General features: G+C 71.6%; 51 protein-coding genes (2 of these 51 cut by a window edge). 28 read left to right on the top strand and 23 right to left on the bottom strand.

The features are described from left to right. The 8 genes from I2501_RS34475 to I2501_RS34440 form a co-directional block, all read right to left on the bottom strand. Positions 1-107, bottom strand: the 5' portion of a protein-coding gene (locus I2501_RS34475) for an L-rhamnose mutarotase (protein ID WP_196198115.1). Its footprint begins 205 nt before the window's first position; 107 of the gene's 312 nt are visible here — the first part of the coding sequence; it begins with the start codon at positions 105-107; the stop codon falls past the left edge of the window. Then, positions 104-751 (bottom strand): LutC/YkgG family protein, encoded by a 648-nt coding sequence (locus I2501_RS34470; RefSeq protein ID WP_196198114.1) that lies wholly within the window; start codon positions 749-751, stop codon positions 104-106. Before I2501_RS34470 ends, I2501_RS34475 begins: the two co-directional genes overlap by 4 nt. Further along, entirely contained in the window at positions 748-2,232 is a 1,485-nt protein-coding gene (locus I2501_RS34465) for a LutB/LldF family L-lactate oxidation iron-sulfur protein (protein ID WP_196198113.1), read from the bottom strand. The genes I2501_RS34470 and I2501_RS34465 overlap by 4 nt, the downstream gene beginning before the upstream one ends. Next, positions 2,229-2,969, bottom strand: a complete 741-nt coding sequence (locus tag I2501_RS34460) for a (Fe-S)-binding protein (protein WP_196198112.1) — start codon at positions 2,967-2,969, stop codon at positions 2,229-2,231. The genes I2501_RS34465 and I2501_RS34460 overlap by 4 nt, the downstream gene beginning before the upstream one ends. Continuing rightward, positions 2,969-3,961 carry an aldo/keto reductase gene (locus I2501_RS34455; RefSeq protein WP_196198111.1) on the bottom strand — a complete coding sequence of 331 codons (993 nt, stop codon included), beginning with the start codon at positions 3,959-3,961 and terminating at the stop codon, positions 2,969-2,971. Before I2501_RS34455 ends, I2501_RS34460 begins: the two co-directional genes overlap by 1 nt. A gap of 5 nt (positions 3,962-3,966) precedes the next feature. After that, positions 3,967-4,800, bottom strand: coding sequence for an SDR family NAD(P)-dependent oxidoreductase (locus I2501_RS34450; protein WP_196198110.1), 834 nt, complete (start codon positions 4,798-4,800; stop codon positions 3,967-3,969). After that, positions 4,797-6,179 (bottom strand): L-fuconate dehydratase, encoded by a 1,383-nt coding sequence (locus I2501_RS34445; RefSeq protein ID WP_196198109.1) that lies wholly within the window; start codon positions 6,177-6,179, stop codon positions 4,797-4,799. Before I2501_RS34445 ends, I2501_RS34450 begins: the two co-directional genes overlap by 4 nt. A gap of 69 nt (positions 6,180-6,248) precedes the next feature. Continuing rightward, the gene (locus I2501_RS34440) at positions 6,249-7,106 is read right to left on the bottom strand and encodes a fumarylacetoacetate hydrolase family protein (protein WP_196198108.1); all 858 of its coding nucleotides are present in this window, start codon (positions 7,104-7,106) and stop codon (positions 6,249-6,251) included. Between the two features lie 256 nt (positions 7,107-7,362). Between I2501_RS34440 and I2501_RS34435 the strand changes: the two genes are divergently transcribed. The 5 genes from I2501_RS34435 (at position 7,363) to I2501_RS34415 (ending at position 15,140) form a co-directional block, all read left to right on the top strand. After that, the gene (locus I2501_RS34435; RefSeq protein WP_196198107.1) at positions 7,363-8,409 is read left to right on the top strand and encodes a sugar ABC transporter substrate-binding protein; all 1,047 of its coding nucleotides are present in this window, start codon (positions 7,363-7,365) and stop codon (positions 8,407-8,409) included. A 44-nt stretch (positions 8,410-8,453) separates the two neighbouring features. Next, on the top strand, positions 8,454-10,115 hold the full coding sequence (locus tag I2501_RS34430; protein ID WP_196198106.1) for a sugar ABC transporter ATP-binding protein: 1,662 nt from the start codon (positions 8,454-8,456) through the stop codon (positions 10,113-10,115). After that, positions 10,099-11,136 (top strand): ABC transporter permease, encoded by a 1,038-nt coding sequence (locus tag I2501_RS34425; protein ID WP_196198105.1) that lies wholly within the window; start codon positions 10,099-10,101, stop codon positions 11,134-11,136. Before I2501_RS34430 ends, I2501_RS34425 begins: the two co-directional genes overlap by 17 nt. An 89-nt stretch (positions 11,137-11,225) precedes the next feature. Then, positions 11,226-14,252, top strand: coding sequence for a hypothetical protein (locus tag I2501_RS34420; RefSeq protein ID WP_196198104.1), 3,027 nt, complete (start codon positions 11,226-11,228; stop codon positions 14,250-14,252). A gap of 183 nt (positions 14,253-14,435) precedes the next feature. Continuing rightward, a complete protein-coding gene (locus I2501_RS34415) occupies positions 14,436-15,140 on the top strand; it encodes a FadR/GntR family transcriptional regulator (RefSeq protein WP_196198103.1) in 705 nt (234 codons plus the stop codon). Here the strand turns inward: I2501_RS34415 and I2501_RS34410 are convergent, their stop codons facing one another. Beyond that, the gene (locus I2501_RS34410) at positions 15,141-15,533 is read right to left on the bottom strand and encodes a hypothetical protein (protein WP_196198102.1); all 393 of its coding nucleotides are present in this window, start codon (positions 15,531-15,533) and stop codon (positions 15,141-15,143) included. A 72-nt stretch (positions 15,534-15,605) separates the two neighbouring features. After that, positions 15,606-16,514, bottom strand: coding sequence for a non-homologous end-joining DNA ligase (gene ligD, locus I2501_RS34405; RefSeq protein ID WP_196198101.1), 909 nt, complete (start codon positions 16,512-16,514; stop codon positions 15,606-15,608). 32 nt (positions 16,515-16,546) lie between these two features. On the opposite strand from ligD (I2501_RS34405), the gene ku reads away from it, so the two are divergent. Further along, complete coding sequence (gene ku, locus I2501_RS34400) at positions 16,547-17,536, top strand: non-homologous end joining protein Ku (RefSeq protein WP_196198100.1); 990 nt, start codon at positions 16,547-16,549, stop codon at positions 17,534-17,536. 15 nt (positions 17,537-17,551) lie between these two features. Then, complete coding sequence (ligD, locus tag I2501_RS34395) at positions 17,552-18,544, top strand: non-homologous end-joining DNA ligase (protein WP_196198099.1); 993 nt, start codon at positions 17,552-17,554, stop codon at positions 18,542-18,544. A gap of 78 nt (positions 18,545-18,622) precedes the next feature. Here ligD (I2501_RS34395) and I2501_RS34390 read toward each other — a convergent pair whose 3' ends face one another. Continuing rightward, the gene (locus I2501_RS34390; protein ID WP_196198098.1) at positions 18,623-19,306 is read right to left on the bottom strand and encodes a response regulator; all 684 of its coding nucleotides are present in this window, start codon (positions 19,304-19,306) and stop codon (positions 18,623-18,625) included. 132 nt (positions 19,307-19,438) lie between these two features. Between I2501_RS34390 and I2501_RS34385 the strand changes: the two genes are divergently transcribed. Next, the gene (locus tag I2501_RS34385; protein WP_196198097.1) at positions 19,439-20,359 is read left to right on the top strand and encodes an ABC transporter ATP-binding protein; all 921 of its coding nucleotides are present in this window, start codon (positions 19,439-19,441) and stop codon (positions 20,357-20,359) included. After that, the gene (locus tag I2501_RS34380) at positions 20,356-21,219 is read left to right on the top strand and encodes an ABC transporter permease (protein ID WP_196198096.1); all 864 of its coding nucleotides are present in this window, start codon (positions 20,356-20,358) and stop codon (positions 21,217-21,219) included. The genes I2501_RS34385 and I2501_RS34380 overlap by 4 nt, the downstream gene beginning before the upstream one ends. Before the next feature lie 33 nt (positions 21,220-21,252). On the opposite strand, the gene I2501_RS34375 is transcribed toward I2501_RS34380, so the two are convergent. Together I2501_RS34375 and I2501_RS34370 are read right to left on the bottom strand one after the other, a co-directional pair. Then, entirely contained in the window at positions 21,253-22,500 is a 1,248-nt protein-coding gene (locus I2501_RS34375) for an MFS transporter (RefSeq protein ID WP_328806830.1), read from the bottom strand. Positions 22,501-22,782: 282 nt separating this feature from the next. Continuing rightward, positions 22,783-24,060: an ROK family protein gene (locus tag I2501_RS34370; RefSeq protein ID WP_215910230.1), complete on the bottom strand. Its 1,278-nt coding sequence runs from the start codon at positions 24,058-24,060 to the stop codon at positions 22,783-22,785. 192 nt (positions 24,061-24,252) lie between these two features. On the opposite strand from I2501_RS34370, the gene I2501_RS34365 reads away from it, so the two are divergent. From I2501_RS34365 to I2501_RS34340, 6 genes are read left to right on the top strand one after another with little or no spacing between them, the layout of a single operon-like run. Beyond that, positions 24,253-25,557: an ABC transporter substrate-binding protein gene (locus tag I2501_RS34365; RefSeq protein WP_196198094.1), complete on the top strand. Its 1,305-nt coding sequence runs from the start codon at positions 24,253-24,255 to the stop codon at positions 25,555-25,557. Beyond that, positions 25,554-26,483: a carbohydrate ABC transporter permease gene (locus I2501_RS34360; RefSeq protein WP_196198093.1), complete on the top strand. Its 930-nt coding sequence runs from the start codon at positions 25,554-25,556 to the stop codon at positions 26,481-26,483. Before I2501_RS34365 ends, I2501_RS34360 begins: the two co-directional genes overlap by 4 nt. Beyond that, positions 26,480-27,400: a carbohydrate ABC transporter permease gene (locus I2501_RS34355; RefSeq protein WP_196198092.1), complete on the top strand. Its 921-nt coding sequence runs from the start codon at positions 26,480-26,482 to the stop codon at positions 27,398-27,400. Before I2501_RS34360 ends, I2501_RS34355 begins: the two co-directional genes overlap by 4 nt. Positions 27,401-27,411: 11 nt before the next feature. Then, on the top strand, positions 27,412-29,487 hold the full coding sequence (locus I2501_RS34350) for a hypothetical protein (protein WP_215910229.1): 2,076 nt from the start codon (positions 27,412-27,414) through the stop codon (positions 29,485-29,487). A gap of 18 nt (positions 29,488-29,505) precedes the next feature. After that, a complete protein-coding gene (locus tag I2501_RS34345; RefSeq protein ID WP_236047783.1) occupies positions 29,506-31,374 on the top strand; it encodes an RICIN domain-containing protein in 1,869 nt (622 codons plus the stop codon). Between the two features lie 50 nt (positions 31,375-31,424). Then, entirely contained in the window at positions 31,425-31,991 is a 567-nt protein-coding gene (locus tag I2501_RS34340) for a PadR family transcriptional regulator (protein WP_196198091.1), read from the top strand. A gap of 1 nt (position 31,992) precedes the next feature. Here the strand turns inward: I2501_RS34340 and I2501_RS34335 are convergent, their stop codons facing one another. Then, entirely contained in the window at positions 31,993-32,691 is a 699-nt protein-coding gene (locus I2501_RS34335) for an NADPH-dependent F420 reductase (RefSeq protein ID WP_196198090.1), read from the bottom strand. A 226-nt stretch (positions 32,692-32,917) separates the two neighbouring features. On the opposite strand from I2501_RS34335, the gene I2501_RS34330 reads away from it, so the two are divergent. The 3 genes from I2501_RS34330 to I2501_RS34320 all read left to right on the top strand — a co-directional run bounded on the left by I2501_RS34330 (position 32,918) and on the right by I2501_RS34320 (position 35,375). Continuing rightward, complete coding sequence (locus I2501_RS34330) at positions 32,918-33,730, top strand: class I SAM-dependent methyltransferase (protein ID WP_196198089.1); 813 nt, start codon at positions 32,918-32,920, stop codon at positions 33,728-33,730. A gap of 69 nt (positions 33,731-33,799) precedes the next feature. After that, positions 33,800-34,753: an ROK family protein gene (locus tag I2501_RS34325; protein WP_196198088.1), complete on the top strand. Its 954-nt coding sequence runs from the start codon at positions 33,800-33,802 to the stop codon at positions 34,751-34,753. Positions 34,754-34,832: 79 nt separating this feature from the next. Further along, a complete protein-coding gene (locus tag I2501_RS34320) occupies positions 34,833-35,375 on the top strand; it encodes a methylated-DNA--[protein]-cysteine S-methyltransferase (protein ID WP_196198087.1) in 543 nt (180 codons plus the stop codon). A gap of 22 nt (positions 35,376-35,397) precedes the next feature. Here the strand turns inward: I2501_RS34320 and I2501_RS34315 are convergent, their stop codons facing one another. The 3 genes from I2501_RS34315 to I2501_RS34305 form a co-directional block, all read right to left on the bottom strand. Further along, positions 35,398-35,961, bottom strand: a complete 564-nt coding sequence (locus I2501_RS34315; protein ID WP_196198086.1) for a DUF1697 domain-containing protein — start codon at positions 35,959-35,961, stop codon at positions 35,398-35,400. A 64-nt stretch (positions 35,962-36,025) separates the two neighbouring features. Then, positions 36,026-37,018: an aldo/keto reductase gene (locus tag I2501_RS34310; RefSeq protein ID WP_196198085.1), complete on the bottom strand. Its 993-nt coding sequence runs from the start codon at positions 37,016-37,018 to the stop codon at positions 36,026-36,028. A gap of 73 nt (positions 37,019-37,091) precedes the next feature. Next, complete coding sequence (locus I2501_RS34305) at positions 37,092-37,499, bottom strand: hypothetical protein (RefSeq protein ID WP_196198084.1); 408 nt, start codon at positions 37,497-37,499, stop codon at positions 37,092-37,094. A gap of 341 nt (positions 37,500-37,840) precedes the next feature. Here I2501_RS34305 and I2501_RS34300 point away from each other — a divergent pair, with 341 nt between their 5' ends. Continuing rightward, complete coding sequence (locus tag I2501_RS34300) at positions 37,841-38,428, top strand: TMEM165/GDT1 family protein (protein ID WP_196198083.1); 588 nt, start codon at positions 37,841-37,843, stop codon at positions 38,426-38,428. Between the two features lie 34 nt (positions 38,429-38,462). Here the strand turns inward: I2501_RS34300 and I2501_RS34295 are convergent, their stop codons facing one another. From I2501_RS34295 to I2501_RS34285, 3 genes are all read right to left on the bottom strand, one after another. Further along, positions 38,463-39,365: a peptidoglycan-binding domain-containing protein gene (locus I2501_RS34295; protein ID WP_196198082.1), complete on the bottom strand. Its 903-nt coding sequence runs from the start codon at positions 39,363-39,365 to the stop codon at positions 38,463-38,465. A gap of 176 nt (positions 39,366-39,541) precedes the next feature. Continuing rightward, positions 39,542-41,572 carry an MFS transporter gene (locus I2501_RS34290; protein WP_196198081.1) on the bottom strand — a complete coding sequence of 677 codons (2,031 nt, stop codon included), beginning with the start codon at positions 41,570-41,572 and terminating at the stop codon, positions 39,542-39,544. 121 nt (positions 41,573-41,693) lie between these two features. Beyond that, on the bottom strand, positions 41,694-42,926 hold the full coding sequence (locus tag I2501_RS34285) for a cytochrome P450 (protein WP_196198080.1): 1,233 nt from the start codon (positions 42,924-42,926) through the stop codon (positions 41,694-41,696). A 217-nt stretch (positions 42,927-43,143) separates the two neighbouring features. Between I2501_RS34285 and I2501_RS34280 the strand changes: the two genes are divergently transcribed. The 6 genes from I2501_RS34280 to I2501_RS34255 all read left to right on the top strand — a co-directional run bounded on the left by I2501_RS34280 (position 43,144) and on the right by I2501_RS34255 (position 51,925). After that, complete coding sequence (locus tag I2501_RS34280; RefSeq protein ID WP_196198079.1) at positions 43,144-44,313, top strand: steroid 3-ketoacyl-CoA thiolase; 1,170 nt, start codon at positions 43,144-43,146, stop codon at positions 44,311-44,313. Positions 44,314-44,477: 164 nt separating this feature from the next. Further along, positions 44,478-46,205, top strand: a complete 1,728-nt coding sequence (locus tag I2501_RS34275) for an acyclic terpene utilization AtuA family protein (RefSeq protein ID WP_196198078.1) — start codon at positions 44,478-44,480, stop codon at positions 46,203-46,205. An 85-nt stretch (positions 46,206-46,290) separates the two neighbouring features. After that, the gene (locus I2501_RS34270) at positions 46,291-47,895 is read left to right on the top strand and encodes an acyl-CoA carboxylase subunit beta (protein WP_196198077.1); all 1,605 of its coding nucleotides are present in this window, start codon (positions 46,291-46,293) and stop codon (positions 47,893-47,895) included. A gap of 47 nt (positions 47,896-47,942) precedes the next feature. Then, positions 47,943-49,988 (top strand): ATP-binding protein, encoded by a 2,046-nt coding sequence (locus I2501_RS34265; protein ID WP_196198076.1) that lies wholly within the window; start codon positions 47,943-47,945, stop codon positions 49,986-49,988. Further along, positions 49,985-51,169: an acyl-CoA dehydrogenase family protein gene (locus tag I2501_RS34260; RefSeq protein WP_196198075.1), complete on the top strand. Its 1,185-nt coding sequence runs from the start codon at positions 49,985-49,987 to the stop codon at positions 51,167-51,169. The genes I2501_RS34265 and I2501_RS34260 overlap by 4 nt, the downstream gene beginning before the upstream one ends. A gap of 108 nt (positions 51,170-51,277) precedes the next feature. Further along, on the top strand, positions 51,278-51,925 hold the full coding sequence (locus I2501_RS34255; RefSeq protein WP_196198074.1) for a TetR/AcrR family transcriptional regulator: 648 nt from the start codon (positions 51,278-51,280) through the stop codon (positions 51,923-51,925). Positions 51,926-51,987: 62 nt separating this feature from the next. Here the strand turns inward: I2501_RS34255 and I2501_RS34250 are convergent, their stop codons facing one another. Together I2501_RS34250 and I2501_RS34245 are read right to left on the bottom strand one after the other, a co-directional pair. Further along, entirely contained in the window at positions 51,988-52,398 is a 411-nt protein-coding gene (locus tag I2501_RS34250; RefSeq protein WP_196198073.1) for a hypothetical protein, read from the bottom strand. Between the two features lie 91 nt (positions 52,399-52,489). After that, complete coding sequence (locus I2501_RS34245) at positions 52,490-53,500, bottom strand: MBL fold metallo-hydrolase (protein WP_328806837.1); 1,011 nt, start codon at positions 53,498-53,500, stop codon at positions 52,490-52,492. A 223-nt stretch (positions 53,501-53,723) separates the two neighbouring features. Between I2501_RS34245 and I2501_RS34240 the strand changes: the two genes are divergently transcribed. Both I2501_RS34240 and I2501_RS34235 read left to right on the top strand, forming a co-directional pair. Further along, positions 53,724-55,211 carry an aldehyde dehydrogenase gene (locus I2501_RS34240; RefSeq protein WP_196198072.1) on the top strand — a complete coding sequence of 496 codons (1,488 nt, stop codon included), beginning with the start codon at positions 53,724-53,726 and terminating at the stop codon, positions 55,209-55,211. A 6-nt stretch (positions 55,212-55,217) separates the two neighbouring features. Further along, complete coding sequence (locus tag I2501_RS34235; RefSeq protein WP_196198071.1) at positions 55,218-55,445, top strand: ferredoxin; 228 nt, start codon at positions 55,218-55,220, stop codon at positions 55,443-55,445. A gap of 225 nt (positions 55,446-55,670) precedes the next feature. Here I2501_RS34235 and I2501_RS34230 read toward each other — a convergent pair whose 3' ends face one another. Next, positions 55,671-56,267, bottom strand: a complete 597-nt coding sequence (locus I2501_RS34230) for a TetR family transcriptional regulator (protein WP_196198070.1) — start codon at positions 56,265-56,267, stop codon at positions 55,671-55,673. A 218-nt stretch (positions 56,268-56,485) separates the two neighbouring features. Here I2501_RS34230 and I2501_RS34225 point away from each other — a divergent pair, with 218 nt between their 5' ends. After that, positions 56,486-56,729: the beginning of a glycosyltransferase family 4 protein gene (locus tag I2501_RS34225; protein WP_236047781.1), read on the top strand. Its footprint extends 1,082 nt past the window's final position; the window shows 244 of its 1,326 coding nt (coding positions 1-244); it begins with the start codon at positions 56,486-56,488; its stop codon lies off the right edge, out of view.

The following is a 56,729-nucleotide window of genomic DNA, read 5'->3' as shown; positions in this document are numbered from 1 at the left end:
CCCGCGGCGCGGATCGCCGCGGTGAGCTCGGCCGGGACCTCGCGGTGGGCCTGCTCGTAGTCGGCTATCCGGTCGGCGCGGACGCGGGTGTGCAGGGCGACTCTCATGCGGACGGCTCCTGGGTGTCGGTGACGATGACCACGTCGAGCGTGCGCGGGCCGTGGACGCCTTCGACGCGGTCGAGTTCGATGTCGCTGGTGGCGGAGGGGCCGGAGACGAAGGTCAGCGGCCGGGCCGGGTCGAGGCGGGCGAGGGCGTCCGGGACGTCGCCTGCGACCTGGTCGGCGCGGACGACGCACAGGTGGTAGTCGGGCAGCAGGGTGAGCACCCGCCGCCCCTGGCCGGGGCCGGCGTCCAGGACGAGGGTGCCCGTCACGGCGATCCCGGCGGCGCAGGCCGTCAGCACGGCGTCGGCGGCCTCCAGTTCGGGAACGCTGAGCGGCTCGCGCAGCACCGCCCACGGCCCGTCCGGGAGCCAGACGTCCGGTAGACCGTCGGGGACGACGAGCGAGCTGACGCCGCGTCGGGTCAGCAGCTCGGCGATCGCGCCGGGGGCGTCGGCGGCGCTGACCTGCGTGACGTCGGCGCGGTAGTCGGCGACGCGTTCGGCGAAGAGGGCCACGATGTCCGAGCCCTCGGCGTGGTCGCGGCGGTAGTCGCGGGGAACCGGGACGTCCTCGGGCGTCTCGTCGGCGGGGACGTCGGCGAGGGCCGCGCGGATGCGGGCGAGGACGGTGTCGCGGGCCGTCATGACTCGCCTCCTCCTGTGCTGCGCGTGCGCTGCCACCAGGCGCGGAAGGACTCCGCGGGCGGAGCGGGGGTGTCGCGGCTGTCGGTCCAGCCGTGGATCGGTCCGGGGACGGGGCCGATGACGCCCTTGCGGGCGACCAGCCGTCCGCCGAGCGAGGCGGCACGCTGCGCGGCGGCCAGCCGGTCGGGGCGGGAGAGGACGGCGGTGGCGGCCTTCATCGCCAGCGCCTCGGCGCTGGGGGTGCGGCGCTTGGCGCGCTTGGCCTCGACGACCTTGGCCCGGAGGTGGGTGAGCACCTCCGGGATGTTGATCTTCACCGGGCATGCCTCGTAGCAGGCGCCGCAGAGCGTGGAGGCGAACGGCAGGGTGTCCGCCGCGTTCCCGGCGGCACCGTCGACGCCGACCAGCTGCGGGGTGAGGATCGCGCCGATCGGGCCCGGGTAGACGGAGCCGTAGGCGTGGCCGCCGGTCCGCTCGTAGACCGGGCAGACGTTGAGGCAGGCGGAGCAGCGGATGCAGCCCAGCGCCTGGCGGCCGACGGTGTCGGCCAGCGTCGCGGTGCGACCGTTGTCGAGCAGCACCAGGTGGAAGGTCTGCGGACCGTCACCGGGGGTGACGCCCTGCCAGGTGGAGGTGTAGGGGTTCATCCGCTCGCCGGTGGAGGAGCGCGGCAGCAGCTGAAGGAAGACCTCCAGGTCCTGCCACTGCGGCAGGACCTTCTCGATGCCCATCACGGTGATCAGCGTCCGGGGCAGGGTCAGGCACATCCGGCCGTTGCCCTCGGACTCGACCACGCCGACCGTCCCGGTCTCGGCGATGGCGAAGTTGGCTCCGGAGACGGCGACGTCGGCGCGCAGGAACTTCTCGCGCAGGTGCTGGCGGGCCGCCTCCGCCAGGGCGCGCGGGTCGTCGGTCAGGTCCTCGGGGGCGGGGCGACCCCACTCGGCCATCTGCTGCCGGAAGATCTCGCGGATCTCGGCCCGGTTGCGGTGGATGGCCGGGACCAGGATGTGCGAGGGGCGGTCGTCGCCGAGCTGGACGATCAGCTCCGCCAGGTCGGTCTCGTAGGCACGGATCCCGGCCGCCTCCAGCGCCTCGTTGAGGCCGATCTCCTGCGTGGCCATGGACTTGACCTTGACCACCTCGGACTGTCCGGTGGCGCGGACGAGTTCGGTGACGATCCGGTTGGCCTCGGCCGCGTCGGCGGCCCAGTGGACCACGCCGCCCGCCTTGGTGACCGACTCCTCCAGCTGGAGCAGGTAGCGGTCCAGATGACGCAGCGTCCGCAGCTTGAGCGCGGCACCCGCCTCGCGCAGCTGCTCCCAGTCGTCGAGTTCGGCGGTGACGCGCAGCCGCTTGTCCCGGATCGTCGTGGTGGCCTTGCGCAGGTTGCGGCGCAACTGTGGGTCGGCCAGGGCGGTGTGGGCCGCCTGCGGGAAGGTGGGGCTGCCCAGCCAGACGACGTTGGCGCCGGTACTCATGCGTGGCCACCTTCTGTCGAGGCGAGGATCTCCGCCAGATGGAGCGTGCCGATGCCGGTCCGGAGCCGGGAGAGGCCGCCGCCGATGTGCATCAGGCAGGAGTTGTCGGCCGCGCAGAGCACGTCCGCGCCGGTGCCGACGACGCTGCGCATCTTGTCGCCGAGCATCGCCGTGGACGTCTCGGCGTTCTTGAGCGCGAAGGTGCCGCCGAAGCCGCAGCAGGACTCGGCACCGGGCAGCTCGACCAGGTCGATGCCGCGCACCGCGCGCAGCAGCCGCAGCGGCTTGTCGCCCAGGTGCAGGCCGCGCAGCGAGTGGCAGGTCGGGTGGTAGGTGACCCGGTGCGGGAAATACGCGCCGACGTCGGTCACGTCCAGGACGTCCGTCAGAAACTCGGTGAACTCGTGGACGCGCGGCACGACGTCGGCGACGTCCCGGCGCAGCGCCGCGTCGCCCAACTGCTCCGCCAGCACCGCGTGGTTCTCTTGGACCATGCCCGCGCACGACGCCGACGGCGTGATGATCGCGTCGTAGCCCGCGAAGGCGTCGGCGAAGCCGCGGACCAGCGGCATCGCCTCGGGTCGGTAGCCGGTGTTGAAGTGCATCTGGCCGCAACAGGTCTGCGCGAGCGGGAAGTCGACCTGGTGGCCCAGCCGTTCCAGCACCCGGACCACGGCCTTGCCAGTCTCCGGGAACATCGTGTCGTTGAAGCAGGTGACGAAGAGCGCGACGCGCATCAGGCGGTCACCCACTCGTGGGCGTACGCGTCGAGCGCGTCCCACAGCGCGTCCGGGACGCGGACGTCGAGCATCGTGCGGGCGTCCGCGATCTCGGCGGGCGTGCGGGCGCCGACCAGGACTCCGGCCACGGCCCGCTGTCGCAACGGGAACTGGAGGGCCGCCGCGCGCAACGGCACGTCGTACTCGGCGCAGAGCGCCTTGAGGCGCAGCGCCCGCTCCAGCAACTGCGGTGACGCGGGCGCGTAGTCGAAGGTCGCGCCGGGCCTCGGGTCGGCCAGCAGGCCGGAGTTGAAGACCCCGCCGACCAGCACCGAGGCCCCGCGCCGCTCCGCCTCGGGCAGCAGGGCGTCGCCCCCGCTGCGGTCGAGCAGCGAGTAACGCCCGGCCAGCAGCACCACGTCGACGTCCGTCTCGCGGAGGAAGCGCGTCAGCATCGCGGTCTGGTTCATGCCCGCGCCGATCGCGCGGACCACGCCCTCGGCGCGCAGCCGCTCCAACGCCGGGTAGCCGGTGGCGAAGGCCTGCCGCTCGTGGTCGTCGGGGTCGTGCAGGTAGGCGATGTCGATCCGGTCCAGGCCGAGCCGGGTCAGGCTCTCCTCGATGCTGCGGCGGACGCCGTCGGCGCTGAAGTCCCAGACGCGTTCGTGCGTCGCGGGGACGGCGAAGCCGTGGGCGAGGTCGTTCCCGGTCGGGTCGTGCTTGGGGCGGAGCAGGCGGCCGACCTTGGTCGACAGCGTGTAGGCGTCCCGCGGCCGCTCCCGCAGGGCCGCGCCCAGGCGGCGTTCGGAGAGGCCGAGCCCGTAGTGCGGCGCGGTGTCGAAGGTGCGGACGCCCGCCTCCCACGCCGCGTCGACGGTGGCGCGGGCCTCGTCGTCGCCGACCTGCGTGAAGAGGTTGCCCAGCGGCGCGGCGCCGAGCGCGAGTCGGGTGACCTGCACCCTGCTGCGGCCCAGCAGTCGGAGCCGGCCCGAGGTCTGGAGAGAGCTCACACCGCTTACCTTTCCACGCCCGCGGGCCCTGATGCGGGACCAGAGGAGCCGGCGAGATCTGAGGAGATGGCCGCGGGACCCGAGGTGCTCTCGGCGGGACGCAGCCGCAGTCCGGCCATGCCGCCGTCGACGGCGAGCGAGGTGCCGGTGGTCGACCCGGCGGCCGGGCCGGCCAGATAGGCGACGGCGGCGGCGATCTCGTCCGCGGACACCAGCCGGCCGTGCGGCTGCCGGGCCTGGAGGGCGGCGCGCTCGGCGGCCGGGTCCGGCGCGGCGTCGAGCAGCCGGCCGACCCACGGGGTGTCCACCGTGCCGGGGTTCACGCAGTTGACGCGGATGCCCTCGCGGACGTGGTCGGCGGCCATGGCCAGGGTCAGCGAGAGCACCGCGCCCTTGCTGGCCGAGTAGAGCGCGCGCTGCGGCAGCCCGGCGGTCGCGGCGATGGAGCAGGTGTTGACGATCGCCGCATGGGCCGAGCGGCGCAGGTGCGGCAGCGCGGCGCGCGTGGTGCGGACGATGCCGAGGACGTTGACGTCCAGGACGCGGTGCCACTGCTCGTCGGGGTTGTCCTCGACGGTTCCGGCCGCGCCGATGCCCGCGTTGTTGACCAGGATGTCCAGCCCACCCAGCGCCTCGACGGCGGCGGCGACCGCCGCGCGGACCGAGGCGTCGTCGCTGACGTCGGCGGTGAAGCCGAGCAGCGGTTTCGGGGCCGTGCTCGGGTCCAGGTCGAGGACGGCGACCTGCGCGCCGCGCTCGGCGAGCAGGGTGGCGGTGGCGAGTCCGATCCCGGAGGCGCCGCCGGTGACGAGGGCGCGCAGCCCGTGGAGGTCGTTCATGCGGTGGCTCCTTCGGTCGGGTCTCCCGCGTTCTCGGCCAGGTCGGCGGCCCAGAACGTGCCGGTGGGGTAGGTGTAGGCGGCGATCGACTCCGGGTGCATCTCGGCGGAGAAGCCGGGCGTCAGCGGCGCCTGGTAGTGGCCGTCGCGGATCACCGTCGGGGTGAGGAAGTGCTCGTGCAGGTGGTCCACGTACTCGACGACCCGGTCCTCGGTGGTGCCGGAGAGCGCGACGTAGTCGAACATCGAGAGGTGCTGCACCAGTTCGCACAGCCCGACCCCGCCCGCGTGCGGGCAGACCGGGATGCCGAACCTGGCGGCCAGCAGCAGGATGGCCAGGTTCTCGTTCACCCCGCCGACCCGCGCCGCGTCCAGTTGCAGCACGTCGATCGCGCGCGCCTGGAGCAACTGCTTGAAGACAATGCGGTTCTGCACGTGCTCGCCGGTGGCGACCTTGACCGGCTCGACCGCCTCGCGGATCGTGGCGTGGCCGAGGACGTCGTCCGGGCTGGTGGGCTCCTCGATCCAGTACGGGTCGAACTCGGCCAGGGCGTTGGTCCATTCGATCGCCTGGGCCACGTCCCAGCGCTGGTTGGCGTCGATGGCCATCCGCACGTCCGGGCCGATCGCGGCGCGCGCGGCGCGGCAGCGGCGGACGTCGTCGGCGAGGTCGGCGCCGACCTTCAGCTTGATCTGGGTGAAGCCCTCGGCCACCGCCTCCTTGGCCAGCCGGGTCAGCTTCTCGTCGCTGTAGCCGAGCCAGCCGGGGGAGGTGGTGTAGCCGGGGTAGCCGCGCTCCAGCAGGTCGGCGGTTCGTGCCTCGCGTCCGGCGCGGGCGGAGCGGAGCAGGGTGAGCGCCTGCTCGGGGGTGAGCGCGTCGGTGAGGTAGCGGAAGTCGACCTGGGAGACCAGCCACTCCGGCTCGGCCTCGGCCAGGAACCGCCACAGCGGCAGCCCGGCCCGCTTGGCGGCCAGGTCCCACACCGCGTTGACCACGGCCCCGATGGCCATGTGCATCACGCCCTTCTCGGGACCGAGCCAGCGCAGCTGGCTGTCGCCGATCAGGTCGCGGCTGAGCGAACCCGGGTCCGCGCACAGCTCGCTGACGGACCGTCCGACCACGTGGTCGCGCAGCGCCTCGATGGCGGCGACCTGGACGTCGTTGCCGCGGCCGATGGTGAAGGCGAAGCCGTGTCCGCTCAGCCCGTCGCCCGCGTCGGTGCGCAGCACCAGATAGGCGGCCGAGTAGTCGGGGTCGGGGTTCATCGCGTCCGACCCGTCCAGCGACCGGGAGGTGGGGAAGCGGATGTCGTAGGTGTCGACTGCGGTGATCCGCGCTGTGGTCCGCGTCGTGTGCGCGGCAGCCGCGTGAGCGGGCATGGGGCTCTCCGGAGGCGTCGGGCAGAAGTTCGCTGACGTGACGTCAGGTATCTGGCTCGGATCGGCAGTTCAGGCCTGGACGAAGGTCTGGCGTTGGCGGCCGAGGCGGTCGATCTCCAACTCCACCTGCTGGCCCGGGCGGAGGTAGGGGTGGTCGGGCAGGCCGAGGGCGACCCCCGCCGGCGTACCGGTGTTGACCACGTCGCCGGGCTCCAGCACCAGGTACTGGCTGAGGTAGCGGACGATCTCGGCAACATCGAAGATCATGTTCTTGGTGTGGCCGTCCTGCCGCCGCACGCCGTCGACGGACAGTCGCAGTCCGAGACCGGACGGGTCGCCGACCTCGTCCGGGGTGACCAGCCAGGGGCCGAGCGGGTTGAAGGTCTCGCAGGACTTGCCCAGGTCCCACTGGCCGGAGAACTCCAGTTGGAACTCGCGCTCGGAGACGTCGTTGCTGATCGCGTACCCGGCGACGCAGTCCAGCGCCTCCTGGTGGGAGTCGAGGTAGCGGGCCCGACGGCCGATGACGACGGCGAGTTCGACCTCCCAGTCGGTCTTGGCCGACCGGCGCGGGATCAGCACGTCGTCGTTCGGGCCGACGACGGTGCCCGGGTCCTTCATGAAGACCACCGGCCGCTCCGGGATCGCCGCGCCCGTCTCGGCCGCGTGGTCACGGTAGTTGAGGCCGACGCAGACGACCTTGCCGGGCCGGGCGACCGGCGCGCCGATCCGCTGTGCGAGCGCGGCGGGGACGAGCACGGGCAGTTCGTCGGCCGCCAGCGCCGCGCGAGTGCGGGCGATGCCGTCGTCCGCGAGGAAGCGGCCGTCGATGTCGCGGGTCAGCCCGGACAGGTCCAGCAGCCGGTCCCTGTCGTCCAGCACAGCCGGGCGCTCGGCTCCGACGGGTCCTAGCCGCAGCAGTCTCATGGTGACCGGGTCCTCTCGTCCGGGGCGCTGTCGTGAGGACCATACGAGTCCTGACGCGCATCCGGCAAGGAGTCATCGGACCTCTGATGAAGTGCCGTTATTTCGTTATGGTAAGTAACTGCAGCTCAGGGCCGCTATGTCAGGGAAATTGCGTCCAGGGGGTTGACCATCTGGGGTCGGGTCCGCAGAGTTTCCGCCAGAGTCATCCGATGAAACCTCCGATCCCACCCCCACCTGACGACCTGGAGTGACCCTCATGACCCTCCGCGTCTCCCGAGTGGCCTCGGCCCTCGCCGTGACCCTGCTCGTCGGCGGGCTCGCGACCGCCTGCAACCGCGGCGACAGCGTCAGCGGCTCCGCCGCGGCCGGGAAGCCCGCCATAGGCATCGACATGCCGCGCGCCGACTCGGACTTCTGGAACTCGTACGCGCAGTACGTCAAGACCGACATCACCGCGGACGGGCTCAACACCCTGCCGGTCAGCAACTCCGAGAACGACATCACCAAGCTGGTCGCCAACGTCCAGGTCTTCGAGAACACCGGAGCCAAGGCCGTCGTCATCGCCCCGCAGGACACCGGGGCCATCGTCAGCACGCTCAACCAGCTCGCGGCGAAGAACATCCCGGTGGTCAGCGTCGACACCCGGCCCGACGCCGGCAAGGTCTACATGGTGGTGCGCGCCGACAACCGCGCCTACGGCACCAAGGCCTGCCAGTACCTGGGCAAGGCGCTGAACGGCAAGGGCAGCGTCGCCGTCCTGGAGGGCGACCTGACCTCGATCAACGGCCGCGACCGCTCCGAGGCCTTCGCCTCCTGCATGCAGCAGCAGTTCCCCGGCGTCACCGTCTACCCGCTGGCCACCAACTGGGACCCGGCCGTGGGCTCCAGCAAGCTGCAGACGCTGCTGGCCCAGCACCCGAACCTGAGCGGCGTCTACATGGAGGCCAGCATCTACCTCCAGCCGACGCTCTCGCTGCTCCAGTCCAAGGGCCTGCTCAAGCCGCTCGGCACCCCGGGCCACATCGCCATCATCTCCAACGACGGTGTGCCGCAGGAGTACGACGCGATCCGCAAGGGCGAGATCGACGCCACGATCTCCCAGCCCGCCGACCTCTACGCCAAGTACGCGCTCTTCTACGCCGAGGCGGCCGTCGAGGGCAAGACCTTCAAGCCCGGTCCCACCGATCACGGTTCGACCATCATCCAGCTGCCCAACGGCCTGGAGGACCAGCTGCCCGCGCCGCTGGTGACCAAGGCGAACGTGGACGACAAGAGCCTGTGGGGCAACAACATCAGCGGCTGAGGCCCGCCCGATCCGACCGAACCAGAGCGAAAGGACGTACGGCCATGTCGGACCAGGCCGAGCCGGACGAGGCCGCGCAGCCGCAGGTCCCGGTGGTCGAGGCGAGCGGCATCACCAAGAGCTTCGGCGCCACCGTGGCCCTGCGCGACGCGCGGATCTCGGTGGCGCCGGGCGAGTCGCACGCACTCGTCGGGCGCAACGGCGCGGGCAAGTCGACGCTGGTCTCGCTGCTGACCGGCATGCAGCAGCCGGACACGGGCACGCTGACGTTCTCCGGCGAGCCCGCGCCCGCCTTCGGCAACACCGAGGCGTGGCGCAGCAAGGTGGCCTGCGTCTACCAGCGCTCCACCGTGATCGCCGAGTTGACGGTCGCGGAGAACCTCTTCTTGAACCGTCAGAGCGAGCGCTCGCTGCGGCCGATCCGGTGGAAGGCGCTGCGGTCCCGCGCCGCCGCGCTGCTCGCCGAGTACAGCGTGGACGTCGACCCGTCGGTCCGTATCGCCGATCTGACCGTCGAGCAGCGGCAGTTCGTGGAGATCGCCAGGGCGCTGTCGTTCGGCGCCCGGTTCATCATCCTCGACGAGCCGACCGCCAAGCTGGACGCGCGCGGCATCGAGCGCCTCTTCGCCAAGCTGCGCCACCTGCAGGCGCAGGGCGTCGCCTTCCTCTTCATCTCGCACCACCTCCAGGAGGTCTACGACCTCTGCACCCGGGTGACCGTCTACCGGGACGCCCGGCACATCCTGACCGCGTCGGTCGCCGACCTGGGCCACGACGCGCTGGTCGAGGCGATGACGGGGGAGAGCGTGGGCGGCCCGGTGCTGGCCAAGGCCACGTCGGCTGCGCCGGAGAGCACCGACGTCTCCGGACGTTCGCCCGAGTCCGTGCTGGAGCTGGACGGGCTCACGCTGCCCGGGCGCTACGAGGAGGTGACGCTGGCCGTCCGACGCGGTGAGGTCGTCGGCCTCGCCGGGGCGACGGCCAGCGGCAACGTCCAGGTGGGCGAGACCGTGGCCGGTCTGCACCGCACCCGGATCGGCCGACTGGCTGTCACCGGACGGGAGTTGCGCACCGGCGACATCCCGGCGGCGCTGACGGCCGGGGTCGGCTTCGTGCCGGAGGACCGGCATCTGCAAGGCCTGGTCGTCGGCCGCAGCGTCGCCGAGAACGCCACGCTGACCGTGACCGACCAGCTCGGCCCCTACGGCACCGTGCTCCCGTCCCGGACCCGGGTCTTCGCCCAGCGGATGATCGACGACCTGGACATCAAGACCCCTGACGCCGCCACACCCGTCGGGGCGCTCTCCGGCGGCAACCAGCAGAAGGTGGTCGTCGCCCGTGCGCTGGCCACCGAGCCGCAGCTGCTGGTCGCCATCCGTCCCACCAACGGCGTCGACATCAAGTCCAAGGAGTTCCTGCTCGGCAGGTTCCGGCAGCACGCCGAGTCCGGGCGGGCCGCGCTGATCGTCTCCGACGAACTGGACGACCTGCGCAGCTGCGACCGGGTGGTGGCGATGTTCCACGGCCGGGTCGTGGGCGAGTTCGCCGCCGGCTGGACCGACGAGCAACTGGTGGCGGCGATGGAGGGCATGGGCGCCACCCACGAAGACACGACAGAGCAGACGCACGAAACGAACGACCCGCACGACACGTACTCGCACACGCACGACGCGAAGGAGAGGTCCCGCGATGGCGGCCACGACTGACACCGGGGTGGCGACCACCGCTCCCGCAGCAGAACCGGTCGCGCCGCGTCGGCGCGGCTTCGACCTGGCCCGCTACCGCGACCTCTCGCTGGTCCCGGTGCTGCTGGTGCTGGGGGTGATCGGCTTCATCGCCTCGCCTGCCTTCCTCACCACGGCCAACCTGCTCGGCGTGGCCCAGCAGTCCACCGAGTTGAGCCTGCTGGTGCTCGGCGAGGCGCTCATCCTGATCGTCGGCCGGATGGACCTGTCGCTGGAGTCGACCATCGGCGTCGCGCCGGTCATCGCCATCTGGCTGGTGCTGCCGACCAGCGGCGGCCGGTTCCAGGGCCTCGGGCTGCTGCCCACCTGGACCGCGATCCCGGTCTGCCTGCTGGTCGGTGCGCTGATCGGCGCGTTGAACGGGTTCCTGATCCTCAAGCTGCGACTCAACGGCTTCATCGTGACCCTCGGCGGGCTGACCATGCTGCGCGGCCTCCAGGTGGCCATCTCGCAGGGGCAGTCGATCGTCGAGATCCCCAACTCCTTCCTCTACCTGGGCGAGACCTCCTGGCTGGGCGCGCCCGCCGCCGTCTGGATCTGCCTGGTCCTCTTCATCCTCGGCGGCGCGGCGCTGGCCTGGCTGCGGCACGGCCGCGCGCTCTACGCCATCGGCGGCAACGCCGAGGCGGCCCGCACGGCGGGCATCCGGGTGGACCGGATCACCTGGGTGGTCCTGATCATCGGCAGCGTGCTGGCCGCCTTCGCGGGCATCCTCTACACCGGCCACTACGGCTCGATCTCCGCCGACCAGGGCAGCGGCTGGATCTTCCAGGTGTTCGCGGCCACGGTCATCGGCGGCGTCAGCCTGAACGGCGGCCGGGGCACCATCTTCGGCGCGCTGACCGGCGTGCTGACGCTGCAGCTGGTCGTCAACGTGATGACCCTGGCGGGCGTGCCGCCGCTGTGGAACCAGTTCCTGAACGGCGCGATCATCATCGTCGCCCTGATCATCTCCCGCTTCGCCTCGGGCGAGCAGGAGTAGCACCCCCCCACAGCGTTCCACCTGTTCCCCCCGATGTTCCCCGTTCCGTTCCCCCGTACGACCCTCCATCCCCCTGCCTCTGGAGTGTCATGTCGATACATCGCCGTATCGCCGCCCTGTCCGGCGTCGCGGTCGGGGCGCTGCTGCTGGCGGCCGCCGCACCCGCAGTCGCCGCCGCACCAGCCGCCGCCCCGGCCGCCGCACCCGCTGTCGCCCGGTCCGCGACCGGCACCGTGCTCTACGCCGCGCCCGACGGGACCGGCGGAGCCTGCACGATCAGCGCGCCCTGCAGTCTGACGAACGCTCAGAAGCTGGTCGAGACCGTCGACTCCGCGATGAGCTCCGACATCACCGTCTACCTGCGCGGCGGCACCTACCGGCTCGGCCGCCCGCTCTCCTTCGGCCCGCAGGACTCCGGCACCGGCGGGCACACCGTCCACTGGGACGCCTACCCGGGCGAGACCCCGGTGCTGAGCGGCGGCACGCGCGTCGGCGGGTTCAGCCTCTACGACAGCACCAAGGGCATCTACCGCGCCGCCGTGCCCGTCGGGACGCAGAGCCGCCAGCTCTTCGTCAACGGTGTCCGCGCGCAGCGGGCCCAGAGCGCGCTGAACCCCGGCGGCTTCACGCTCCAGGGCTCCTCATTCGTGACGAGTGACCCGTCCTACGCGAAGTTCACCAACCAGAGCCAGGTCGAGGTCGTCGACGACAACGACTGGAAGCAGATGCGCTGCCCGCTGCAGAGCATCACGTCCACCAGCAGCGGCGGCTCCAGCCTCAACGTCGACCCGACGTGCTTCGCGAACAACAACACCAGCGTGCCCAACCCCGGTTACCCCTTCAACGGCGCCGGGCTGCCGACGCTGAACGGCGTCAGCTGGATCGAGAACGCCTACCAACTGCTCACCCAGCCGGGCCAGTTCTACCTGGACAGCAGCGCCGGCTACCTCTACTACATGCCGCGCTCCAGCGAGAACCTGGCCACCGCCGACGTCGAACTGCCGACCACCCAGGAGCTGCTGGACCTGTCCGGCACGCCCGGCCACCTCTCGCCGGTCGACGACACCGACCCGAACGCGACCTACACCGGCTCCTGGGCCACCAACACCGGCCGCCCGTACGGGGATCTGGGCGGCGGCGTGCACTACACCATGACCGACGGCGACTCGGTCAGCTACACCTTCGACGGTACCGGCGTGCAGGTGCTCAGCGAGGTGGCCAGTGACGAGGGCGGCATCGACGTCTACGTCGACGGCGTGAAGACGCAGTCCGTCTCGGCGTACGGGACGAACCGGCTCGCGCAGCAGCCCGTGGTCACCGTCTCGGGTCTCGCCAAGGGCAAGCACACGCTGAAGCTGGTGAAGACCTCCGGCACCTACATGCTGGTCGACGGGTTCACCGTCGTCCCGGACGTGGTGCGGCCGGTGCAGAACATCGTGTTCCAGGGGATCACCTTCGCGTACAGCACCTGGAACCAGCCGACCACGTCCGGCTACGTCGACAACCAGGCGGGCGTGCTCTGGGACCCGGTCACCCACGCGCCGATCCGGATCCCGGCCGCCGTCCAGGTGCACCGTGGCAACGGCGTCAGCTTCATCCGTGACACCTTCACCCATCTCGGCGGCACCGGGCTGGACTTCGCCGACGGGACGCAGAACTCCGGTGTCACCGGCAGCGTCATCACCGACACCTCCGGCGGCGGCGTCTCGGTGGGCGAGGTCGACGACTACTACCAGAGCCGCACCGACCTGATGACCACCGGCGACACCGTCGCCGACAACACCATCAGCTACGTCGGGCAGGACTACCACGACGCCGTCGGCGTCTGGGCCGGCTACACCCGCGACGCGACGATCGCGAACAACGACATCGGCTACACCCCGTACTCCGGCATCTCCCTGGGCTGGGGCTGGGGTTGGGCCTCCTGCACGCTGATCGCCACCGACTGCCACCACGGCACCATCTACGCGGGCGGCAACAAGATCACCGGCAACTCCGTCCACGACGTGATGCAGATCCTCAACGACGGCGGCCCGATCTACACCAACGGCGGCCAGGGCGGCGGCGACGGCTCGATGACCTCGGTGCTGTCCGGCAACGTCGTGGCCGAGGGCAACCACACCAACAACATGCTCTACCAGGACGAGGGCAGCTCGTACTGGGACACCTACGACAACGTGGTGCGGTTCGGCGGCGGTAGCTGGATCGGGATGTGGATCAAGACGATCCACGACATCGACATCCACGACAACTACTCGGACAACGCGAACTACAACGACAACGGCACCAACATCACCTTCAACCAGGCGACCGTGGTCAGCGGCGGGGCCTGGCCGAGCGCTGCCCAGGCGATCGTCGCCGCGGCCGGACCGGCCGAGCAGTACCGCCCGCTGACCGGCCGCGTCGACGACAGCGACCTCGGGATCACCTACACCGGCGCCTGGTTCGCCTCCGGCGCGCGCGGCGACGGCGACTTCGACGACAACGTCCACGCGACCGGCGAGAACGGCGACACCGCGAGCTACACCTTCACCGGGACCGGCGTCCAGGTGCTCGGCGAGAAGAACAGCGACCAGGGCAACGTCGAGGTCTTCCTGGACGGCGTCTCCCAGGGCCTGGTGGACACCTCGTCGGCCACCCGCCAGGCGCAGCAGGTGATCTGGAGCAGCCAGGGCCTGACTCCCGGCAGCCACACCGTCCAGATCGTCAAGCGCAGCGGCGACTGGATGACGCTGGACGCCTTCGAGGTCACCCGCACCGTCGACGACGCCGACGCCGCGGTGCAGTACAACGGCGGCTCGTGGGCCGCCTCGACCGGGCGCGGCTACGGCGACTACGACGACGACGTCCACTACGCCACGGCGGACGGCGACTCGGTGACCGTCTCCTTCTACGGCACCGGTATCGCCTTCGTCAGCGAGAAGGCCCCGGACGAGAGTACGGTCGCGGTGACGCTCGACGGAGCCTCCCAGGGCACCGTGAACGCCTCCGCGAGCAGCCGCCAGGTGCAGCAGACGCTCTACCGCGCGAGCGGCCTGCCGCTCGGGTACCACACGCTGACGCTGACCAAGGCGGGCGGGACCTACCTGGTCGTGGACCGCTTCGACGTCAGCTGAGGCAGTTGGGTCAGCCGAGGCAGTTGAGTCAGCCGAGTGAGCTGAGTCGGCTGGGGCCCGTCGGCACGGCCCGACCCGCCTGACGCCCTACCCTGGCCGGGTGGCCCCGCGCTCGTCCGCACGGACGACCGGCGGGCCGCCCGGCCCCATCCGCACCCCGACGGCCCGCAGGAGCAGCCGCCCATGGCACTGACCGACGACGCGATCGAGAAGATCAAGTCCATGATCATCTCGGGAGAGCTGCAGGCCGGCTCACGCCTCCCCAAGGAGGACGACCTGGCCCAGCGGCTCGGCCTGTCGCGCAGCTCCCTGCGCGAGGCGGTGCGCGCGCTGACGGCCATGCAGATCCTGGTCACCAAGCAGGGCGACGGCACCTACGTCTCCAGCCTGGAGCCGCACCTGCTGCTGCAGACGCTGTCGTTCGCCTCCGACGTCTCCCAGGGCGACTCGGCGCTCCAACTGCTGCAGGTGCGCCGCCTGTTGGAGCCCTCCGCCACCGCCCTCGCGGCGACCAGGGTGACCGATGCGGATGTCGCCGCGCTGCGCGAGATCCTGGATCGCAGCCGCGCGGCGGTGGGCGTGGAGGCGTTCATCGAGTGCGACATGGAGTTCCACCGGGCGCTGGTCGCGCTGGTGGAGAACCCGGTCCTGTCGATGCTGCTGGAGATCCTCTCCACCCAGACCCAGCGGGTCCGCATCCTGCGCGGCACCCGCGTCGGCCGCGCGATCGAGCACGTCCACCGCGAGCACGAGTCGATCCTCGCGGCCCTTACGGCCCGCGACGCGCAACTGGCCGCCTCGGCCTCCGCCGTGCACGTCGCGGCGGTCGAGCAGTGGCTCGCCGAGAGCCTGCGCGAGGAGAGGCTGGAGCGGTCCGACGCGGACTGATCAGCTGGGCAGGCCGGTGGGCAGGTCGCTCGTCGAGATGTCGGTCGGCAGTGCGGTGGGCAGCGCCGTCGGCAGGTCGCTGGTCGAGATCCCCGTCGGCAGCGCGGACGGCAGGCCGCTCGGCAGAATGCCCTTGAGCACCGTGTTCGTGGCCTCCTGGGAGAGCTCGGCGATCGTCGCGGGGGAGAGCCCCACGCACGCGGAGACCCCGGAGTTGATGGCGGTGCTGGCACCGCTGGCCTGGTCGTCCTTCAACTGCTGTACCAGCGCGGCCTCGCAGGACGCGGTGCTTCCCGCGCTCGGCGTTCCCCCGCCGGTGGAACCGCCGCAGGCGGTCAGGCAGAGCGTGGCTGCGGCTGCGGCGCCGGCCATGACGACGGTGATGGTGCGCATGTGATCCCCCGTTGGTGGAGCGTCCGAGCAGTACGTCCACCACCCTTTCATCTCGCGGGCACGGCACGCGAGTTACGGCAGCGCCGCCGCCGCTGCCGCGTCGCACAGCACCGACGCGTGGTCCCCGTCGGCGGCGACGCGGGCGGCGACGGACTCGGGACTGAAGGCGAGGTCGGCCGGGGAGGCGCAGCCCTCGACCTCGGACCAGGTGAGCGGGCTGGAGACGCCCGGGATGTCGGTGTGGGTGGCGCGCAGCGTGTAGGGCGCGGAGGTGGTCTTGGAGGTGGAGTTCTGCGACCAGTCCAGGAAGACCTTTCCGCGCCGCAGCGACTTGGTCATCCGGGCCACGACCAGCGCCGGGTGCGCCGCCGCCAGCCGCTCCGCCAGCGTCTTGGCGTAGCCGACGACCGCGGCCTCCGGGGTGGGCCGCAGCGGTGCGTACAGGTGCAGGCCCTTGACGCCGGAGGTGACCGCCGCGCACGCCAGACCGTCGGCGGCGAGCTCCGCGCGGACCAGCAGCGCGACCTCGCAGCACGCGGTGACCGTCGCGCCCTCGCCCGGGTCGAGGTCGACGACGAGTCGGTCGTGGAGCGGTCGGTCGTCCGCGTCCCGGCCGCCGCTCGCCGTCCACTGCGGGACGTGGATCTCCAGGCAGTACATGTTGGCCGCGGCGATCAGGCTGGGCGTGTCGTCCAGGACCAGGTGCTGCCGCGGTCCCTCCTTGCCGACCACCTCCACCTCGCGCAGCCAGGACGGGCTGCCGGGCGGGACGTTCTTCGCCACGAAGAGCGGGCCGGTCATCCCCTCCGGGCCGCGCAGGAACGAGGCCGGGCGGTCGCGCAGGTGCGGGACCATCGCCCCGGCTACGCGGGCGTAGTAGTCGATCATCTCGGCCTTGGACCACGCGGGCCAGAGCACCTTGTCCAGATGGGACAGGAGGATCGCGCGCCCGTCGACCTGCACGGGTACCTTTCCGGGCATAACGTGTGAATACCCCGGGAAAGGTACAGGTCATGCCTCGCAGCGTGTGGACGGGCAGCATCACGTTCGGGCTGGTGTCGGTGCCGGTCAAGCTCTATCCCGCCACGGACACGCATTCCGGTCCCGTCCTCCATCAGGTCCACCAGGAGGACGGTTCACGCATTCGGCTGAAGCGTTTCTGCGAGGCCGAGGACCGCGAGGTCGAGTACGGCGAGATCGCCAAGGGCTGGGACGCCTCGGACGGACGCGTCGTCGTCCTCACCGACGAGGACATGGCCGAACTGCCGGTGCCCAGCAAGAAGATCATCGACGTGGTCGCCTTCCTCCCCGCCGACGACATCGACCCGCTGCGCTGGGACAGCCCCTACTACGTGGGCCTCGGCGACAAGGCCCCGGCCAAGCCGTACGCGCTGCTGCGCGAGGCGCTGCGCGCGTCCGGGCAGGTCGCGGTCACGAAGATCACCATGCGTTCCCGGGAGTCGCTGGCGATCCTGCGGGTGCAGGACGACCTCATGGTGCTGCAGACCATCCGCTGGGCCGACGAGATCCGTTCGACCGACGGCCTCGGGCCCGAGGAGGACGTCGATCTGCGCCCGCAGGAGCTGGCCATGGCCCGCTCGCTGATGGAGACCCTCTCCGAGGGCTTCGACCTGGACGCCGAGAAGGACACCTATATCGTCGCGCTGTCCGAGCTGATCACGGCCAAGGCAGAGGGCGCGACCCCGGTCCACGTCCCCGTCGCTGAGGGCGGCGCGGAGGTGATCGACCTGATGGCCGCGCTCAAGTCCAGCGTCGCGGCGGCCAAGGCGCAGCGCGGCGAGGCGGCCTCAGGATCCGGCGCCGACGCGGCTGCGACCGAGCCCGCCCCGCGCAAGACCGTCTCCGCCCGCAAGGCCACGGCGTCCGGAACGGCCAAGGCCACCAAGGACGCGAAGAAGTCGGTCTCCGGCACCCGGACCAGCAGCCGGACGCCGGGCAAGAAGACCGCCGCCAAGAAGAGCGCGCCCAAGCGCGCGTCCTGATCGGAACCGGTCCCCATGGCTGCCCGCCCCCGCACCCCCGTCGCGCTGCCCGCCTACACGCCCATGCTGGCCACCACCGCGCCGCTGCCCCGCGACGAGGCGCACTGGGCCGCCGAGGTGAAGTGGGACGGGATGCGGGTGCTCGTCTACGTCCCCGGCGACGGCACGGTCACCGTCCGCTCGCGCACCGGCGGCGACGCCACCGAGCGCTACCCGGAGCTGACCGGCGTCGCCGACCTGCTCGGCGACCGCGCGGTGGTGCTGGACGGCGAGGTGGTCGCGCTCGGCGCGGACGGCGCGCCCAGCTTCGGCGCGCTGCAGGAGCGGATGAGCCTGCGCCGCCCCGCCCAGATCCAGGTCGCCCGGCACGACACCCCGGTCACCCTGATGGCCTTCGACCTGCTGAACGACAGCGGCCACGACCTCACCCACGAGCCCTACACCCGACGCCGCGCGCAGCTCACCGAACTCGGCCTGGACGAGGGCCCGGTGCGCACCCCGCCCTCCTGGATCGGCGACCTGGGCGCGGCGGTGGAGTGGACCGAGTCCTACGGGATCGAGGGCATCGTGGCCAAGCGGCTCGACTCGCTCTACCAGCCGGGACGCCGCTCGCGGGCGTGGATCAAGCACAAGCACCGGCAGAGCGTCGACGTCCGCGTCGGCGGCTGGCTGGCCAACGAGCGCGGCGAGCTGCGCAGCGTCCTGGTCGGGATCCCGGAACCGCGCGGCCTGCGCTACCTCGGCGCGGTCGGCTCCGGCCTGGGCGTCAACGAGGCCGCCGACCTGTCGGAGGTCCTGCGCAGCGTGGAACTCGACCGCTCTCCCTTCCTCGCCACCCCGACCGACCTCGGCCGCCCCGACTCCACCGTCCACTGGGCCTCCCCGGCTCTCGCCGCCGAGGTCGAGTACGCGGAACTGACGGCGGGCGGCATCCTGCGCCAACCGGTCTGGAAGGGCCTGCGCGAGATCACGCCCCCTCCGGAACCCCCGGACCAGCTCGGATTCTGAGTCATCGTCAGTTCTGGCTCCGGCTCCCGGCTCCGGCTCGGGCTCCAGCTCGGGTCCGGCCAGGGCTCCTGTCCGAGCTCAGCTCGTCGCCGAGACCAGGCCCGACTCGTAGGCGAGAATGACCAGGTGGACGCGGTCCCGGGCGTCCAACTTGGCCAACAGTCGGGCGACATGGGACTTGGCCGTGGCGACGCTGATGAACAGCTCCGCCGCGATCTCGCTGTTGCTCAGGCCGCGGCCGACCAGGGTGAGCACCTCGATCTCGCGGTCGGTGACGCTCTCCCGGACGCGGTGCGGCGCAGCCTTGGACGAAGTGGCCCCCGCCGTCGGGCGGTTGGCGAACTCGGCGATGAGGCGGCGGGTGACGCTCGGGGCGATCAGGGCCTCCCCTCCCGCGACGACGCGGATGGCGGAGAGGATCTCGTCCAGGGCCATGTCCTTGACCAGGAAGCCGCTCGCGCCCGCGCGCAGCGCGCCGTAGACGTAGTCGTCGTCGTCGAAGGTGGTCAGCATGATGACGTGCGTGGGTTCCGGCCCGGCGGTGATCCGACGGGTGGCTTCGATGCCGTTCATGCCGGGCATCCGGATGTCCATCACCACCACGTCCGGCCGCACCTGGGCCACCACGTCGATCGCCTCGTCGCCGGAGCCGGCCTCGCCGACGACCTCCAGGTCCGGGTTGTCGTTGATCAGCACCCGAAGTCCGGACCGCACCAGCGGCTGGTCGTCCGCCAGCACCACCCTGACCTTGGTTTCGTTCATCCGCCGAGGGTATCGGCGCGCGTCGCGGTCGGCATCGACCCGCGGGCTTACGCCCACGGGAGGGTCGCCGGGCCGACGTTGCCGTCGTGGGCCCGATGACCGATGACGCCGCGTCCCGGCACGGTGAGGGACGTGATCGAAGTCAACGAGCTCACCAAGCGATTCGGCAGTAAGACCGCCGTCAACGGGCTGACCTTCACCGTACGGCCCGGGCAGGTCACCGGATTCCTCGGGCCCAACGGTGCGGGGAAGACCACGACGCTGCGCATGATCCTCGGCCTGGACACGCCCACCTCGGGCGGCGCGCTTGTCGGGGGAGTGCGGTTCGCCGACCATCCACGCGGGCTGCACCACGTCGGCGCGCTGCTGGACGCCCACCACGTCCACCCGGGCCGCACCGGCCGGACCCATCTGCGCGCGCTGGCCCGCAGCAACGGGATCGCGGCGAGGCGGGTCGAGGAGGTGTTGGGCGAGGTCGGCCTGAGCGAGGCCGCCGAGCGGCGCGTCGGCGGCTACTCGCTCGGCATGAAGCAGCGGCTCGGCATCGCGACCGCGCTGCTGGGCGACCCGCCCGTGTTGATGTTCGACGAGCCGGTCAACGGGATGGACCCGGAGGGCGTCCTCTGGATGCGGCGGCTGTTCCGGCAGTTGGCGGCGGAGGGACGGACGGTCTTCCTCTCCTCGCACCTGATGTCGGAGATGGAGAACACCGCCGACCAGCTCGTGGTGATCGGCCGCGGCGAGCTGATCGCCGCCGAGCCGCTGCGCGATTTCGCCGCGCGCAGCACCCGCGTCGGCGTCCTGGTCCGCACGCCGCAGCCGGCCGAGCTGACCGCGCTGCTCACCGCCCTCGGCGCGGACGTGCGCGCGGAGCACGCGGCCGGGGCCGAGTCCCTGGTGGTGACCGGCCTGCCCGCCGAGCGGATCGGCGCGCTGGCCTTCGACAACCGGATCATGCTGCACGAACTGGCCACCCGGGCCGCGTCGTTGGAGGAGGCCTTCATGGAGATGACCGCGGACAGCGTCGAGTACCTGGCGGGGCGGACCCGATGACGACCCTCACCTCACTCCCCAACCCCACCGCCGAGGCGCGGGTCGCAGCGCCCCGTTCGTCCTTCTGGGACCTGGTCGTCTCCGAGTGGATCAAGCTCAGGGGCCTGCGCTCCACGTGGTGGACGCTGACGATCGCCACCCTGGTCGCCTGGGTCTCCACCTTCGCGGCGGCCCAGGCGGACGTCGACAACTGGACGCAGCGCCACGGCACGGCTCTGGGGACCGGTCCGTTCTACAACGCGGTGGTCGACGCGTTCCCGGTGATGGGGTACCTGACGGTCATGCTGGCCGCAGGCGCGATCGGCGGCCTCGCCCTGGCGGGCGAGTACGGCAGCGGACTGATGCGCACCACGACCACCGCCGTCCCGGCCCGCACGTCGGTGGTGCTGGCCAAGGCCGTGGTCCAGACGGTGTTCTGGACGGTCGCGGGCTGGATCATCGCGCTGGTCTCGTTCGTCATCGCGCAGGCGGTGCTGAGCGGCATCCACCAGTCGATCGCGATCAGCTACCCGGGCGTCATGCGCGCCGTGGCGGGCGCGGCGCTGGCGGCTCCGGTCAGCGCGCTGGTCGGGCTCGGCTTCGGCGCGCTGATCCGGCACAGCGCGGCGACGATGGGCGTCACGGCCTTCGTCACCCTGCTGCTGCCGAACTTCTTCAACGACGCCAAGCACTGGTCGGCGGACATCCGGCACAGCTTCGTCCAGTCGGGCTTCCAACGCCTGGTCCAGCTCTGGACGCTCCACCCGAAGGACATGCCCTGGCTCCAGGCGACGCTCACGGGAGCGTGGTCGACCTACGTGGCCTGGCCGCTGGCAGGGGTCCTTGTCGCGGTCCTGATGGTCCGCAAGCGCGACGTCTGAGCGCGTAGGAGCGCGGTTCGCGCCTTGAGCGGCTCAGGCGGCGCTGGCGGTCAGCTCCGGTTCCGGCTGCTGCGCGTGCTCGCGGCGCGGCAGCAGGACGGGGGTCGCCAGCAGGAGGGCACCGGCGACGCCGATCGCGGTTCGGGTGCCGACGAGGCCGGCGAGCAGACCCCAGAGGGCGGTCAGGGCCGCGATGGAGATCTTGTTGGAGACGGACCAGGCGGAGAGGGTGCGGGCCACCCGGTCCGGAGGGGCGAGTTCGAGGCGGGTGGTGGACAGCAGCGGGTTGAAGACGCCGCTGCAGGTGATCAGTCCCAGCTCGACCACCATCACCCAGACCAGGCCGGGCGTTCCGGGCCCGATGAACGCCAGCCCGATGGGCCAGACGGCACGCGCCACGCCGGAGACGTAGAGCACCCGGTGGCGCCCGTAGCGGGCCGCCAGCGGCCGGGCGATCCGGGAGCCGAGCAGCCCGCCGAGACTGGGCGCGGCGAAGGCCAACCCGTACTGCCAGGGCGCGAAGTGGAGCTGGCCCATCATCAGCACCGCGAGCAGCGGCACGGAGGCCATGATCAGGCCGTTGTTCAGCGCACAGTTGACCTGCAGCAGGCGCAGCGTCGGGTGCCGGAGGATGAAGCGCCAGCCTTCGAGCAGGCCGGAGGAGCCTGCCGGGTGTGCGGCGGGCGCGGGCTCGGGGGCGGGCTCGACGCCGCCGATGGCGCGGATGCCGAGCGCGGAGCACACGAAGCTCACGGCGTTGGCGATCACCGTCGTCAGCGGCCCGAGCAGCCCGATCGCCGCACCGCCGAGCGGCGGCCCGAGCACCGTCGCGGTCCAGGACGTGGACTCGAAGCGCGCGCTGGCGACCAGCAGGTCCTCCTTCGGCACCAGCGACTTGATCGTGGCCCCGCTCGCCGCGTTGAAGGTGATGTCGGCGGCGGAGGTGATCACCGAGACAACCAGCAGTTGTGCGAAGGTGAGCGCGCCGAGCGCGTACGCGAGCGGGACGGTCAGCAGGACGGCGAAGCGGATCAAGTCCATCGACACCATCACCGGCCGCTTGCGCCGGAACTCCATCCACGGCCCGAGCGGCACCGCGACCACGGCCCCGACCGCGAGCCCGGCGGCGGCGAGGAAGGAGACCGCCGTCGGCCCCGAGTGCAGCACCCGGATGGCGATGATCGAGAACGCGTCGAAGGCCAGCCATGTCCCGAGCGCGCTGACGCTGTACGCAGCCCACAACCACCCGAAGGCCCGACCCAGCCGCCTGCTACCCACCACAACCTCCCGTTGTCCCGGGGTATCCAACAGGATGGGTACGGCGCATTTCAAACAACCGGGTCGAGGCCGTGTCACAACCTGGGGTTGTTGAACCGTCGGGGGCGCGGAGGTTCTGCAGGCGAGCAGCCATGCACTACCCAGGGGCGCGAGGCTCTGCTGATATGCGGCTCCGCCGCGTGGGCGCGACAAGCCACCGGCATGCAGATGGTCCCCAACGCGCAGGGCCATCCGCGCCGGTTGGTTTCTCGCGCAGTTCCTCGCGCCCCCAGAGGTGCAACTACCTCATGGCCGCGCAGCGACCCCGCTCGGGTCCTGGTACACCGCGTCGAGAGCGAGAAACGCACCGCCCCGCGCCGGAGCGGTGAAGCCGAGGGTGGACGGCAGGACCTCGCAGCCGCCCGAGTCCGCCGCCATGACCCGCCGCGCGACACCCTCGCGCACAGGGCCCAGCAGGTACTCCGCGAAGACCGCGAAGTAGCCGCCCAGAACCACCGCGCGCGGATTGAGGACGTCGACCAGCAGCGCCAGCCCCACGCTCAGGTCCTCCGCGACGCGTGCCAGCGCGGCCAGCGTCCGTTCGTCGCCGGCGTCCGCGCGGGAGCGTAGATCGGCGAGCCGGGACTCGACATCCAGTGACGGGTCGTGGACCGGGTCGTCCGCGTCAGCGGCGTGGCGGAGCAGCGCGCCGAGGCCGACCATGGTCTCCCAGCAGCCGCGGCGGCCGCAGGCGCAGGGGTGGCCGTCAGGGCCGGGGGCGAGCGGCATGTGGCCGATCTCGCCCGCGAATCCGCGGGCGCCGCGCATGAGTTGGCCGCCGGTGATGATGCCGCCGCCGACGCCGGTCTCGCCGGTGACGTAGATCAGGTCGTGGATGTCGGACGCCGAGGCGACCAGGTACTCGGCGACCGCGCCCAGCTTGGCGTCGTTCTCCAGCCGCAGCGGCGGCGCGTCGCGGCCGAGTCGGGCGCGGAGCGCGTCCAGCGCGGGGATGTCGCGCCAGTCGATGTTGCTGGCGAAGGCGACCGTGCCGGTGGTGATGTCCACGTTGCCGGGGGCGGCCAGCGCCGCGCCGACGATCCGCGCGCCCTGCGCGGCGACCGCCGCGTCCGCCTCGCGGATCAGCGCGGCGGCCGCGTCGAGCACCGCCTCCGCGCCCGCCGCGCGGACGTCGACGGCGATCCGGCGCTCGAAAACCACGTCCCCGCGCAGGGTCAGTGCGACGGCGGCCAGGTAGTCGACGTTGATCTCCAGGCCGACGCCGCAGATCGACCGTCCGTCGATGGCCACGGAGAGGCCGGGACGGCCCACCGAGCCGTCGCGCTCCGACTCGCCCTCCTCGACCAGACCCAACTCGACGAGTTCGGCTATCAGGTTGGTGATGGTGGGCCGGGGCAGGCCGGTGTCCGCGGCGATCCGGGCGCGGGAGCGGGGGCCGGAGTCGCGGAGCAGGCGCAGCACCAGGCCGAGGTTGGTGCGCCGGATCGACGCCCGGTCGCTGGGCTTGGACGGGCCGGTCATCACCAGCTGGTGGGCCGCGCTGCCGCGCAGGTCTGCCTTCACGGATCCTCCCTACCTCTCACGGTTCGACCCCGGCAAGAAGTTCGGCGCGGGTGTTGACAGTGGCTCAATTAATTCTGATCCTACTTTAACTAATCCACCTCAACGCAAGAGCGTCAGTCGCACACCGCCCAACGCAACGACCCAACGCAACGACCCAGGGGAGACAGTCGGATGAGAAGTCGCCAGATATCCGTGGCCATCGCAGTGGCAACAGCCGTCACCGTGCTGGCCGGTTGTGGATCCTCCGGCACCAGCACCAGCACCAACGGAGGCAGCACCAGCGGTTCAAGCCCTTCCGGGCCGGTGAAGCTCGACTTCTGGGGCTGGGCGCCTGGTTACGACACCTCCGTCGCGCTGTGGAACAAGACGCACCCGGACATCCAGGTCAGCTTCGACAAGATCCCGTCCGGCGCCAAGGGCGGCTACACCAAGATGCTGACGGCGGCTCAGGCGGGCAACGCGCCCTGCCTCGGGATGGTCGGCTACGAGACCATGCCCAGCTTCGCCGCCGCCGGTGCGCTGATGGACGTCACGCAGTACATGGCCCCGGCGCAGAGCCAGTTCGCGCCGTGGACCTGGAACCAGGTGACCATCGAGGGGAAGACCTTCGGCGCGCCCGTCGACATCGCGCCGATGGCGTTGATCTACCGCAAGGACCTGTTCGCCAAGTACGGCATCACGCAGCCGCCCGCGACCTGGGCCGAGTACGCCGCCGACGCGGCCAAGGTGCACGCCGCCGATCCCACCGTCTACCTCGGGGACTTCGGCAACGACGCGTACAACTACGCGGGCCTGGCCTGGCAGGCGGGCGCGCCGTGGTTCGGGACCGGCGGCGGCTCGTGGCAGGTGAACATCGACAGCGCCGCCAACCAGAAGGTGGCGTCGTACTGGCAGGGCCTGCTGGACAAGAAGCTGCTCAAGACCGACCCCAGCTTCGACCCCAGCCTCTACAAGGACATGGCGGCCGGGAAGATCCTCTCCGACGTCAACGCCGTCTGGGACACCCCGATCCTCTCCTCCAGCGTCCAGGGCACCAAGGGTGACTGGGCCGTCGCGCCGATGCCGGTCTGGGACGCGGCCAATCCCGTCTACGGCAACGACGGCGGTTCGGCGACCGTGGTCCTCAAGGGCTGCCAGCACCCCAAGGAGGCCGCTGAGTTCGCCACCTGGATGAGCACCGACCCGTCCAGCCTGACCAACCTGATCAAGGTCACCGGCATCTACCCGGCCGCCACCGCCGGGCTGGGTAACTCCGCGCTGACGCAGCCCGATCCGTTCTACGGCAACCAGGTCGTCTTCGACGTGTTCAAGAACGAGACCGCGCACATCAACACCAGTTGGCTCTGGGGCCCGACCATGACCCAGACCTCCACCGACCTCGCCGACGGCCTCGGCACCAGCGGCACCGGGTCCACGACCCTCCCCGGCATGCTCGCCACCGTGCAGGGCAAGACGGTCGCGGAGATGAAGCAGCAGGGGATGACGGTCTCCGGATGAGCGTCTCCCTCACTGCCCGGGCGGCCGTCGCGCCGCACGCGCGGCGGCGGGTGCGCACCGCCGCCGCGTTCCTGGCGCCGTTCGCGCTGCTCTTCGCCGTCGTCTACCTGGCGCCGATCGGATACACGGTCTACCAGAGCCTGTTCAAGCTGCACCGCGACGGTCTCGGGCTGTCCGCGCCGACGAAGGTCTTCGCCGGGCTGGGCAACTACGTCGACGCGCTGCACGACGCCGACTTCCGCGCCTCGCTGCTGAGGGTGCTGCTGATCGGCGTGGTGCAGGTGCCGGTGATGCTCGGGCTCGCGCTGGTGCTGGCGCTGCTGCTGGACGCCCGGTCCACGCTGTTCAAGCGGTTCTTCCGGCTCGCGTTCTTCCTGCCGTACGCGGTGCCCGGCGTGGTCGGCGCGCTGATGTGGTCCTACCTCGTCGCGCCCGGCCTGAGCCCGATCACCGCAGCGGGCAACGCCCTCGGCCTGCATCTCAATCTGACCTCGAACGCGATGCTCGCCCCGACCATCGGCAACATGCTGACCTGGGGCTGGACCGGCTACAACATGCTGATCATCTACTCCGCGCTCCAGGCGATCCCGCCGGAGCTGAGCGAGGCGGCACGGATGGACGGCTGCGGCGCGTTCCGGATCGCCTGGCACGTCAAGATCCCGATCGTCCGCCCGGCGCTGGTGCTGACCACGGTCTTCTCCATCATCGGCACCGCGCAGCTCTACAACGAGCCGGCCGTGCTGCAGCACGTCGCGCCCAACCTGAGCAGCAGCTACACGCCGATCTTCGCCGCCTACAACGCGGTGGACGACAACAACTTCGGCTATGCGGCCACGGAGTCGGTGCTGCTTGCGGTGCTGGCCTTCGTGCTGTCCTTCGGCTTCCTCAAACTGGTCCAGCGGCGCGGGGCGGAGGCGGCGTCATGACCGTCTCCCAACTTCCCGTCGAGCGACCGGCGGTGGACCACGACGCGGCCGGATCCCGCACCCGCGCGGACCGGTCGGCGGCCAACCCCGGACGCTGGGTGACCCTGGGCGTGCTGGGTGTGGCGTCCGTCTACTTCCTCGCTCCGGTGTGGTGGCTGGTGGTCTCCGCGACCAAGACCAACTCGGCGCTCTTCACCACCAACGGCTTCTGGTTCGGCGGTCACTTCGCACTGCTCTCCAACCTGCACGACGCCTTCACCCGCCAGGGCGGCATCTACGTCCGCTGGTTGCTCAACACCGCCCTCTACGCGGGCGGCGGCGCGGCGGTCAGCACGGCGGTGTCCGCGCTCGCCGGGTACGCGCTGGCCAAGTACGCGTTCCGGGGGCGGGAGTTCGCGTTCAACGTGGTGCTGGCGGCGGTGCTGGTGCCCCAGCCGCTGCTGGCGATCCCGCTCTATCTGCTCTTCTCGCCGGTTCATCTGGTCAACACCTACTGGGCCGTCCTCATCCCCAGCGTGGTCAGCCCGTTCGGCGTCTACCTGTCCCGGATCTACGCGGCGGCCTCGGTGCCGGACGAGCTGATCGAGGCCGGACGGATGGACGGTGCGGGCGAGGTGCGGATCTTCGGCACCATCGCGCTGCGGCTGATGTCGCCCGCGCTGGTCACCGTCTTCCTCTTCCAGTTCGTCTCCATCTGGTCCAACTACCTGCTGCCCGCGCTGATGCTGGCCTCGGACCGGCTCCAGCCGGTCACCGTGGGCCTGGTCGGCTGGCAGGCGCAGCGCGGCATCGGCGACGCGGTGCCGTTCAACGTGGTGATCACCGCGGCGGCGGTGTCGGTGGTCCCGCTCGTCGTGATGTTCCTGTCGTTGCAACGGTTCTGGCGTTCCGGCCTGGTGGCCGGGAGCGTCAAGTGAGGGGAAGCGGCATGCCCGCGCAAGACCCGGCGCGATACCCGACGCGTCGTTCGGCGCGCTACCACCTGCGGTTCCAGATCCACGCCGACGCCGACCCCGCCGTGGTCACGGCGGACGCGACCGCGCTGGCCAAGGTCTGCGCGGAGACGGGCGTCGAGGAGGTGGTGCTGCTGACCGCCGCCGAGGAGGCGTTCCCCGGCCATCTCACCGGACCGGAGGAGCAGTCCTGGCTGACCGCGACCCGGCTGGCCCGGGAGGTCCTCGCCGACGCGGGGCTGAGCGTCAGCCTCAACCCCTGGGTGACCGTGGGGCATGCCGACCGGGGACGCGGCGGGCGGCTGGACCGCCTGGGGTTCGCTCCCATGGTCTCGCCCGACGGCGAGGCCGCCACCGCCCAGGCCTCGTTCGCCTGCCCGCGCTGGCGGGAGTGGATCGTCGGACACTACGGCCGCTTCGCCGAACTCGGCTTCCGGGTGCTGTGGTTGGAGGACGACTTCCGCTACCACAACCACGCGCCGCTGCGCTGGGGCGGCGGCTTCGAGCCGCTGATGCTGGAGCGGTTCGCCGAGCGTGCGGGCGTGGCCGTCGGCCGGGAGGAGCTGGTCGCGGCCGTCACCGCGCCGGGGGAGCCGCATCCGTGGCGGGCGCTGCTGCAACAGGTCTGGCGCGAAGCCCAGCTGGAGGTCGCGCGGGCGGTGGCGACGGAGGTCGCCCAACGCTCCGGCGGACAGGCGCGGTTGGGCTTGATGAGCTCCGGCCTGGACGTCGCCTCGGTCGAGGGACGCGACTGGCGGGCGCTCTTCGACGCGCTGGCGAGCGGCACCGGCCGGGCCGCGCACCGTCCGCACTTCGCGCCCTACTCCGACGCCCCCGGACGGGAGTTGAGCCGTCAGCTCTGGTCGCTGGAGCTGCAGCGGTCGCTGCGCCCGGACTTCGTCGAGAGCGCGCCGGAGATCGAGAACTGGCCGCACACCGCCTGGTCCAAGTCCGACACGCAGACCTGGTCCGAGCTGGCCGCCACCCAACTGGCCGGATCGGACGCGGTGTTGCTCAACGTCCATCCGATGCACGGCCGCCGCGCGGACCGTTTCCCCCGCGTCACCGACCTGCTGCGCCGCTCGCGTCCCGGGCTGGACTGGCTGGCCGAGCGCTACGACCGCGGCCAGCCCCGGCTCGGCGTCGGCATCCCGTTCCGGCAGGACGCCGCCGCGCACGTCCGGCTGGACGCCCGCCAGGCGGCCGATCCGGCCACGGCCCTGGACGCGCTCGCCGTCGACCCCGCCCCGGCCGCAGACCTGCTGCTCCGCTACGGCGTCCCGGTCACCGCTGCCGCCGATGCGCCCGTGCAGGCGGTCTTCGGGCAGCTCGTCGAGGCCCTCGACGACGCGGAGGTCAGCAGGCTGCTCCGCGGCGGCCTGCTGCTCGACGGCGTCGCGGCGGAGGCGCTGGTGCGGCGCGGCTTCGGCCCGCTGCTGGGCCTTGAGGCGGTCGCGCTTGTGGACCGCGAGTCGGACCTGGAGGGCGCGGGGCCGTATGCGGAGGAGCACTTGCCCGGAGGCGAGGTGCTCAGCGTCAACATGCAACCCGCACTGGCCCGGTTGGGCCAGCTGCCGGATGCTGACGTCTGGACGCAGATCCGCACTCCGGACGGACAGCCGTGGGGCGCGGGCCGTACGGCGTTCCGCAACAGCCTCGGCGGACGCGTCGTCGTCCTGGCGGCGACCGACGCCACGCTGCTGCCGTACGACGACGCCGGGCAGCGCCTGGTCCACGGCGCGGTCCGCTTCCTGGAGGGTGACGCGCCACGGCTGCCGCTGGTCAGCGGCGGACCCTACCTGATGCCCTATCACATCCGCGCGGCCGACGGCGTACTGCGGTTGGCGATCGCCAACGGCAGCGCCGACCCGGCTCGCCCGGTCGTCGACTGGCCCCGGAACGGCGCCCAGCACGTCGACGCCACGCTGCTGCTCCCGCTCGCGGAGCCGCGGCCCACCCCGATCACCGTGGACCCGCAGGGTCCGCGGGCCGCCGAGGAACTCCCGCACCGCGCGTGGCTGGTCCTCGAAGCGGCAGCCCCCACCGAGTAGTCGAGACAGGAGTCCCCCTTGTTCCGCTCCGCTCGCACGTCAAGGGTTCCGGCCGCCCTCGCGGCCCTCGCCCTGGCCCTGGTCGGCGTCAACGTCGCCGGCGCCGCCGACGCGTCCGCGCACGGCTCGTCCCACGACCCGTCCGCCGCGACGTACACCATCACCATCGGTTCGACCGGGGCGTACAACTACGCCGACGACACCCCGGCGTCCCCGTACATCGACAAGAACGGGGCCTTCTACTTCCAGGAGTCCGACTCGCTCTACGGCGCGACCGACCCCCGGCAGTGGAGCTTCTACAACGGCACCGACTTCAGCACCGCGACCGCCGACAAGCAGCTCGACAACGCGGTCAACCCCGCCAACTCCCAGGACAGCAACGCCGACACCACCTGGCGCTGCAACAACAGCCCGACCGGTCTGACGTCCACCTACGCGCCCGCCGGTTCCGGCTACGCCCAGCGCAACTACTGCGACCTGCTGGGCGTCTGGGTCGACCCGGACACCGGCAACTGGTACGGGCTGGTCCACAACGAGTTCACCCCCGAGCCCTTCGGCGCCAACTCCTTCTCCCACTACGACGCCATCGACTACGCCGTCTCGACCAACCAGGGCAAGACGTGGACCATCAAGGGCCACGCGATCACCTCCCCCTACAGCACTCAACGCGGCGACACCAGCGCCTTCCCCAACGGCACCTTCGACTACGGCGACGGTGACCCGCGGCTGTTCGTGGACACCGCCTCGGGCTACTTCTACGTCTACTACGGCTCCCGGATCGTCCCCAAGGCCGGCACCCCCGGTAGCACCGGCGACCTGGCACACGTCGCCCGCGCGCCGATCTCGGCGAAGATGGCCACCGGCTCCTGGAGCAAGTGGTACGACGGCTCCTGGTCCCAGCCCGGAGTGGGCGGCCTGGAGAGCAACATGGTCCCGGTGGACGCCTCCAACCCCAACGGCTGGACGCCGGTGGCCAACGACTACAACCCCGCCAACCCGGGGACCGTGGACCAGCAGATCGCGGCCGGACTGCTGCCGGCCAAGTCGAAGCTGGTCGTGATGAACATCGCCTACGACGCCTACCTCGGCCTCTACATCGGCGAGCCCGAGACACAGCAGCAGTCCGGCACCGAGCCGCAGCAGTACTACGCCACGGACAACCTCGCCACCCAGAAGTGGTACCTGATCGGCGACTCCGGCACCTACACCTCCGGCTCCTGGTACCGATGGTTCCTGGACAGCGCCAACCTGACCAGCTCCACGATCATCGGCAAGTCGTTCCGCTCCTACTGCGCCATCGCCTGCCACAGCTCGGACGGCGAGTACGCCAACGAGACCGTGGACTCCTCGGCCCCGGCCGTCTCGCCGTTCGACCCGACCAAGACGTACACCATCGCCAACGGTGACGGTCGGGTGCTGACCCAGGTCGCGGGCGGCAGCGCCACCACCTCGACGGCCGCCACCACCGGCTCCGCGCTCGCGGACTGGTCGTTCGCGAGCAACGGCGACGGCTCCTACCGGATCACCGACGCCGCCACGGGTCAGCTGCTCGGCGTGAACTCGGGCAGGACCAGTAGCCGCGCCTGGGGCACGCGTCCGACGGTCACGGCCGAGGCGAAGAGCGGTCCGACGGTCGGCCAGCAGTGGTTCGTCATCCCCGTCTCCGGTCGGAGCGGCGCGTACCGGCTGGTCAACCGCTACAGCGGACTGGTCCTCGGCCTCTCCGGCAGCGGAACCGGCGGTGGCGGCGGGCTCGCCGAGACCACCCCGGCCCGGTACTGGACCAACACCACCGGCAACTCCGTCGGTGGCAACCGCACCGCGGCGCAGCAGACGCTGACCATGACCGCCGTGGGCACCGCGTGCCGGCAGCGGGCGATCGGCTGACGCAGCCGGGCACCGGGTGAGGGGAGGCGTGCGGCACTAGGCTCTGGGCCATGTCGCTGCCGCACGCCATCCTCACCGCCCTGCTGGAGAAGCCGTCCTCCGGGTTGGAGCTGACGCGGCGCTTCGACAAGTCGATCGGCTTCTTCTGGGCCGCCACCCACCAGCAGATCTACCGCGAGCTCGGCAAGCTGGAGGACGCCGGGCTGATCCGCGCCATTCCAGGACCGCCGGCGCAGGGCCGCCGCAAGGAGTACGAGGTCCTGCCCGACGGCCGGGAGGAGCTCGCCGCATGGGTCTCCCGCAGCGACGACCCGCGCCCGCTGCGCGACCCGCTGGCGCTGCGGCTGCGCGCGGCGGCGATGGTCGGCGTGGGGGACGTCGGCGCGGAGGTCAGACGCCACCTCGCGGTCCACGCGGCGCAACTGGACGCCTACCGGATCATGGAGACCCGCGACTTCCCCGACGACCAGGCCCGGCAGACCGCCGAGGCCACGCTGCAGCACCTGGTCCTGACCGCCGGGATCGAGATGGAGCGGTTCTGGACCGAGTGGCTGACCAAGGTCGACGCCGTCGTCTCCGAACTGGGCGACGCCGGGGAAGCCGACGGCAAGCAGTAGGTCAGGCGGAGCGAGGCGCCCGCTGGATGTGGAAGTTGAAGTCCCCGTCCCCGAAGGCCCCGTACAGCCGGACCCAGAGCGCGAACGTCATCTCCGAGCCGCGGGCGGTGGTGACGTCGCCCAGGTCGTAGATCTCGTCCGCGGGCCAGCCGATGGACTCCAGCAGCGCGGTCACCGTCTTCTTGGCCTCGGCGTCGTCGCCGGAGACGAAGACCGAGTGCGGACCGGGAACGCGCGTCGGCTCGACCATGACCAGCGTGTTCATGGTGTTGAGCGTCTTGACGACGCGGGCCTCGGGGAACGCCCGCTGGATCTGCTCGGCCAGGCTGTCGGTGTTGACCGGGTCGAGCGCGGGCGGGAAGCCCTGGGAGAAGTCGAGCGGGTTGGCGACATCGATGATGATCTTCCCGACCAGGTGGGCCGCGCCGACGGCCTCCAGCGCGGGCAGGGTGCCGTCGCCGGAGGTCGCGTTGACGACGTGGTCGGCGAAGGCGCCCACCTCGGCGTAGGGGAGGAGCCGGACCTGCGGATGCTCCGAGAGCCACGCGGAGATCGGTGGGTTCCCGGCCCGGTCCTTGTCCTGACGGGCGAGCGTCGCCTCCGGGTCGCGGGTGCCGATCACGACCTCGTGGCCGAGCGAGGACAGTCTTCCGGCAAGCGTGCGACCGACGATGCCGGTACCCAGGACGGCAAAGCGCATGAGCTGAAGTCCTTCCGGAGCGAGGGGCGTTGACACGCACCAGCGGCGCGCTCGGCCGGTGGCCGACACTCCCTCAACCGCCATCCAACCCCGATCTGGCCGGAACGGTTCCTTCCGATGATTCGGTGTCGGCAGTGTCGGCGGTGTCCCGCCACGCGGCCCGCGTGGCAAGCTGAGCGCGCACGGACGAACGACCGAAGCGGACGCGAGACGGAAGGCGTGGCGGATGGCGCACGAGCACGGCGAGCACGGGCACGGTCACGGCGAGCACGGTCACCAGCACGGGACCGGCCACGACCACCGCCACCACCACGACGGGCCGCGTCCGGTGCTGCCGGGGGACCGGGAGCGGATCGACGCGTTGTGGCCGTTCGTGAAGGAGCAGATCCCGCCGGGGCCGGGTGCCGTGGTGGAGATCGGGTGCGGTCCGCTCGGCGGGTTCGTTCCGCTGCTGCACGCCAAGGGGCACCACACCGTCGGCGTCGACCCGAGCGCGCCTGACGGCCCGTCGTACCGTCAGGTCCGCTTCGAGGACTGGCAGCCGGGGGTCGGTGACGTTCCCGTCCAGGCCGTCGTCGCCTGCCTGTCCCTCCACCACGTCGACGACATCGACGCGTTGCTGGCGCGCGTCGCCGAACTGATGCAGCCCGGCGGGCGGCTGGTCGTGCGCGAGTGGGCGCGGGAGCGGTTCGACGAGGCGACCGCGCGCTGGAGCTTCGAGCGGCTCGGGCCGCAGGCGGCCTCCGAGGACGAGGAACCGAAGCGGGGCTACTGGCTGGCCCGGCATCGTGACGGCTGGCAGGAGGCGGGCGGCGACTGGTCCTCGTACATCGAGGGCTGGGCGGACGACGCCGGACTGCTCACCGGGAAGGCGCTGCTCCACGCGCTGGAGGCGTCACCCTTCGAGACCGAGCTGCTGGAGTTCGACCCCTACTTCCACCTGGCGCTGGAGGGCGTGACCGTCGAGCAGGAGCAGGCGGCCATCGACGCCGGCACGATCCGCGCCAACGGCATCCGCTACGTGGGCCGGCTCGCCTGAGGCTGAGCCTGAGGCCGAAGGGGGTCCCGGGTGGACATCATGCGGCGCAGGCCAGCAGACTCGCTGACCATGAGCACTTCCCCTGCGCCCTGCGTCGCGGCGATCGACATCGGCGGCACCAAGATCGCCGGTGGCCTGGTGGACCCGGACGGCGTCCTCCTGCACCGGATCGAGCGTCCGACCAAGGCCAAGGCCCCCGATCCGGACGAGGTCTTCGCGGCCGTTGCCGAGGTGGTCGCGGTGCTGGCGGAGCACGAGCCGTGGGCCGGGGTCACCGCGGTCGGCGTCGGCAGCGCGGGGCCGGTGGACATCGGGCTCGGGACGGTCAGCCCGGTCAACATCCCGGCCTGGCGCGGCTTCCCCGTCGTCGCGCGGATCCGCGAACTGCCGCAGGTCGACGGCCTGCCGACGGTCCTGGGCGGCGACGCCGTCGCCATGACGGCCGCCGAGCACTGGCGCGGTGCCGCGCGCGGCTACGCCAACGCGATCTGCCTGGTCGTCTCGACCGGCGTCGGCGCGGGCCTGGTCCTGGACGGCAGGGTCTACCCGGGACCGACCGGCAACGCGGGTCATCTGGGCCACATCACCGTCGACTTCGAGGGCGAGCCCTGCCCGTGCGGCTCCCGCGGCTGCCTGGAGCGGGTGGCCAGCGGCACCGCGATCGCCTCCTGGGCGCTGGCCAACGGCTGGCGCAGCCCTGGCGGCCCCGACGGTGCCGTGGACGCGGCGGCGGTGGCGGAGTCGGCCCGTGCGGGCGACCCGGTCGCCGTCGCGGCCTTCGACCGCGCCGCCCGGGCCCTGGCGGCGGGCATCGCGGCGACCGCGACACTGGTCGAGCTGGACGTGGCCGTCCTCGGCGGCGGCGTCCTCCGCGCCGGCGAGCTGCTGCTCGCGCCGCTGCGTCACCACCTGACGACCTACGCGGCGCTGCCCTTCACCCAGGGCCTCCAGGTCCGCGCGGCGGAACTGGGCACGGACGCGGGCCTGATCGGCGCGGCGGCCCTGGCCCTGGACCCTGCCTGAGTCGCCTGAGTCGCAGCCGGAACCGGCTCTGAAACCTGCTCCGCCGGGATTGTCGGACCCCCTCGCTAGAGTCGTCCGCATGGAGACGAACGCCCGCTGGGTCTCGGTCCAGTCGCCGCTGCCCACCGGGCCGATACAGGTCGCGGTGACCGACCGCGGTGTCGTCAGCACGTCGTTCTGGCACGACGAGCTGCCCGGTGAGCCGTGCCCGGCGGACGACGAGCGGGCGACGACGGTGGCCGCCCGGTTCGCGGAGTACTTCGCGGGGGAGCGTCGGACCCTCTCGCTCCCGTTGGACTGGAGCTGGACGGAGGGGGTCCAGCGTCAGGTGCTGCAGACGCTGGAGCACACGGTCGGCTACGGGCGCACGGTCACCTACGGCGAGCTCGCCACCCGCAGCGGCGCGTTCGAGAACGAGCTGGAGGCACACCTCGCCGCCCGGGCGGTGGGGCAGATCATGGGGTCGAACCCGCTGTTCCTGCTGGTGCCCTGTCACCGGGTGGTCGCGGCCGACGGGTTGGGCGGCTTCTTCGGCGGCGAGCTGGGCATGGACGTGAAGCGCTGGCTGCTCACGCTGGAGGGCGTGCTGCCGCCCACGCTCGACTGGGACGGACCGAGCTAGGGCCTGCAACAGGCCCTAGCGGTCACTTCCGGGCGGCGGCGATGATCTTCTCGACGGTGTGGTGGAACCGCCCGGTGCCCTGGACGCCGAACGCCTTCTCCAGGCGAGGCACCGGGTTCCCCGGTGCGCGGCCTTCGACGACGCGGTAGTGGAGGTAGGCCGTCGCGCCGTGGAGGCCGATCACCTCCCACTCGCCGCGCGCCCCGACCTGCGGCAGGACGGACGGATCGAGGGTGCCGGTGGTGAAGAGCATCGAGTACCGCTCGTGGGAGGCGGCGGGTCCCATCGCCGCGAACGGCGCGGCGGCATACGCTTCCTCGACCTCGTCCAGGGTGTAGAGGGCGGTCGGGATCTCGAAGCCGAAGGCCGCCTGCAACCGCTCCTCGATCCGCGCGCGCAGCGCCGCCCGCTTCGCCCCGCTGGTGCGCGGCGCGGCGAAGAAGGCGTTCCCGCTGGCGATGTAGGTGCGCGACGGCCCCAGGCCGAGCTCGTCCAGCTCGGCCCGGAGCCGGGCCATCTCGACCTTCCGGCCGCCGACGTTGACCGCCCGGAGGAAGGCGACGTACGTGATCTGATCCGCGCTCATACGCCGATCGTAGGGGGCGCGATGCCTGCCCGCCGGGTTGTCGGGCCCGGACCGCCTGGTCCGACTACCAGGCGTAGTCCTCGGGCGCTGGCTTGTGGCCGGGGAAGATCCGGTCCAGCTCGGCCAGCGCGTCCGCGTCCAGGGAAAGCTCCAACGCGGCCAGCGCCGTGGTGAGCTGGCCGTCGGTGCGCGGGCCGATGATCGGTGCGGTCACGGCGGGCTGGTGCAGCAGCCAGGCCAACGCGACCGTGCCCGGCTCGGCGCCGAGCTTGTCGCAGAACTCCTCCCACTGCCGGAGCTGCGCGATCTGCGCCTCGTCGAGACGGGCCAGCCGCTCCGCGCCGCGTACGCCCTCGTTCGCGGCCTTGCGCAGCACGCCGCCCAGCAGGCCGCCCTGGAGCGGCGACCACGGGATCACGCCCAGCCCGTGGTACTGCGCGGACGGCAGTACCTCGAGCTCCACCGTGCGGGTCATCAGGTTGTAGAGGGACTGCTCGGCGACCAGTCCGAGGTAGTTCCGCCGGGCCGCCGCGCCCTGGGCGGTGGCGATGTGCCAGCCGGCGAAGTTGCTGCTGCCGACGTAGAGGATCTTGCCCTGCTGGACCAGAACCTCCATCGCCTGCCAGATCTCGTCCCACGGTGTGGCCCGGTCGACGTGGTGCATCTGGTAGACGTCGATGTAGTCCGTGCCGAGCCGCTTCAGGCTGGCGTCGCAGGCGCGGCGGATGTTCAGCGCGGACAGCTTGTTCGTGTTGGGCCAGTCGCTCCCCGCGTAACCGGGGATCGGCATCTCGCCGTTGAGCTTGGTGGCCAGCACGGTCCGCTCGCGGCGCGCACCGCCCTTGCCGAACCAACTGCCGATGATGCTCTCGGTGCGGCCCTTGTTCTCGCCCCAGCCGTACACGTTGGCGGTGTCGAAGAAGTTGATGCCCTCGTCCAGGGCGTTGTCCATGATCTGGTGCGCGTCGGCCTCCTCGGTGTGCGGGCCGAAGTTCATGGTGCCCAGGCACAGTCGGGAGACGGAGAGGCCGGTGCGGCCGAGCGACGTGTAGTCCATGGCCCAACACTCCACCGGTAGATCCCCGTTGTCGAGAAGGTCCGGCGTCGAGAAGTCCTTCGGTGGCGCGGGCTCAGTGCACCAGGACGGTGACCGTGCCAGAGACGCGGTCCACCCACAGCGGACCCGTCAGGGTGCGGCGGGCCAGCAGGCGGGCGCGGAACTGCTCCGCTCCGCGCGACGTGGCACGGACCGACCGGGTGTAGGCGTGCCACGGCTGCGAGGCGCACCCGAGCACGTGCCAACCGCTTCCGCCGGTCCGCTCGTCCAGGCAGAGGTAGGTGTACCGGACCGAGTCGTCGCCGCCGCTCGCGGTGACCTGCGCGCTCTGCCCGATCCGCAGCACCGAGGTCCCGGCGGAGACGTACGCCCCGGACTTCGCGTAGGCGGTGCCCGTCCCGGCGAGGACCGATCCCGCCAGCAGGGCCGAGCCGACGGCGAGGAGGGCGGCGGAGCGGACGCGGTGGGTGGTGGCAGCCATCGTTTTCCCCCGATGAGTTTTCAGTCCGACGATGATACTTATTCAGACCTTACACAGGCTGGGACGCACGACACGGCCAAGCCGTTCCCTCGGCGTAGCGCGCTCCAGGTAGACTCGACCCCGTTCGAAGGGGAGTAGCCTTCCGCCGGACCGTCGACATACTGGCGAGCCTCACCGCTCGCCCGGCGCCCGGGACGTGTCGCCGCGCAGCTCGCGCGGGTGGACGCGTCGGCGAGACCTTCGGCCGCAGCCCGTCATGTCCATGCGTGCTGCCGAGCCGAAGCGTCCCCGCAGCCGTGGGCCTGAGGCCCGGCGCCGAACAAAACCTGAGGACGTTCTCCGTGAGCAGCATCGCCATCGCCGGAATCACCTTCGGCGTGATCTTCCTGGCCGAGCTCCCCGACAAGACCGCCCTGGCCAGCCTGGTGCTCGGCACCCGCTTCCGTGCCTCCTACGTCTTCGCCGGGGTGGCTGCGGCGATGGCCGTGCAGGTCAGCCTGGCCCTGGTCGCCGGTCGGCTGCTGTCGCTGCTGCCGCACCGCGTCCTGGAGGGCGTGGTCGGCGGCCTCTTCCTGCTGGGCGCGGCGATGCTGCTGCTCCACAAGGACGAGGAGGAGGACGAGGGCTCGGGCCGCGACCCGAAGTCGGACAGCTTCTGGCGCGTCGCGGGCGCGAGCTTCGCGGTGGTCGCGCTGGCCGAGTTCGGCGACCTGACCCAGATCATGACGGCCAACCTGGCCGCCAAGTACACCGACTGGCTCGCCGTCGGCCTCGGCTCCTGGCTCGCCCTCTGCGCGGTCGGCGGCCTCGCGATCGTCGGCGGGCAGAAGCTGATGAAGCACGTCCCGCTGAGCGTGATCACCCGCGTCGCCGCGGTGATCATGCTGGTCCTTGCGGGCATCAGCATCGCCGGGGCGATCACCGGCTGACGCCCGGCGCACGGCTCGGTCGAGCGGACCGGGTCTAGCCGCCGTTGTTCCCGCCACCGCCGTTGTTCCCTCGGGCCATCAGCTGGGCCATCTTGGCCTGCGAGTTGGGCCCGTAGACGCCGGAGGGGTCGCCCTGCACCCCGTACCAGACCTGGAACGAGGCGACGTCCTGCTCCGTGCGCTGGTCGTAGGTGCCGCTGGGCTGGAGGCCGCGGTCGATCCAGAGCGCGCGCAGGTCCTGCTGGAGCGTGACCACGGCGGGGCCGGTCGAGCCGAGTTGGAGCGTGGTGCCCGCGCCCGGCGTCCGGGAGGCACTGGGCGACGGGCTCGGCCGCGTCGCGGACGGGGAGGGCTTCGGCGTCGGCCGGACCGTCGGGCTGGGCTTGGCACTCGGGCTCGGGCTCGCGCTGTGCGACGGGGTCGGGCTGGGGGAGACGGACGCGGACGGCGACACCGACTCCGTCGGGGACGCCGAGGTGCTCGCCTGACTGGGCGTCGTGCTCGCGGTCGGGCTGCTGCCGGACGGCTGGGTCAGCAGCGCGGCGCCGGTTCCGACGAGGATCAGCAGCAGCGCTCCACCGGCCAGCGCCCAGCCCTTGCGCCCACCGCCGCGCGCTTCGCGGGGGTACGCGTCGGGCGCGGGCAGCACCTCGGTCGCGCCGACCGGCACCGCGGCAGCGACCGGCACGGTGGCGACCGGCACGGGTTCGACAGCGACCGGCTGTGGTTCGGGCTCCGGCTCCGGCTGGGCCTCCGCGTCCGGCTCGGGCTGAGCCTCCGGCTCGGGCCCGGATGTCGGCTCCCACCGCGCTGCCGGCTCCGACTCCACCGCCTGGACGTAGGGGCGCACCAGCTCAGGGGAACCGTCGATCGGCGGCAGCACCGTCGTCTCGTCGTTGCTCGCGTCGATGTCCCCGTCGTGCGGCGGAAACGTCATCACACCCCCAGCTGGCCACCCACCCTGACGCACCGGCCCGCGCGTCGGTCGCGCCGATTATGCAGCATCATTCGGACGCTGCGAACCCGCGAAAGTGGCCGAAAAGCATCCACTTGGCCGCGTCGGTGGGCGATACCAGGACGAATGCCAGAAGACGCTCGTGCGCGGAGGCGACGTCAGTCGGTCAGCATCCGACCGGGTGCGTCGAGGGAGTCGTCCGCCAGCACCCGGAGCATCGAGACCAGCTCCGCATGCTGATCGGGGGAGTAGCCCTCCAGCTTCTTGCTGAGTTGGGCCACTCGCGCGGTGCAGAGCTTGTCGATGACGTCCTGGCCGCTGGCGGTCAGCGTCAGCACGCCGTTCTGGTCCCGCTGGACCCGGCCGGAGGCGACCATCGCGTCCAGCTTGGGCCGGATCTCGTCGGGGGTGATCTTGAGTCGGGCGCAGATCTCGTCCTCCGTGATCGGGCCCGCGTGGTGGAGCCGGAACAGGCCGTAGGCCTGCGGGACGGAGATGTCGACGCCGGCCTTGTCGATGGCGCGGCCGTAGCGCTCCCAGATGTTCTCCCGGCTGGAGAGCCGGGTGATCATGCCCTCGATCTCCTCGGCCGAGCTGCGGAAGGTCGGCGGACCGGCGGCCTCGCCCTGGCCGCTGGTGCGGGTCGCGGTCCGCAGCGGCACCTCGCGCAGGAACAGCGACAGCACGAAGGCGATCACCGCGATCCCGGCCGCGACCAGGTAGACGGTCTGCAGCGAGATGGCGAAGAGGTGCAGGAAGGGTTCCACGATCGGCTTCAGCGCGGGCGGGGCCTTGGCCACAAGTGTCGGGTCGGCCAGCACCTCCTTCACCGGGAAGTGCGGTGAGAGCGTCCCGTCGGCGAGGGCATGGGTGATCTTCGAGTTCAGCTGGTTGTTGAGCACCGTCCCGAAGATCGACGCGCCGAACGAGCCGCCGATGGACCGGAAGTAGGTGACGCCCGAGGTGGCCGTGCCCAGGTCCGCGAAGTCGGTCGAGTTCTGCACCGCGATGATCAGCACCTGCATCACCAGGCCCAGCCCGAGGCCGAGGATCAGCATGTAGACGCCCATCACGGTCGCGCTGGTCTTCTCGTCCACCTGCGCGAGCAGGACCAGCGCGACGCAGGTCAGCGCGGTGCCGAGGATCGGGTAGATCTTGTAGCGCCCGGTGCGGCTGATCAGCTGCCCGGTGCCGATCGAGGTGATCAGCACGCCCGCCATCATCGGCAGCAGCCGAAGCCCGGACTGCGTGGGCGAGTTGCCGTTGACGACCTGCATGTACAGCGGGATGTAGGAGAGCGCCCCGAACATGCACAGGCCGATGATGAAGCCCATCGCCGAGCAGACGGTGAAGATCCGGTTCTTGAACAGCCGCAGCGGCAGCACCGGCTCCTTGACGCGTTGCTCGACCCAGATGAACGCCCCGATCAGCACCACCGCGCCGATGCCGCAGCCCCAGACCTCGACCGAGTTCCAGGCCCAGGTCTGCCCGCCCAGGCTGGTGATCAGCACCAGACAGGTGGAGGCGGCGGCCAGCAGCACCGTGCCGACGTAGTCGATGCTGGGCCGGCCCTCCGGCTTCTTGGCGTGCAGCGCGGTCGCGATGACGAAGAGCGCGACCACGCCCACCGGCAGGTTGACGTAGAAGACCCAGCGCCAGTTGAGGTTGTCGACCAGGAACCCGCCCAGCAGCGGCCCGACCACCGACGAGACCCCGAAGACCGCGCCGATCACGCCCTGGTAGCGCCCGCGTTCGCGCGGCGGGACGACGTCGGCGATGACCGCCATGGCCAGCACCATCAGCCCGCCGCCGCCCAGACCCTGGACGGCACGGAACGCGATCAGCTCGGTCATGTTGCGGGCCTGTCCGCACAGCGCGGAGCCGACCAGGAAGATGACGATGCAGACGAGGAAAACGCCCTTGCGGCCGAAGAGGTCGCCGAGCTTCCCCCAGAGCGGCGTGGTCGCCGTGGCCGCCAGCATGTAGGCGGTGACCACCCAGGAGAGGTGGTTGGCGCCGCCGAGGTCGCCGACGATGGTCGGCAGCGCGGTGGACACGATGGTCTGGTCGAGCGCGGCCAGGAACATGCCCAGCATCACGCCGAGGAAGACCAGCCGTACTCGCCGCGGATTCTCCTCCGCCGGAGGCGGTCCACCCTGTACGGCGTCTACTGCCTGCTGCTGGGCCATGCCCAAGACGTACCAGCGCGCCGACCGCCCTGCGCCCTGGCTCGACCGAACGGGTGAGGACCGGCCCCGTGGACCGGCCGCCTGGGCCGGCCAGCGTGGACCGGCCCCGTGTCACCTGCGGTTACGCGTACTGCACGTCGAGCCGCTTGATCCCGTTCAGCCACGGCGAGCGCAGCCGGCGCGGCTCGCCGGTGAGCCGGATGTTGGGCATGGCGTCGGCGATGGCGTTGAAGATCAGGTCGATCTCCAGCCGGGCCAGGTTGGCGCCGAGGCAGAAGTGCGGACCCCCGCCGCCGAAGCCCAGGTGCGGGTTGGGGTCGCGCAGGACGTCGAAGGTCCGCGGGTCGGCGAAGACCTCCTCGTCGTTGTTGGCCGAGGCGTAGAAGATGCCGACCCGCTGTCCCTCGCGGATCTGCTGCCCGCCCAGCTCGGTGTCCCCGGTGGCGGTGCGCTGGAAGGAGATCACCGGGGTGGCCCAGCGGACGATCTCGTCGGCGGCCGTCTGCGGGCGGCGCTCCTTGTAGAGCTCCCACTGCTCGGGGTGGGTCAGCATCGCGTGCATGCCGTGGCTGGTGGCGTTGCGGGTGGTCTCGTTCCCGGCCACCGCCAGCACCAGCACGAAGAAGCCGAACTCGTCGGAGCTGAGGTTGCCCTGGCCGGAGGCGTTGACCAGCTTGGTGACGATGTCGTCGGCCGGACAGCCCTTGCGTTCCTCGGCCATGCCCATCGCGTACATCATCAGTTCGGCGGCGGACTCCATCCCCTTCTCCGTGGAGATGGCGAGTTCGGGGTCGTCGTAGCCGACCATGGTGTTGGTCCAGTGGAAGATCTTGCCCCGGTCCTGCTGCGGCACGCCGATCAGTTCGGCGATCGCCTGCAGCGGCAGTTCGCAGGCCACGTCGGCGACGAAGTCGCCCGTCCCCTCCTTGACCGCGCTGTGCACGATCCGCTCGGCGCGGTCCCGCAGGGTGTCCTGGAGCGCGTTGATGGCGCGGGGGGTGAAGCCGCGCTGGACGATCGAGCGCAGCCGGGTGTGCTCGGGCGGGTCCATGTTGAGCATGATCAGCCGCTGGCTGTCGATCGCGTCGCGCTGGATCGACGGGTGGAAGCGGATGATCGCGGTGTTGGTGCTGGAGGAGAAGGTTTCGGGGTGGGTAGAGACCTCCTTGACGTCGGCGTGCCGGGTCACCGCCCAGTAGCCGCCGTCGTCGAAACCGGCCGTCCCGTCGGCCTGCGGGATCCAGCAGACGGGCGCGGTGCGGCGCAGCTCCGCGAACTCCGGCAGTGGCACGGCCGCCTGGTTGATTTCCGGATCGGTGGGGTCGAATCCGTCGTGTAGGGCCGGGCAGGACATCTCGGGCCTCCTGGGCTGCGCCTGACGCACCGTTCGGGACTGGGTGAACGGTGGGGTCGACACTGATCGATCTCTGACGGATCGTCAGATCTCCACTCGACGGTAGTAACACGTTCTAGTGGATGCAAGGGCCTTGCGCGGGGGCTCCGGGGCGAATAGAAAGGTCGACAGAACTAGAACGAGTATCAGTTCTTGGCCCAGTCGGGAGGGACTGCTCATGGCCGCTGAGCCCGTCATCGTCGAGGCAGTGCGTACCCCCATCGGGAAGCGGGGAGGCGCGCTCGCCAACCTGCACCCCGCCTATCTACTCGGCGAGACCTTCCGTGAACTGCTCGCCCGCACCGGCGTCCAGCCGGACGTGGTCGAGCAGATCGTCAGCGGAACGGTGACCCACGCCGGCGAGCAGTCGATGAACCCGGCCCGCAACGCGTGGCTGGCCATGGGCCTGCCGTACGAGGTCCCCGCGACCACCGTGGACTGCCAGTGCGGCTCGTCGCAGCAGGCCAACCACATGGTCCACAACATGATCGCGGCAGGCGCCATAGACGTCGGCGTGGCCTGCGGCGTCGAGTCGATGTCCCGCGTCCCGCTGGGTGCGGGCTCGGCGGGCGGCAACGGGCGGCCGTTCCCCGAGGAGTGGAACGTCGACCTGCCCAACCAGTTCGAGGCCGCCGAACGCATCGCCCGCAACCGCGGGTTGACCAGGGCGGACGTGGACGCGCTGGGCGTCGCCTCGCAGCAGCGCGCCGCGCAGGCCTGGGCGGAGGAGCGGTTCAAGCGCGAGACGTACGCCGTCCAGGTCCCCACCACGGAGGCCGAACAGGCCGCCGGCCAGGGCATGTGGCGGCTCTTCGACCACGACGAGGGCCTGCGCGACACCTCGCTCGAGGGCCTCAGCGGCCTCAAGTCGGTGCTGCCGAACGCGATCCACACCGCCGGCAACTCCTCGCAGATATCCGACGGTTCGGCCGCCGTGATGTGGGCCTCGCGACGCGCTGCGCGTGCGCTCGGGCTCACGCCCCGGGCGCGAATCATCGCCCAGGCGCTGGTGGGCTCCGATCCGCACTACCACCTCGACGGCCCGATCGACGCGACGCGCGCGGTGCTGGGCAAGGCGGGGATGTCGCTCAAGGACATCGACATCGTCGAGATCAACGAGGCCTTCGCCTCCGTGGTGCTCTCCTGGGCCCACGTGATGAAGGCCGACATGGACAAGGTCAACGTCAACGGCGGCGCCATCGCCCTCGGCCACCCGGTCGGCTGCACCGGCGCCCGGCTGATCACCACGGCGCTGCACGAACTGGAGCGCAGCGGCAAGGAGTTCGCCCTGGTGACGATGTGCGCGGGCGGCGCGCTGGCGACGGGGACGATCATCCAGCGGCTGTGATCGGTGCCGACCCGCTGTGGACGGCGTCCCGTTCCTACGGGACGCCGTCCGTTTTTCTCGGGACAAAATAAAGCAGGCATGCTTGATTGTTTCTGGCCCGCCTGCCACGCTGGCTCCGTCGCGTTCGGTGCCGCCGCAGAGGCGGAGTGCGGAAGGGGCATGGGGTGTCCGAGGACGGGAAGGTCCTGCGCGTCGGGAACGCGTCCGGGTTCTACGGTGACCGGTTCGACGCCGTGCGGGAGATGCTGACCGGCGGCCCGCTGGACGTGCTGACCGGGGACTATCTCGCCGAGTTGACCATGCTGATCCTCGGCCGGGACCGGCTGAAGGACCCCTCGCTCGGTTACGCCCGGACGTTTCTGCGGCAGATGGAGGAGTGCCTCGGCCTCGCCCTCGATCGCGGCGTCCGCGTCGTCGTCAACGCCGGCGGTCTCCATCCCGCCGGGCTGGCCGACCGGATGCGCGAACTCGCCGACCGGCTCGGGCTCTCGCAGGCGCGGATCGCGCACGTCGAGGGCGACGACGTCCTCGACGCCGTCCGCGCCGAACGGCCGGATGCGCTGGCGGCCAACGCCTATCTCGGCGGCTGGGGGATCACCGCCTGCCTGAACGCGGGCGCGGACGTCGTGGTCACCGGACGGGTCACCGACGCCGCGCTGGTCAGCGGATCGGCCGCGGCGCACTTCGGGTGGGCGCGCGACGACTGGGACCGGCTCGCCGGTGCGGTGGTGGCCGGGCACGTGCTGGAGTGCGGGACGCAGGCGACCGGCGGCAACTTCTCCTTCTTCCAGGAGGTGCTGCGCGGCGGCGAACGCCCCGGCTTTCCGCTGGCGGAGATCCACGCCGACGGATCGGCGGTCGTCACCAAGCACGTCGGTACTGGTGGTGCGGTCACGGCCGAGACGGTCACCGCTCAACTCCTCTACGAGACCGGCCCCGCTCGCTATGCGGGACCCGATGTCACCGCGCGCCTGGACACCGTGGCGCTGACGGCCGACGGCCCCGACCGCGTCCGGATCTCCGGCGTGCGCGGGGAGGCCCCGCCGCCCACGCTCAAGGTCGGCGTCAACCGGCTCGGCGGTTGGATCGGCGAGGCGGTCTTCGTGCTGACCGGCCTGGACATCGACGCCAAGGCGGAGTTGATGAAGAGTCAACTCGCGGAAACGCTGGACGCGCTCGGCAAGCAGCAGCCCGAGCAACTGCGCTGGACCCTCGCCCGCACCGACCACGCCGACGCCGCCACCGAGGAGGAGGCAAGCGCGCTGCTGCGGCTGACCGTGCGCGACCCGGACGCCAAGCTCGTCTCCCGCGCCGTCGCCGCCGCGCCCGTCGAGCTGGCGCTCGCCGGATACCCCGGCTTCCACCTCACCGCGCCGCCGGACAAGGGCACGCCCTACGGCATCTTCGAGGCGCTGACCGCCGACCCCGCCGACGTCTCGCACACGGCCGTGCTGCCGGACGGCAGCCGTGTCCCCGTCGAACCCGCGCCCGCAGCACGCGAGTTGGAGCCGCTGCCCGAGACGGTGCTGCCGACGCCGCTGGACCCCGCCGTCCGCGCGGCGACCCGGCGCGAGCCGCTCGGCCGCGTCGTCGGGGCGCGCAGCGGCGACAAGGGCGGCAGCGCCAACATCGGCGTCTGGGCCCGGACCGACGACACGTGGCGCTGGCTCGCGCACGCCCTCACCGTCGAGAAGCTGCGTGAACTGCTGCCGGAGACAGCCGGGTTGGCCGTCACCCGGACCGTGCTGCCGAACCTGCGCGCGCTCAACTTCACCGTCGCGGGCATCCTCGGCGACGGCGTCGCCTCCCGTGCCCGATTCGACCCGCAGGCCAAGGCGCTCGGCGAGTGGCTCCGCTCCCGGCACCTGGACATCCCGGAGGTCCTTCTGTGAGCGACGCACGCGAGGCTACGGCCCGCACCTATTGCAGTTCTGCGCGGCTTTGCCTCGCGGGCGGAGAAGCGAAGGAGGGGGTGCTGTGAGTGTGCTCCAGACCGGCGTCGACCCGAACAGCGCCGACTTCGCCGCGCACCGTGCGGCCATGCTGGAGAAGCTGACCGAGCTCGACACCGAGCAGGCCAAGGCCGTGGCCGGTGGCGGGCCCAAGTACGTGGAGCGGCACCGCAAGCGCGGCAAGATGCTGCCGCGTGAACGGATCGAGCTGCTGCTGGACCCGGACACACCCTTCCTCGAACTCTCCACGCTGGCCGCGTGGGGCACCGACTACCCGGTCGGCGCGGGCATGGTCACCGGCATCGGGCGGATCTCCGGCACCGAGTGCCTGATCACCGCCAACGACCCGACCGTGCGCGGCGGCGCGAGCAACCCATGGACGCTGAAGAAGGCGCTGCGCTGCCACCAGATCGCGCTGGAGAACCGACTGCCGCTGGTCAACCTGGTCGAGTCGGGCGGCGCGGACCTGCCCAGCCAGAAGGAGATCTTCATCCCGGGCGGCGCGCTCTTCCGCGACCTCACCCGGCTCTCCGCCGCCGGGATCCCCACCCTCTCCGTCGTCTTCGGCAACTCGACGGCCGGCGGCGCGTACGTGCCAGGGATGTCGGACCACGTGGTGATGATCGACGAGCGGTCCAAGGTCTTCCTCGGCGGCCCGCCGCTGGTCAAGATGGCGACGGGCGAGGAGAGCGACGACGAGTCGCTCGGCGGCGCGCGGATGCACGCCCGCGTCTCCGGACTGGCCGACCACTTCGCCGTCGACGAGGCCGACGCGCTGCACCGCGCCCGGCAGATCGTCGCCCGGCTGGAGTGGCGCAAGCAGGGCCCGGGGACGTCCGCCGACGTCGTCGAACCGCCGAAGTACGACGAGGAGGAGCTGCTCGGTATCGTCCCCGCCGACCTGCGGCAGCCGTTCGACCCGCGCGAGGTGATCGCGCGCGTCGTGGACGGCTCGGACTTCGACGAGGTCAAGCCGCTCTACGGGCCGAGCCTGGTGACCGGTTGGGCGCGGATCCACGGCTACCCGGTCGGGATCCTGGCCAACGCGCAGGGGGTGTTGTTCAGTCAGGAGGCCCAGAAGGCGACCCAGTTCATCCAGTGGGCCAACCAGCGCGACATCCCGCTGCTCTTCCTGCACAACACCACCGGCTACATGGTCGGCAAGGAGTACGAGCAGGGCGGCATCATCAAGCACGGCGCGATGATGATCAACGCGGTCTCCAACTCGCGTGTCCCGCACCTGTCCGTGCTGGTCGGCGCGTCCTACGGGGCGGGCCACTACGGTATGTGCGGCCGCGCCTACGACCCGCGCTTCCTCTTCGCCTGGCCCAGCGCCAAGTCGGCCGTGATGGGGCCGCAGCAGCTGGCCGGTGTGCTCTCCCTGGTGGCCCGCGCGGCGGCGGTGTCGCGCGGTCAGGCCTACGACGAGGAGGCCGACGCCGGTCTGCGCGCCATGGTGGAGCAGCAGATCGAGTCCGAGTCGCTGCCGATGTTCCTCTCCGGCCGCCTCTACGACGACGGTGTGATCGACCCGCGCGACACCCGGACCGTCCTCGGCCTCTGCCTCTCCGCCGTGCACAGCGCGCCGATCCAGGGCGCGCGCGGCGGCTACGGCGTCTTCCGGATGTGAGGTCGGTGTCCGACGTGACCAACCACCCTGTTGCAGAAGGGACAGCCGTGATCGGCTCCGTACTGGTGGCCAACCGGGGCGAGATCGCCCGGCGGATCTTCCGCACCTGCCGCGACCTGGGCATCGCCACCGTCGCGGTCTTCTCCGACCCCGACGCCGACGCGCCGCACGTCCGCGAGGCCGACGCCGCCGTCCGCCTGCCGGGCGCCGCGCCCGCCGACACCTACCTGCGCGGCGACCTGGTCATCGCCGCCGCCCGGGCGGCCGGTGCGGACGCGATCCACCCGGGCTACGGATTCCTGTCCGAGAACGCCGAGTTCGCGCAGGCCGTGCTCGACGCCGGGCTGGTCTGGATCGGTCCGCCGCCGTCCGCGATCGCGGCGATGGGCGTCAAGACCCGTGCCAAGGAGCTGATGGCGGCGGCCGGCGTCCCGGTGCTGACGGCCGCCGCGCCCGGCGAGCTGACGGACGCGGACCTGCCGCTGCTGGTCAAGGCGGCGGCGGGCGGCGGCGGACGCGGCATGCGCGTGGTCAGGGAACTGGCGCTGCTGGAGTCGGAGTTGGCCGCGGCGCGGGCCGAGGCGGCAGCCGCGTTCGGCAGCGACGAGGTGTTCTGCGAGCCGTATGTCGAGACCGGCCGCCATGTCGAGGTGCAGCTGCTGGCCGACGCCCACGGCACCGTGTGGGCGGTGGGCGAGCGCGACTGCTCGATCCAGCGCCGCCACCAGAAGGTCGTCGAGGAGGCCCCCGCGCCGCTGCTCGCCGAGGACACCCGCGAGCGGCTGCACGAGGCCGCCCGCGCCGCGGCGCGCGCCATCGGCTACGTCGGCGCGGGCACGGCCGAGTTCCTGCTCGCGCCGGACGGGCGGTTCTTCTTCCTGGAGATGAACACCCGCCTGCAGGTGGAGCATCCGGTCACCGAGTGCGTCACCGGGCTGGACCTGGTCGCGCTGCAACTGCAGGTCGCCGAGGGCTCGCCGCTGCCGTCGGCTGCGCCGCCCGCGCCGCAGGGTCACGCCATCGAGGTCCGCCTCTACGCCGAGGACCCGGCGCGCGACTGGCAGCCGCAGACCGGGACCGTCGAGCTGCTCGACCTGCCGGGCGTGGGCGTCGAGTTCGCGCCGCCGCGCGCCGGGGAGACCGCCGGGCTGCGGCTGGACGCGGGCATCGAGTCGGGCAGCGCCGTCGGCGTCCATTACGACGCGATGCTCGCCAAGGTCATCGCCTGGGCCCCGACCCGGGTCGAGGCCGCGCGGCGCCTGGCGGGGGCCCTCGGCCGCGCCCGCGTCCACGGGCTCACCACCAACCGCGACTTGCTGGTCCAGGTGCTGCGGCACCCCGAGTTCCTGGCCGGACACGTCGACACCGCGTTCCTCACCCGCAACCCTCCCGAAGGCGGCCCCGCCGCCACGGACAAGGACGCCGTCGCGGTCTCCGCGCTGGCAGCGGCCCTTGCCGACGCGGCGGCGCGGCGCACGCCGATCGCCGGGGGCTGGCGCAACGTGCCCGCGCATCCGCAGGTCAAGCGCTACGCCGTGGCCGGGGTGGACGGGGGCGAGCAGGAGGTCAGCTACCGCCTGACCCGGGACGGCCTGCGCGCCGAAGCCCACCCGGGCGTCGTGCTCGTCGACTCGGCGGCGGACCGGGTGGTGCTCGAAGTCGACGGCGTGCGGCGGACGTTCGCCGTCGCGCGGTACGGCCCGGCGTCGGGCAGAGAGCTGATCCACGTCGACTCGCCGCTCGGGGCGGTCGCGTTGCACGAGCTTCCCCGCTTCCCGGACCCGAGCCTGGAGGCGGCGGCCGGTTCGCTGCTCGCGCCGATGCCCGGCACGGTCGTCCGCGTCGAGGCGGCGGTCGGGGACCGCGTCACCGCCGGGCAGCCACTGCTGTGGCTGGAGGCGATGAAGATGCAGCACAAGGTCACCGCCCCGGCCGACGGCACCGTCACCGAACTGCGCGCGACCGTCGGCCAGCAGGTCGACACCGGAGCGCTGCTCGCCGTGATCGGCGAGGAGCTCGCACCCGCAGGCAGCAAGACATCGGACATGACCCCGGGGGACACCACCCCGGAGGAGGGGACCCCGCAGCCATGACCGCGTCGGCAAGCACCTACGAAAGCACCTTCGTCGAGTCCGAGGAGCGCCGCGACCTGCGCGCCGCGGTGCGCGCGCTCGGCGCCCGCTACGGCCTCGACTACCTGCTCTCCTGCGGCAAGGAGCACCGCATCCCGGAGGAACTCTGGCGCGAGGCGGGCAAGCTGGGCTTCCTCGGCGTCAACCTGCCCACCGAGTACGGCGGTGGCGGCGCGGGCATGCAGGAACTCGCCATCGTCCTGGAGGAACTCGGCACCGCGGGCTGCCCGTTGCTGATGCTGGTGGTCACGCCCGCGATCTGCGGCAGCATCATCGCCCGCTTCGGCACCGAGGAGCAGAAGCAGCGCTGGCTGCCCGGCTTCGCCGACGGCAGCGTCCGGATGGCCTTCGGCATCACCGAGCCCGACGCCGGCTCCAACTCGCACCGGCTCACCACCACGGCGCGCCGCGACGGCTCGGACTGGCTGCTCAGCGGCCGGAAGGTCTTCATCTCCGGCGTGGACGCGAGCGACGCGACGCTGATCGTCGGCCGCACCGAGGACGCCCGGACCGGCAAGCTCAAGCCCGCGCTCTTCGTGGTCCCGCGTGACGCGCCCGGCTTCGAGTACCGGCCGATCGACATGGAACTGCACATGCCCGAGCGGCAGTTCCAGCTCTTCCTGGACGACGTCCGGCTCCCGGCCGACGCGTTGATCGGCGACGAGGACGCGGGCCTGCTCCAGCTTTTCGCGGGCCTCAACCCGGAGCGGATCATGGCCTCCGCGTACTCGACCGGCATGGCCCGGTTCGCGCTGGACCGCGCGGTCGACTACGCCAAGGAGCGGACCGTCTGGAAGACGCCGATCGGCGCGCACCAGGGCCTGGCCCACCCGCTGGCCCAGATCCGCATCGAGCTGGAACTGGCCCGGCTGATGATGCAGAAGGCCGCCTTCCTCTACGACGCGGGCGACGACCTCGGCGCGGGCGAGGCCGCCAACATGGCCAAGTACGCGGCGGCGGAGGCGGCGGTCCGCGCCGTCGACCAGGCGGTGCAGACGCTGGGCGGCAACGGCCTCACGTCCGAGTACGGCCTGGCGACGCTGGTCGCCGGGGTCCGGGTCGGGCGGATCGCGCCGGTCAGCCGGGAGATGATCCTCAACTACGTCGCCCAGCACACCCTCGGCCTGCCGAAGTCGTACTGAGCGGCAGTCCTACTCGGCAGACCTACGGAGCAGCGGTCCTACTGAGCGGACGCGTCGGCTCCGCTCGGGTGGGGGCGTCTAGAGTTCTGCACGGAAAGGAATTCAGCCGTGTCGCCACAACCAGTCGCCCCCGCCCCTGCCGCAACCTCTGCCCGCGCCCCCAAGCAGGACCGGAGCAGGGTCACCCGGCAGCGCCTGCTGGAGGCAGCCGTCGACTGCCTCGCCGAGGTCGGCTGGACCGGCAGCACGGTCGCCGTGGTCGCCGAGCGCGCCGGGGTCTCCCGCGGCGCGGCCCAGCACCACTTCCCGACCCGCGAGGACCTCTTCACGGCGGCCGTCGAACACGTCGCGGTCCAGCGCCACGCCGCTGTGCAGTCGGCCGCCGCGGCGCTCCCGTCCCGGGGTCCGAACCGCACCGAGGCCGTGGTGCGGATGCTGGTCGACCTCTACACCGGCCCGCTCTTCCGCGCCGCCCTGCAACTCTGGGTCGCGGTCAGCACCGACGACCAGCTCCGCCCGCGCGTCCTCGAACTGGAGTCCCGCGTCGGCCGCGAGACCCACCACACCGCCGTCGCCCTCCTCGGCGCGGACGAGTCCCACCCGGGCGTCCGCGAGACCGTCCAGGCCACCCTGGACATGGCCCGCGGCCTCGGCCTCGCCGACATCCTCAGCGACGACGGCGCCCGCCGCGCCCGAATCGTCCGCCAGTGGGCCCGGATCCTGGACGCGCAGCTGTCCTCGAACTCGTTCGAGTGAAGACTTCCTGACTCCCCGCCACGACCCGTTCGCGTCGGAGACGGCGGAGCTGCTCTGACGGGTCAGGAGCGCTTGCTGCGCGTGTAGCTGATGAAGAGTCCGGCGCCCACGCTGGCGACCAGCACCACGGCGAAGAACAGCCACGGCGAGGTGCCACTGCTGCCCTTGCTCGGGGCGGGTGAGGCGGAGGACGCCGACGCGGGGGCGCTGGGGCTCTGCGGTGCGGTGGGGTGGCTCGTGGGGGTGCCGGTGGTGGCAGTGGGAGTCGAGGAGGCGGCGGAGGACGCGGCGGGCGCCGAGGCCGCAGCGGACGGTGTAGCGGAGGTGGGCGCAACCGCCGGCGCGGTCGTCGGGGAGATCGGCGAGCCGTTCGTCGGCGCGGCCAGCGCCGGTCCGGCGATGCCGAGAACGACGGACGCCGACAGGGCGACACCACATGCCGCCGTCACGACGGGGCGGAGAGCGGAGTGCATGCGGGTGAGGCCTTTCGCTGAGCACGGGAACGCGGCGCGGATCGCGGCACCGATCGCGGCGCGGATCAACGCGCGAGCCACACCCTAGCGCTCACCGTGCGTGGTAGCGGATCGGGTCCTCGTCCGTGACCGCCTCCGCCAGACCCGTCTTGACCAGTCTGCGCAGATGCGCCGCCGCCTCCGAGACGGCCAGGTGCCGGGCCAGGAAGCCCAGTTCCTCCCAGGGCCGGTTCCAGTGCATACCCTGCGCCGCCTGCCAGAGCGTCAGCGGCTCGTCACGCAGTTGGCTGTGCAGGTCGGCCAGCCGCTCGGCGTGGTGGTCGAGCAACTGGCGGACCCGGCCCGGCGCGTCCGTGAAGCGGTACTGGTGCGCGGGCAGGACCTCCTCGGGGGCGAGCGCGGCGATCCGCTCCAGCGAGTCGAGGAAGTCGCCGAGCGGGTCGGTCGGCTCGTCCTGCGGGTTCTCCGGATAGAGGCTGACCACGGGGGTGATCGTGGGCAGCAGATGGTCGCCGCTGAGCAACCGGGTGCGCGGCTTCTCATCCAAAAAGAGGCAGACGTGGCCCGGGGTGTGGCCCGGCGTCCACATCACCCGCACCTCACGGCCTGGGACACCGGCGCTCTCGCCGTGCACCAGCTCGCGGTCGGGGACCGCCGCGCCGAGTGTCGCCGGGCCGCCCTCGGAGTCGTCGCCCCACGAGGACAGGCCGTCGAGATGCTCCTGCGGGATCCCGGCCGCCCGCATGCTCCGGGTCATCCGGCCGATCCAGACCTCCGAGGGGACGTCGCGGACCGCGCGCACCACCGCGGCCTCCGCCTCGTGCATGCCGATCCACGCCCCGGAGAGCTCGCGCACGTGCGCGGAGAGCCCGTGGTGGTCCGGGTGGTGATGGGTGATCAGCATGCCGTGGATGTCGGACATCGCGTGCCCGGCGGCCGCGACCCCGGCGGCGAGGATCTCGCGTCCGGACGGGTCGTCCCAGCCGGTGTCGACGAGGACCGGGCCGCTGTCGCTCTCCAGCAGGTAGACGAGCGTGTACCGCAGCGGGTTGTCCGGGATCGGTACCGGGATGCTCCACACGCCGCCGCCCAGGTCCTGCACGGGTGGGAGGACGCGGTCACGCCAGGCCACGCGGTCGGGGTTCTCCTGGGGCAGCTCCTGCGGCACGTGCAGCCTCCTCGGTCGACGGGCAAGCGTGAAAGCTGGAACAAGTTCCTTGTGCCATGCATCCAATGCCGGAGGTTACTGCATGGCCATTGCTGCCCATAAGTAGAACTGGTATCAGTTCTCAGTGAGTGGGACAGGGTTCCGGAGGGAGAGGTCGATGACCGAAAGCGCTGCGTCCGGCGGCGTCGCCGAGTACGGCGAGCTCTACATCGGCGGCGCGCTGGTCGCCCCGGCCGGGTCCGAGGTGATCGAGGTGATCTCCCCGCACACCGAGGAGGTCATCGGCCGGGTCCCGCACGCCTCACGGGAGGACGTGGACCGCGCGGTCGCCGCCGCCCGAACCGCGTTCGACGAGGGCCCGTGGCCGCGGATGAGCCTCGCCGAGCGGATCGCCGTCTGCGAGCGGATCAAGGACGGCATCGCCGCCCGCGCCGACGAGATCGCCCGGGTGATCAGCTCCGAGAACGGTTCGCCGTACTCGTGGAGCATCCTCGCCCAGGCATACGGCCCGATGATGATCTGGGACGCGGCCATCGCCGCCGCCCGGAACTTCCGCTTCGAGGAGTACCGCAGCGGCGTGCTCAGCCCGCTGCTGGTCCGGCGCGAACCGGCCGGGGTGGTCGCGGCCGTGGTGCCGTGGAACGTCCCGCAGTTCGTCGCGGCGGCCAAGCTCGCGCCCGCGCTGCTCACCGGCTGCACGGTGGTGCTCAAGCCGTCGCCGGAGACGCCGCTGGACTCCTACATCCTGGCCGAGATCGCCACCGAGGCCGGGCTGCCGGAGGGCGTGCTCAGCATCCTCCCGGCCGACCGCGAGGTCAGCGAGTACCTGGTCGGGCACCCGGGCGTCGACAAGATCTCCTTCACCGGCTCGGTCGCGGCGGGCAAGCGGATCATGGAGGTCGCCTCGCGCAACCTCACCCGCGTCACCCTGGAGCTGGGCGGCAAGTCCGCCGCCATCCTGCTCCCGGACGCGGACCTGGACGCGGCGGTCGCCAACCTGATGGGCTCCTCCTACATGAACAACGGTCAGGCCTGCGTCGCCCTGACCCGCGTCCTCGCGCCGCGCTCCCGCTACGACGAGATCGCGGACAAGATGGCCGCGGCGGTAGGGGAGTTGGTCGTCGGCGACCCGCTGGCCGCGGAGACGCAGATCGGCCCGCTGGTCGCGAAGCGACAGCAGCAGCGCAACCTCGACTACATCCGGATCGGCCAGGACGAGGGCGCGAAGGTCCTCGCGGGCGGCGGCGTCCCGGAGTCCCAGCCACGCGGCTGGTACGTCGAACCGACGCTGCTGGGCTCCGTCGACAACCGGATGCGGGTGGCGCGGGAGGAGATCTTCGGCCCCGTCGTCTGCCTGCTGCCCTACGAGGACGAGGCGGACGCGATCCGGATCGCCAACGACTCCGAGTACGGCCTCTCCGGCAGCGTCTGGGCGGCCGACGCGGAGCACGGCGTCGACATCGCCCGTCAGGTCCGGACCGGGACCTTCTCGGTCAACAGCTTCAGCCTGGACTTCAACGGCCCGTTCGGCGGCTTCAAGAACTCGGGGCTGGGCCGGGAGTTCGGCCCCGAGGGCCTGGCGGGCTTCCTGGAGGAGAAGACCATCAACCTGCCGCAGGGCTACGCGATTCCCGAGGAGGGCTGAGGGCCCGTGGGCGATCGGTGGCATGTGGAGGTCGACCGCGCCGTCTGCATCAGCAGCGGGTTCTGCGCGGGAAGCGCGCCTGAGGCTTTCCGCTTGGACGCTGCGCGGCAGTCGCACCCCAGGGAGGACGAGCTCGACGCGTCCGAGTCGGTGCTGGCGGCGGCGGAGAGCTGCCCGGTGGAGGCGATCCTGATCCAGATGGCGGAGACGGGAGACCCTGTCTTTCCGGATTAGCCAATGCAGAGTGGGACGTTGCACTTACCTCAGGGGTGCGGGGCTCTGCTGATGTGCGGCTCCTCCCCCTGCCTTCGGCGGGGGGACCCCCAACGTGGGCGCGACAAGCTGAGCCTGCGCTCCTGCAGGTGGATGCACTATCGGGGGGGGGGGGGGGGGCGGGCCCCCCCCCCCCCCCCCGCGCCCCTAAAAGGTGCATGGTCCCCGCCTGCCCAAGGGGTCCGTCTACTCCATCGTCAACAGCTTGCACGCCGTCTCAAGGTCGATCCGCACCTGCGCGATCGACGCCCGCCCCGAGAGCCACGTGACCAACGCCGAGTGCCACGTGTGCTCGATCACCCGCACCGCGGCCAACTGCTCGCGCGTCGGCGGTTGGTCCAGCCCCATCGCGTCGAGAATCAGCGCCCCCGTGATCCGGGAGACCTGGTCGACCTCCGCGCTCACGGACCGGTCCGCGAACGTCAGCGCCCGGACCATCGCCTCCGCGAGCTGCGGTTCCCGCTGGAGCCCGCGGAAGGTCCGCATCAGCGTCTCGGCGACCCGCGTGCCCGGGTCCTCCCCGGCCGCGGGGTGCTTGCGGGTCTGGTCCTGGAAGAGCTGCAGCTGGTCCTGCATCGTCGCGACCAGCAGGTGCACCTTGGAAGGGAAGTAACGGTAGAGCGTCCCCAGCGCGACCCCCGCCGTGTCGGCGACCTCGCGCATCTGGACCGCCTCGAAGCCGCCGCGCGACGCCAGTTGGGCGGCGGTGTGCAGGATGCGGCGGCGACGCGCCTCCTGCCGCTCGGTGAGCGGTGGTGCCGCCGGCCGTGGGCTGGTCGTCATCGGGAGCTCCTACGTACCTACCACTGGATCCCACGCATGATGGCGCAGAGGGCAGGCGTGGCGCGAATCACCCACCCCGCGAAACCCGGAAAAGCTACGGGCCGGTAATCTTCATGCTCTCTCGCTGGCCACGCTGGAACGTGTTCTAGATTACCCTGGCCAAGGCGGCCCGGGGAGGGCACGGGAGAGAAGCAAGAGACCCAGGAGAGGGGTCCCAGTTGACCGCGAGCCACGACGAGCCGCTGCGCATCGCTCTGCTCTCGTACAAGGGCAACCCGTTCTGCGGCGGCCAGGGTGTCTACGTCCGCCACCTCTCACGCGAGCTCGCCCGCCTGGGGCACGACGTCCGGGTGCTCGGCGGGCAGCCGTACCCCGTGCTGGACGTCGACGCGATCGACCCGGCCGGGCCGGGCAAGCTGGCCTTCGACGAGATCGCCAGCCTCGACCTCTACCGCGAGCCTG

The sequence above is a fragment of the Streptacidiphilus fuscans genome, from assembly GCF_015690355.1.
GTDB lineage: Bacteria > Actinomycetota > Actinomycetes > Streptomycetales > Streptomycetaceae > Streptacidiphilus > Streptacidiphilus fuscans.
The sequence above is the reverse complement of the archived record's forward strand: the minus strand, read 5'-3'. Positions and strand labels throughout refer to the sequence as shown.

What these genes read in the sequence shown, in the direction of transcription:
- I2501_RS34320 (WP_196198087.1), top strand. Translation starts at nt 34,833, where the DNA reads ATGGAGACGAACGCCCGCTGGGTCTCGGTCCAGTCGCCGCTGCCCACC.
- I2501_RS34230 (WP_196198070.1), bottom strand. Translation starts at nt 56,267, where the DNA reads ATGACGACCAGCCCACGGCCGGCGGCACCACCGCTCACCGAGCGGCAG.
- I2501_RS34410 (WP_196198102.1), bottom strand. Translation starts at nt 15,533, where the DNA reads ATGCGCACCATCACCGTCGTCATGGCCGGCGCCGCAGCCGCAGCCACG.
- I2501_RS34340 (WP_196198091.1), top strand. Translation starts at nt 31,425, where the DNA reads ATGTCGCTGCCGCACGCCATCCTCACCGCCCTGCTGGAGAAGCCGTCC.
- I2501_RS34420 (WP_196198104.1), top strand. Translation starts at nt 11,226, where the DNA reads ATGTCGATACATCGCCGTATCGCCGCCCTGTCCGGCGTCGCGGTCGGG.
- I2501_RS34355 (WP_196198092.1), top strand. Translation starts at nt 26,480, where the DNA reads ATGACCGTCTCCCAACTTCCCGTCGAGCGACCGGCGGTGGACCACGAC.
- ku (WP_196198100.1), top strand. Translation starts at nt 16,547, where the DNA reads ATGCCTCGCAGCGTGTGGACGGGCAGCATCACGTTCGGGCTGGTGTCG.
- I2501_RS34350 (WP_215910229.1), top strand. Translation starts at nt 27,412, where the DNA reads ATGCCCGCGCAAGACCCGGCGCGATACCCGACGCGTCGTTCGGCGCGC.
- ligD (WP_196198099.1), top strand. Translation starts at nt 17,552, where the DNA reads ATGGCTGCCCGCCCCCGCACCCCCGTCGCGCTGCCCGCCTACACGCCC.
- I2501_RS34295 (WP_196198082.1), bottom strand. Translation starts at nt 39,365, where the DNA reads ATGACGTTTCCGCCGCACGACGGGGACATCGACGCGAGCAACGACGAG.
- I2501_RS34250 (WP_196198073.1), bottom strand. Translation starts at nt 52,398, where the DNA reads ATGCACTCCGCTCTCCGCCCCGTCGTGACGGCGGCATGTGGTGTCGCC.
- I2501_RS34465 (WP_196198113.1), bottom strand. Translation starts at nt 2,232, where the DNA reads ATGAGTACCGGCGCCAACGTCGTCTGGCTGGGCAGCCCCACCTTCCCG.
- I2501_RS34290 (WP_196198081.1), bottom strand. Translation starts at nt 41,572, where the DNA reads ATGGCCCAGCAGCAGGCAGTAGACGCCGTACAGGGTGGACCGCCTCCG.
- I2501_RS34425 (WP_196198105.1), top strand. Translation starts at nt 10,099, where the DNA reads ATGGCGGCCACGACTGACACCGGGGTGGCGACCACCGCTCCCGCAGCA.
- I2501_RS34325 (WP_196198088.1), top strand. Translation starts at nt 33,800, where the DNA reads ATGAGCACTTCCCCTGCGCCCTGCGTCGCGGCGATCGACATCGGCGGC.
- I2501_RS34430 (WP_196198106.1), top strand. Translation starts at nt 8,454, where the DNA reads ATGTCGGACCAGGCCGAGCCGGACGAGGCCGCGCAGCCGCAGGTCCCG.
- I2501_RS34360 (WP_196198093.1), top strand. Translation starts at nt 25,554, where the DNA reads ATGAGCGTCTCCCTCACTGCCCGGGCGGCCGTCGCGCCGCACGCGCGG.
- I2501_RS34305 (WP_196198084.1), bottom strand. Translation starts at nt 37,499, where the DNA reads ATGGCTGCCACCACCCACCGCGTCCGCTCCGCCGCCCTCCTCGCCGTC.
- I2501_RS34310 (WP_196198085.1), bottom strand. Translation starts at nt 37,018, where the DNA reads ATGGACTACACGTCGCTCGGCCGCACCGGCCTCTCCGTCTCCCGACTG.
- I2501_RS34380 (WP_196198096.1), top strand. Translation starts at nt 20,356, where the DNA reads ATGACGACCCTCACCTCACTCCCCAACCCCACCGCCGAGGCGCGGGTC.
- I2501_RS34260 (WP_196198075.1), top strand. Translation starts at nt 49,985, where the DNA reads ATGACCGCGTCGGCAAGCACCTACGAAAGCACCTTCGTCGAGTCCGAG.
- I2501_RS34460 (WP_196198112.1), bottom strand. Translation starts at nt 2,969, where the DNA reads ATGCGCGTCGCGCTCTTCGTCACCTGCTTCAACGACACGATGTTCCCG.
- I2501_RS34335 (WP_196198090.1), bottom strand. Translation starts at nt 32,691, where the DNA reads ATGCGCTTTGCCGTCCTGGGTACCGGCATCGTCGGTCGCACGCTTGCC.
- I2501_RS34435 (WP_196198107.1), top strand. Translation starts at nt 7,363, where the DNA reads ATGACCCTCCGCGTCTCCCGAGTGGCCTCGGCCCTCGCCGTGACCCTG.
- I2501_RS34240 (WP_196198072.1), top strand. Translation starts at nt 53,724, where the DNA reads ATGACCGAAAGCGCTGCGTCCGGCGGCGTCGCCGAGTACGGCGAGCTC.
- I2501_RS34390 (WP_196198098.1), bottom strand. Translation starts at nt 19,306, where the DNA reads ATGAACGAAACCAAGGTCAGGGTGGTGCTGGCGGACGACCAGCCGCTG.
- I2501_RS34280 (WP_196198079.1), top strand. Translation starts at nt 43,144, where the DNA reads ATGGCCGCTGAGCCCGTCATCGTCGAGGCAGTGCGTACCCCCATCGGG.
- ligD (WP_196198101.1), bottom strand. Translation starts at nt 16,514, where the DNA reads ATGCCCGGAAAGGTACCCGTGCAGGTCGACGGGCGCGCGATCCTCCTG.
- I2501_RS34315 (WP_196198086.1), bottom strand. Translation starts at nt 35,961, where the DNA reads ATGAGCGCGGATCAGATCACGTACGTCGCCTTCCTCCGGGCGGTCAAC.
- I2501_RS34440 (WP_196198108.1), bottom strand. Translation starts at nt 7,106, where the DNA reads ATGAGACTGCTGCGGCTAGGACCCGTCGGAGCCGAGCGCCCGGCTGTG.
- I2501_RS34470 (WP_196198114.1), bottom strand. Translation starts at nt 751, where the DNA reads ATGACGGCCCGCGACACCGTCCTCGCCCGCATCCGCGCGGCCCTCGCC.
- I2501_RS34330 (WP_196198089.1), top strand. Translation starts at nt 32,918, where the DNA reads ATGGCGCACGAGCACGGCGAGCACGGGCACGGTCACGGCGAGCACGGT.
- I2501_RS34415 (WP_196198103.1), top strand. Translation starts at nt 14,436, where the DNA reads ATGGCACTGACCGACGACGCGATCGAGAAGATCAAGTCCATGATCATC.
- I2501_RS34445 (WP_196198109.1), bottom strand. Translation starts at nt 6,179, where the DNA reads ATGCCCGCTCACGCGGCTGCCGCGCACACGACGCGGACCACAGCGCGG.
- I2501_RS34450 (WP_196198110.1), bottom strand. Translation starts at nt 4,800, where the DNA reads ATGAACGACCTCCACGGGCTGCGCGCCCTCGTCACCGGCGGCGCCTCC.
- I2501_RS34285 (WP_196198080.1), bottom strand. Translation starts at nt 42,926, where the DNA reads ATGTCCTGCCCGGCCCTACACGACGGATTCGACCCCACCGATCCGGAA.